General features: G+C 31.1%; 43 protein-coding genes (2 of these 43 cut by a window edge). 39 read left to right on the top strand and 4 right to left on the bottom strand.

The features are described from left to right. From ACX6CF_RS11865 to ACX6CF_RS11850, 4 genes are all read left to right on the top strand, one after another. Nucleotides 1-1,769 carry the 3' portion of a methyl-accepting chemotaxis protein gene (locus ACX6CF_RS11865; RefSeq protein WP_458785547.1) on the top strand. Its footprint begins 250 nt before the window's first position, so the window shows 1,769 of its 2,019 coding nt (coding positions 251-2,019); the start codon falls outside the window, past its left edge; its stop codon occupies nt 1,767-1,769. 228 nt (nt 1,770-1,997) lie between these two features. Then, the gene (locus ACX6CF_RS11860; RefSeq protein ID WP_458785546.1) at nt 1,998-3,155 is read left to right on the top strand and encodes an ROK family protein; all 1,158 of its coding nucleotides are present in this window, start codon (nt 1,998-2,000) and stop codon (nt 3,153-3,155) included. A gap of 154 nt (nt 3,156-3,309) precedes the next feature. Next, nucleotides 3,310-4,248, top strand: coding sequence for an ROK family protein (locus tag ACX6CF_RS11855; protein WP_458785545.1), 939 nt, complete (start codon nt 3,310-3,312; stop codon nt 4,246-4,248). 68 nt (nt 4,249-4,316) lie between these two features. Then, nucleotides 4,317-6,068, top strand: coding sequence for a class I mannose-6-phosphate isomerase (locus ACX6CF_RS11850; RefSeq protein ID WP_458785544.1), 1,752 nt, complete (start codon nt 4,317-4,319; stop codon nt 6,066-6,068). A 221-nt stretch (nt 6,069-6,289) separates the two neighbouring features. Here ACX6CF_RS11850 and ACX6CF_RS11845 read toward each other — a convergent pair whose 3' ends face one another. Together ACX6CF_RS11845 and ACX6CF_RS11840 are read right to left on the bottom strand one after the other, a co-directional pair. Beyond that, nucleotides 6,290-8,005, bottom strand: coding sequence for a sensor histidine kinase (locus ACX6CF_RS11845; RefSeq protein ID WP_458785543.1), 1,716 nt, complete (start codon nt 8,003-8,005; stop codon nt 6,290-6,292). Nucleotides 8,006-8,020: 15 nt separating this feature from the next. Continuing rightward, nucleotides 8,021-9,553: a response regulator transcription factor gene (locus ACX6CF_RS11840; protein WP_458785542.1), complete on the bottom strand. Its 1,533-nt coding sequence runs from the start codon at nt 9,551-9,553 to the stop codon at nt 8,021-8,023. Nucleotides 9,554-9,788: 235 nt separating this feature from the next. Here ACX6CF_RS11840 and ACX6CF_RS11835 point away from each other — a divergent pair, with 235 nt between their 5' ends. From ACX6CF_RS11835 to ACX6CF_RS11820, 4 genes are all read left to right on the top strand, one after another. Further along, nucleotides 9,789-11,501, top strand: a complete 1,713-nt coding sequence (locus tag ACX6CF_RS11835; protein ID WP_458785541.1) for a type 2 periplasmic-binding domain-containing protein — start codon at nt 9,789-9,791, stop codon at nt 11,499-11,501. Nucleotides 11,502-11,588: 87 nt separating this feature from the next. Continuing rightward, complete coding sequence (locus ACX6CF_RS11830) at nt 11,589-12,500, top strand: ABC transporter permease (protein ID WP_458785540.1); 912 nt, start codon at nt 11,589-11,591, stop codon at nt 12,498-12,500. A 12-nt stretch (nt 12,501-12,512) separates the two neighbouring features. Then, on the top strand, nt 12,513-13,406 hold the full coding sequence (locus ACX6CF_RS11825; RefSeq protein ID WP_458785539.1) for a carbohydrate ABC transporter permease: 894 nt from the start codon (nt 12,513-12,515) through the stop codon (nt 13,404-13,406). 66 nt (nt 13,407-13,472) lie between these two features. Continuing rightward, nucleotides 13,473-15,104, top strand: a complete 1,632-nt coding sequence (locus ACX6CF_RS11820; protein WP_458785538.1) for a glycoside hydrolase family 13 protein — start codon at nt 13,473-13,475, stop codon at nt 15,102-15,104. 164 nt (nt 15,105-15,268) lie between these two features. Here the strand turns inward: ACX6CF_RS11820 and ACX6CF_RS11815 are convergent, their stop codons facing one another. Beyond that, nucleotides 15,269-16,054 (bottom strand): GntR family transcriptional regulator, encoded by a 786-nt coding sequence (locus ACX6CF_RS11815; protein ID WP_458785537.1) that lies wholly within the window; start codon nt 16,052-16,054, stop codon nt 15,269-15,271. Between the two features lie 255 nt (nt 16,055-16,309). On the opposite strand from ACX6CF_RS11815, the gene ACX6CF_RS11810 reads away from it, so the two are divergent. The 23 genes from ACX6CF_RS11810 (at nt 16,310) to ACX6CF_RS11700 (ending at nt 44,385) form a co-directional block, all read left to right on the top strand. Continuing rightward, the gene (locus ACX6CF_RS11810; protein WP_458785536.1) at nt 16,310-17,191 is read left to right on the top strand and encodes a carbohydrate ABC transporter permease; all 882 of its coding nucleotides are present in this window, start codon (nt 16,310-16,312) and stop codon (nt 17,189-17,191) included. Next, nucleotides 17,191-18,015 (top strand): carbohydrate ABC transporter permease, encoded by an 825-nt coding sequence (locus ACX6CF_RS11805; protein WP_458785535.1) that lies wholly within the window; start codon nt 17,191-17,193, stop codon nt 18,013-18,015. Before ACX6CF_RS11810 ends, ACX6CF_RS11805 begins: the two co-directional genes overlap by 1 nt. 120 nt (nt 18,016-18,135) lie before the next feature. Further along, nucleotides 18,136-19,539 (top strand): ABC transporter substrate-binding protein, encoded by a 1,404-nt coding sequence (locus ACX6CF_RS11800; RefSeq protein WP_458785534.1) that lies wholly within the window; start codon nt 18,136-18,138, stop codon nt 19,537-19,539. Nucleotides 19,540-19,609: 70 nt separating this feature from the next. Next, nucleotides 19,610-20,404, top strand: a complete 795-nt coding sequence (locus ACX6CF_RS11795; RefSeq protein WP_458785533.1) for an HAD family hydrolase — start codon at nt 19,610-19,612, stop codon at nt 20,402-20,404. 25 nt (nt 20,405-20,429) lie between these two features. Continuing rightward, entirely contained in the window at nt 20,430-21,296 is an 867-nt protein-coding gene (locus ACX6CF_RS11790; protein WP_458785532.1) for a sugar phosphate isomerase/epimerase family protein, read from the top strand. 28 nt (nt 21,297-21,324) lie between these two features. Next, nucleotides 21,325-22,461: an SIS domain-containing protein gene (locus ACX6CF_RS11785; protein WP_458785531.1), complete on the top strand. Its 1,137-nt coding sequence runs from the start codon at nt 21,325-21,327 to the stop codon at nt 22,459-22,461. A gap of 17 nt (nt 22,462-22,478) precedes the next feature. Then, the gene (locus tag ACX6CF_RS11780) at nt 22,479-22,883 is read left to right on the top strand and encodes a secondary thiamine-phosphate synthase enzyme YjbQ (RefSeq protein WP_458785530.1); all 405 of its coding nucleotides are present in this window, start codon (nt 22,479-22,481) and stop codon (nt 22,881-22,883) included. Nucleotides 22,884-23,051: 168 nt separating this feature from the next. Next, on the top strand, nt 23,052-24,005 hold the full coding sequence (locus ACX6CF_RS11775) for a nucleoside hydrolase (protein WP_458785529.1): 954 nt from the start codon (nt 23,052-23,054) through the stop codon (nt 24,003-24,005). Nucleotides 24,006-24,020: 15 nt separating this feature from the next. Then, nucleotides 24,021-25,106 (top strand): nucleoside 2-deoxyribosyltransferase, encoded by a 1,086-nt coding sequence (locus ACX6CF_RS11770; protein ID WP_458785528.1) that lies wholly within the window; start codon nt 24,021-24,023, stop codon nt 25,104-25,106. A 504-nt stretch (nt 25,107-25,610) separates the two neighbouring features. After that, nucleotides 25,611-26,891, top strand: coding sequence for an L-cysteine desulfidase family protein (locus ACX6CF_RS11765; RefSeq protein WP_458785527.1), 1,281 nt, complete (start codon nt 25,611-25,613; stop codon nt 26,889-26,891). Nucleotides 26,892-27,023: 132 nt separating this feature from the next. Continuing rightward, entirely contained in the window at nt 27,024-28,133 is a 1,110-nt protein-coding gene (locus ACX6CF_RS11760; RefSeq protein ID WP_458785526.1) for an ABC transporter substrate-binding protein, read from the top strand. A gap of 62 nt (nt 28,134-28,195) precedes the next feature. Further along, the gene (locus tag ACX6CF_RS11755) at nt 28,196-29,071 is read left to right on the top strand and encodes a branched-chain amino acid ABC transporter permease (RefSeq protein WP_458785525.1); all 876 of its coding nucleotides are present in this window, start codon (nt 28,196-28,198) and stop codon (nt 29,069-29,071) included. A gap of 3 nt (nt 29,072-29,074) precedes the next feature. Continuing rightward, entirely contained in the window at nt 29,075-30,130 is a 1,056-nt protein-coding gene (locus tag ACX6CF_RS11750) for a branched-chain amino acid ABC transporter permease (RefSeq protein ID WP_458785524.1), read from the top strand. Nucleotide 30,131: 1 nt separating this feature from the next. After that, nucleotides 30,132-30,893 (top strand): ABC transporter ATP-binding protein, encoded by a 762-nt coding sequence (locus tag ACX6CF_RS11745; protein WP_458785523.1) that lies wholly within the window; start codon nt 30,132-30,134, stop codon nt 30,891-30,893. Between the two features lie 2 nt (nt 30,894-30,895). Further along, nucleotides 30,896-31,603, top strand: a complete 708-nt coding sequence (locus tag ACX6CF_RS11740) for an ABC transporter ATP-binding protein (RefSeq protein ID WP_458785522.1) — start codon at nt 30,896-30,898, stop codon at nt 31,601-31,603. 39 nt (nt 31,604-31,642) lie between these two features. Then, nucleotides 31,643-32,113 carry an L-2-amino-thiazoline-4-carboxylic acid hydrolase gene (locus tag ACX6CF_RS11735; protein WP_458785521.1) on the top strand — a complete coding sequence of 157 codons (471 nt, stop codon included), beginning with the start codon at nt 31,643-31,645 and terminating at the stop codon, nt 32,111-32,113. Between the two features lie 14 nt (nt 32,114-32,127). After that, on the top strand, nt 32,128-33,111 hold the full coding sequence (dhaK, locus tag ACX6CF_RS11730) for a dihydroxyacetone kinase subunit DhaK (RefSeq protein WP_458785520.1): 984 nt from the start codon (nt 32,128-32,130) through the stop codon (nt 33,109-33,111). 8 nt (nt 33,112-33,119) lie between these two features. After that, nucleotides 33,120-33,758 (top strand): dihydroxyacetone kinase subunit DhaL, encoded by a 639-nt coding sequence (gene dhaL / locus ACX6CF_RS11725; protein WP_458785519.1) that lies wholly within the window; start codon nt 33,120-33,122, stop codon nt 33,756-33,758. 193 nt (nt 33,759-33,951) lie between these two features. Beyond that, entirely contained in the window at nt 33,952-35,670 is a 1,719-nt protein-coding gene (locus ACX6CF_RS11720; protein ID WP_458785518.1) for a sigma 54-interacting transcriptional regulator, read from the top strand. A gap of 577 nt (nt 35,671-36,247) precedes the next feature. Then, on the top strand, nt 36,248-38,410 hold the full coding sequence (locus ACX6CF_RS11715) for a methyl-accepting chemotaxis protein (RefSeq protein ID WP_458785517.1): 2,163 nt from the start codon (nt 36,248-36,250) through the stop codon (nt 38,408-38,410). A 191-nt stretch (nt 38,411-38,601) separates the two neighbouring features. Then, nucleotides 38,602-42,063 (top strand): DNA polymerase III subunit alpha, encoded by a 3,462-nt coding sequence (locus ACX6CF_RS11710; RefSeq protein WP_458785644.1) that lies wholly within the window; start codon nt 38,602-38,604, stop codon nt 42,061-42,063. A 44-nt stretch (nt 42,064-42,107) separates the two neighbouring features. After that, nucleotides 42,108-43,085, top strand: coding sequence for a 6-phosphofructokinase (gene pfkA, locus ACX6CF_RS11705; protein ID WP_458785516.1), 978 nt, complete (start codon nt 42,108-42,110; stop codon nt 43,083-43,085). Between the two features lie 253 nt (nt 43,086-43,338). Next, nucleotides 43,339-44,385: a glycoside hydrolase family 15 protein gene (locus ACX6CF_RS11700; RefSeq protein ID WP_458785515.1), complete on the top strand. Its 1,047-nt coding sequence runs from the start codon at nt 43,339-43,341 to the stop codon at nt 44,383-44,385. Between the two features lie 75 nt (nt 44,386-44,460). Here ACX6CF_RS11700 and ACX6CF_RS11695 read toward each other — a convergent pair whose 3' ends face one another. Next, a complete protein-coding gene (locus ACX6CF_RS11695; RefSeq protein ID WP_458785514.1) occupies nt 44,461-45,348 on the bottom strand; it encodes an AraC family transcriptional regulator in 888 nt (295 codons plus the stop codon). 593 nt (nt 45,349-45,941) lie between these two features. On the opposite strand from ACX6CF_RS11695, the gene ACX6CF_RS11690 reads away from it, so the two are divergent. From ACX6CF_RS11690 to ACX6CF_RS11655, 8 genes are all read left to right on the top strand, one after another. Then, the gene (locus ACX6CF_RS11690) at nt 45,942-47,492 is read left to right on the top strand and encodes an ABC transporter substrate-binding protein (RefSeq protein ID WP_458785513.1); all 1,551 of its coding nucleotides are present in this window, start codon (nt 45,942-45,944) and stop codon (nt 47,490-47,492) included. Nucleotides 47,493-47,568: 76 nt separating this feature from the next. Further along, complete coding sequence (locus tag ACX6CF_RS11685) at nt 47,569-50,556, top strand: extracellular solute-binding protein (RefSeq protein ID WP_458785512.1); 2,988 nt, start codon at nt 47,569-47,571, stop codon at nt 50,554-50,556. Then, a complete protein-coding gene (locus tag ACX6CF_RS11680) occupies nt 50,546-51,469 on the top strand; it encodes a carbohydrate ABC transporter permease (RefSeq protein ID WP_458785511.1) in 924 nt (307 codons plus the stop codon). The genes ACX6CF_RS11685 and ACX6CF_RS11680 overlap by 11 nt, the downstream gene beginning before the upstream one ends. A 27-nt stretch (nt 51,470-51,496) precedes the next feature. Beyond that, nucleotides 51,497-52,372 (top strand): carbohydrate ABC transporter permease, encoded by an 876-nt coding sequence (locus ACX6CF_RS11675; protein WP_458785510.1) that lies wholly within the window; start codon nt 51,497-51,499, stop codon nt 52,370-52,372. Continuing rightward, nucleotides 52,369-54,384 carry a YIP1 family protein gene (locus ACX6CF_RS11670; protein WP_458785509.1) on the top strand — a complete coding sequence of 672 codons (2,016 nt, stop codon included), beginning with the start codon at nt 52,369-52,371 and terminating at the stop codon, nt 54,382-54,384. The genes ACX6CF_RS11675 and ACX6CF_RS11670 overlap by 4 nt, the downstream gene beginning before the upstream one ends. Continuing rightward, nucleotides 54,381-56,648, top strand: coding sequence for a DUF5696 domain-containing protein (locus ACX6CF_RS11665; RefSeq protein ID WP_458785508.1), 2,268 nt, complete (start codon nt 54,381-54,383; stop codon nt 56,646-56,648). The genes ACX6CF_RS11670 and ACX6CF_RS11665 overlap by 4 nt, the downstream gene beginning before the upstream one ends. Then, nucleotides 56,645-57,544: a carbohydrate ABC transporter permease gene (locus tag ACX6CF_RS11660; protein WP_458785507.1), complete on the top strand. Its 900-nt coding sequence runs from the start codon at nt 56,645-56,647 to the stop codon at nt 57,542-57,544. Before ACX6CF_RS11665 ends, ACX6CF_RS11660 begins: the two co-directional genes overlap by 4 nt. Further along, nucleotides 57,544-57,671, top strand: partial view of a carbohydrate ABC transporter permease gene (locus ACX6CF_RS11655; protein ID WP_458785506.1) — the 5' end (the start) only. 859 nt of this gene lie beyond the right edge of the window; only the first 128 of its 987 coding nucleotides appear in the window; its start codon is at nt 57,544-57,546; the stop codon falls past the right edge of the window. The genes ACX6CF_RS11660 and ACX6CF_RS11655 overlap by 1 nt, the downstream gene beginning before the upstream one ends.

Raw genomic sequence — 57,671 nt, 5'->3', positions numbered from 1 at the left:
CATATAAAGATGAAATTACAAACGAAGAATTACACGCTTTAGCAAATCATATGGATATTTTTGAGATTTCGTTATATAATCCATCTAAGGTTATAATTAAAGCATCTGATTTAGATTTTATTGGATGGGAAGTGCCAGATGGCCATTCAATTAAAACCTTTGTGAATGGAGAAAAGGATGAATTAATTGAAGACAGAAAAGATTCAGAAGATGGATTGTTAAAAAAATATTCTTATGTAAAAGATGAATCAGGTTTTTTTGTTCAGCTTTCTATGAAAATCGATGATATTAAAAAGATATCAGAGCGCTTCAGTTATCAGAAAATGGTTGAAAAATTAACTAATGATGATAGGATTGAATATACTTTGATCATAGATGAAAACTTTGAAGCAATAGCACATAGTGATACTAATAGAATAGGGATTCAATTAGAGGATGATTCAAATGTTAGAGAAGCCTTTGAAAGAAAAGAAGGTATTGCTCGTGAATATTTATATGAAAATGAAGTTGCTGTATTAGATATAATATATCCTATTATTGTTGATGATGAGATAATAGGAGCTCTGAATATGGGATATTTACTTGATGAAATAAAAACCATCATCACTAAAATTACTACAATAATAATATTTTTGGTTATAGTGATTATTCTTATTCTTAGTATCATACTATATAAGATAAGTTCAAACGTTGTTAAATGTATACAATTTTTGAAAACTAACGTGGATCAAATGGCGACAGGTAATTTTACAAATGCATTTGATTCCAAGTATATTAAAAGAAAAGATGAATTAGGTGTTATAGCCAGTTCTCTTAGCAATATGCAAAGCAACATAAAAAACGTTATACAAAATGTAGTTGACAAATCAGTAAATGTTGCTACTGCATCAACAAACCTAAAACATATATCAAATAATACATCAGAAGCAGCAGAACAAATATCAAGTACTATTGAAGATATAGCTATTAGTGCTACAGAGCAAGCTAAAGATACTGAAGATACAGCATCACAACTTGATACAATAAATAAACTTTTGGATACAGAACAGAAATATTTGGATGAATTGAATTCTGCTAAAGATAATATCGAAGGGGATAAGAATAATGGTTTGAAGGTCATACAAATATTGAATCAGAATACAGCTCAAAACAAGGAAACATCTGAAGCTGTTTATAAAGCAATCATTGAAAACAATGTAAGTGCCGAGCAGATTGATGAGGCTAGTAGCATGATAAAAAGTATAGCCGACCAAACCAATTTGCTTGCACTAAATGCTGCAATAGAAGCAGCAAGAGCAGGTGAAGCAGGTAGGGGATTTGCAGTTGTCGCAGAAGAAATAAGAGATTTAGCAGAACAATCAAGTAATTTTACTAATGAAATCCAGCAGATTATATCAACTTTAAAATTAAACTCAGAAAAAGCTTTAGATAAAATATCTGATGTAAATAAAGTTGTTGAAATTCAAACAGAAAGCGTTGTACAGACAGGTAATATTTTCTCTAAGATTAGTGAATCTATAAATATGATTAATGAACTGATACTAAAATTTAATGAAGCATCGATAATGATGAACAAAAATAAAGAGAAAATAATGGTTACTACTCAGAATTTATCAGCCAGTTCAGAGGAGAATGCAGCAAGTACAGAAGAAGTATCTGCAACTATGGAAGGTCAAACTGTAGCCTTCGAAGAAATATCTCAAGCAAGTAATCAATTAGCAAAGATTGCTGAAGAATTGAATGAAACTGTAAAAAAATTCATAATTTAAGAAATCTAGGGACTGCATTAAATATGACCTTCTTGGTAATAATTTCAATAAATCTATGAGGAGGTTATATTTACTGAAGTAATTAGATTATTTATAGATACTTAGTAAATAATATTTAATAAGTTGTTGACGTAAATAGGAATTAATATTATAATATTATTAATAAGAAAAAAATATTGTGTTCAGTTATTATAATGCACTAAATATATATTAATAAGGAGTCTATATATGGCAGGTTTAAATCATAAAGATATGAATAGTAACAATAAATATGTCCTCTTAAAAGATATAGTAACAAAAGGTCCAATATCAAGAATAGAGCTTAGTAAGATAACTGGATTAAGTAAAATGACAGTTACAGCTATTATCAATGAATATATAGAGAAAGACATAATATGGGAATGTAGCGAGGCAAAATCTACTGGAGGTAGGAAACGAACTAATCTAGATATTTCTAATGAGTCGTTATTGACACTGGGTATCTACATAGGTCGTGACTTTTTACAAGTGGGTGTTATTAATCTAAAAGGACAAATATTGCAGGCAGAAAATATTTCTCTGAAAGAAATCAAAAATAATGAAATGTTAATGGATAGCCTTTTTATGTTATGTGATAAGCTAATCAAAAGTAGATATAAAGATAACATATGGGGAATTGGTGTTTCCTGTGCAGGACCTTTATTAGTCAGTGATGGTATAATTCTTAATCCTCCTGATTTTAATAATGTTCATGAATTGAATATAGTTGAAATCCTAACAAATAGATACCATCTTCCTGTATGCCTACAAAATGATATGTGTGTTGCAGCACTTGCAGAAGTATATTTTGGTGAAAATCGCCAACTTGATAACTTTATCTATATTGGTATTTCTTCTGGTATTGGAGGAGGTGTAATAATAGACAAAAAGCTTTTTACTGGCTCATCAGGATTAGCTGGTATTATTGGGCATAGCATTGTAGAGATGAATGGAATTCGTTGTGAATGCGGACAAAGAGGTTGTTTGGAAAAATACAGTAGCACTAGGGCAGTCACTAAATGGGTTAAAGAACAAAGCGGTGAAGACATATCATGGTTTGAATTATTGAATAGAGCAACAAAAGGAGATCAGATTTGTCTAAAAGCCATAGATAGGATGACCGATTATCTAGGAGTCGCCATATGTAATATGCAAAGTGCATATGATACAGATTGTTTTATTATTGGTGGCGATTTTAATTCAACTCAAAATATGATTATAGACAGAATAAAGGATAAGATGCAAGAATCATCTTTTTTTAATGAGAGAAAGAAGAAAGTACAATTGAAGCCTTCATCCTTTATGGCAAGTGGATCTTTTATTGGTACAGTAGCTCTAGTTATGGAAAATAATTTAACCAATTATTGATATATCACATGAAAAGTATAATAGGGTAAAATTATAGAAAATATATTGAACAAAAATAGATGTATAGATTTCTAGTTCAAAATATAGAGTGCGTTTTATTTTTGAACAAGGTATTAATATATACGATTATAAGAACTGAAAGGCTGATATATACATGAAAATAGGGATAGACTTGGGTGGTACAACCATGTCAGCAGGGATTGTAGATGAGAAAAATAGAATTATTGATAAAAACCAGATAGATACAAATAGCTCAGATTCACCAGAAAAAGTTATACTGAGAATGGCAAATCTGGTTAATGGATTAATTTCCAAATCCGATGAAAAAAATATTACTCATATTGGAATAGGGTGTCCAGGAATGTTGGATAGGCAGAATGGAATAGTTCTGTATTCCAATAATATTGGATGGGATAATATACGTCTTGTTGAGTCTATGAAAAAATATTTTGATATACCAGTGTATCTGGAAAATGATGCAAATTGTGCTGCTATTGGCGAATATATAGCTGGAGCAGGAAAAGAATACTCATCTATGGTAATGGTTACCCTGGGTACTGGAATTGGTGGAGGAATAATTGTTAATGATAGATTATACCGTGGAAATAATGGCAATTCAAGCATTCTAGGACATATTCTAATGGTTAAAGATGGAGAATTGTGTACTTGCGGAAGAAAAGGATGTTGGGAAGCTTATGGTTCTGTCAGTGCATTAATTCGTATGGCAAATAAAAAAGCTGATGATTGCCCAGAGTCTGAACTTCAAGCACAACGAGAATCTTCAGGCAGATTAGATGGTAAAAAGATATTTGATGCCATACATAATGGTGATAAGGCAGCTAACCAAGTTTTTGAGAAGTATACAAGTTATATCGCACAAGGAATCACTGATATTGTTAACATATTGGATCCAGAAGGAATTGTCATAGGTGGAGGAATCAGTAAGCAGGGAGAATTTATATTAGAACCTGTTCGTAGAATTGTATTAGAGAATAGATACTGTAAATCCATGGAATCACCAATTATTACCACATCAGGATTAGGTAATAATGCAGGAATTATTGGAGCAGCTTGTTTAGATGAATTTGTATAGATAGAATTATCTCAATTAACAAGGTAACTAACTACTAATTGATTAAAAGGAATTAAATGGAGGTAAAAATGTTCAAATCAAACTACGATAAAAGTCCTGTGGTTGAAGTTATAGGATATGAAAACGAAATATATGTAGGATATGAAGAGATAGCCAGCGAAATAATAAAAAAGATCGATAAAAGTGAAAAAAATAAAACAATAGTTACTGTTGAGTGCTATCCTGGTGTTAATAAAGATGAGGTACTAACGGCTTTTAAAAAGATTCTTAATCCCAATCTATTGATTGATGCGGATGATTCTAGTTTTGATGGAGATACAATTACTAGAATGATACAGCGTGAACTTACAGATGATAGAGTTTTTGGAGTTCTTAGCTGTAGAACAATGGAGGAATTTTTTGATGAGAAATTAGTTGGAAAAGCAAGACGACAGATAGAAGAAAGTGATACGGGTATAGTATTGGTATATGGTACAGGGGCTTCTATTATAAACAATGGAGATATTTTAGTGTATGCTGATTTAGCAAGATGGGAAATTCAGTTACGTTATCGTAGAAAAGAGATTGCAAACTGGAAAATGGATAATTATGATGAAGACTTGCTCAAGAAATATAAAAGAGGATTTTTCATAGAATGGAGAATAGCAGATAGGTTAAAGAAGAAACTTTACCCCAAATTAGACTATATACTAGATACAAATAAATCCAACTCTCCCAAAATGTTGACTAAGAAGGCGTTTGTAGCTGGTCTAGAGAAAACTGTTAGTGGTCCATTTAGAGTTGTTCCATATTTTGATAAAGGGGTATGGGGTGGACAATGGATGAAAGATGTTTGCGACTTAGACAAAAGTTCCGAAAACTTTGCGTGGTGTTTTGACTGTGTACCAGAAGAAAATAGTTTGAACTTAAAATACGGTGATACAGTCGTAGAAATACCTTCTATAGATGTTGTGTTTTTCTACCCTCATCAATTATTAGGAGAAAAAGTTCATTCTAGATTTGGAACGGAGTTTCCTATAAGAGTTGATATGTTAGATACAATGGGAGGTCAGAATCTTAGCCTACAAGTTCATCCTCTTACAGAATACATCCAAGAGAAATTTGGTATGCACTATACTCAAGATGAGAGTTACTATCTTCTTGATGCTGAAGATGATGCTAATGTATATCTAGGTGTGAAGAAAAATGTAGATAAAGAAGCAGTAATAAATGACTTATTAGAGGCGGAAAAAGGAAATATTACATTCCCTGATGAAAAATATATAAACAAATTCCCTGCAAAAAAACATGATCATTTCTTAATTCCAGCAGGAACAATTCATTGTTCAGGTGATAAGTGTATGGTTCTAGAAATAAGTGCAACACCTTATATATTTACTTTCAAATTATGGGATTGGGAAAGATTGGGACTTGATGGAAAACCTCGACCAGTGCATGTTAAACATGGTGAACAAGTAATCCAGTGGGATAGAGATACTGATTGGGTTAAAGATAATCTTATTAATAGAGTAGAGGCTGTTTCTAATGGTGATGGTTGGAAAGAAGAACGTACAGGACTTCACGAAAGAGAATTCATTGAAACTAGAAGATATTGGTTCAGTAAAAAAGTATCGATTGAAACTAATGGTGGGGTAAATGTATTAAACTTAGTTGAAGGAAGAGAAGCCATTGTGGAAAGTCCAGAAAATAAATTCAAACCGTTTGTTGTCCACTATGCTGAAACATTTATAATTCCAGCAAGCGTTGGAGATTATACTATTAAACCATATGGAGAAAGTGAAGGCAAAGAAATAGGAATGATGAAAATATATGTAAGATAAGTTATTATTTATTTTAGAAAATATAATGTTGTCATGCTATGATTAGTCTTAGTGTAGTTGGAAATCTTAGAAAAGCAATAAATGTATTAAAAGATGATGTTAAATTAATATAAAAATAAGTAAAATGTCTTTAGCCTTTTATAATAAGTCAATTAACTAAATTTAAGAGAGGCATTTTACTTATGATAAACTTGCTTTTTTAAAGATGATCAATGATTATATTAACCCATTATATTATTAGGTATAGTAAGGCATACTATTGTTCCTTCTCCAAGTTTACTCTCATAAAATAAACCATATTCTTTACCGTAATAAAGTTGAACACGGTGATGAACATTTTGAATACCATAACCTTTTGTTTTTATAGTCGAGATTGATTCTAGAGTATGAGGAGCAATACCACAACCATTATCTGTAATAGTAAACACTAGATTATTGTTGGATTGATTAGCGATAATAGTTAATAAACCACGTCCTGCACTTTCTTTGTGGTCTAGCCCGTGTACAATAGCATTTTCTACAAGGGGCTGTAAAAGTAAATTTAACATTGTATAGTTTGAAATATTATCATCAATGTCATAAGATACATCAAATGAATAACTATGCATCATTAATTGAATTTGGATATAGCTTGTCACATTTTTCAATTCGTCTTCTACTAGAATTGTATTCTTCCCCTTATTTAATGTAGTACGATAAAAAGATGAAAGAAATTGAGCCATATGGCTTATATCATCGTGACCTGCCATTATTGCTTTACTATTTATAAGAGAGAGACTATTATAGAAAAAGTGAGGGCTAATCTGTGCCTGCAAGGCTTTCATTTCATATTCTTGCTGAAGAATTTTACTTTTGTATACTTCATCAATCATATATTTTATACGATTTACCATATATCCAAAACGTTGAATCAAAATACCGATTTCATCAGTTGAATCCTGAGTGACAGTCACGGATAAATTACCCGATTCAATTTGCTCCATGTTGTCTGTAAGATCTTCTAATGGACGTACTATTACTTTTGAGAGTGAATAACTGGCAAATAGCAAGAAAAGTATGCAGCCAATGATGATGAAGAATATAATAATAGTTATCTGACTTGCTGCAGCGGAAACGGTACTAATAGGTCGATATAGATAAACAGTCCAATTAGAAGTTGGTAAATGTTTGACCTCAAAGACGTAATCTTTATCTAAGCTGCCTTCATTTAATTTTGATAATAATTCACTGTGAGACATACTATAAACAGATTCTTTATTAGAAAAATTCTCATATTCATAAACAGGGTTACCATCATTATCTATAACTATAACACCATAGGAATTATCAAAAAGAGTGGACAATGGAGCAAAGGTGTGAGCATAGTTAACATTCATTTTAATAATGTTGGTATACTGACTAGTAGAGCCCAATAGCTGACATACTATATCCAATTGATGTTCATCAGAAGAAACAATAAGGTGAGGTACAGTTGTATCTACTATGATATCAAACCAATATAAATCGTCAATATCTGACAAAGGACGTAATACATTTCCATGAGGATTAATATTAATATTGCTATATACGGTAATAGCTTCTATTTCATTATGAAGAGAACGTACTGTTGAAAATAAGGGATCAATAACTTCCTTATAAGCTAAATACATCTCATAATTATTGTTATAGCTAGAATTTAATGTAACTGACAAATCATTATCCCATATAATATGACCCATTACGTTGAGAGAAGAGATTGTCATATGCTCTAATGAATTAGCTGCTTGATTTAAAGATTCTACCAATACTTCCTTTTCACGATTGATCAGTAGGTTACGTATCTGAAGATAAGAAAAACTACCAAGTATAATGATAGGTAATAAGCTAACTACTAAACAGGTTAGTGTAATTTTATTTCTGAATTTAAGATTTTTAAACCATATTATAGATTGAGTCATAATTTCGTCCATCCTTTATAGGTGTGTGTTCCTATATTTTTCGGGAGTTACTCCAAAATTTTCTTGAAAGCTTTTGCAGAAATAGGATACATTGGAATATCCTACAGTTTTGCATATGTCTATTATTTTTATATTAGTATCTAGAAGCAGTTCTTTAGCCTTATCCATTCTCAGATTTTTAATGTATTTATTAATCCCATAGCCTATCTCTTGAATAAATAAGGTGCTCAAATATCTGGGAGTCAGAAAAACCTTTTCTGCTAAAATATTGAGACTTAAATTCTCGCCATAATGTGTATGGATATATTGTTTTACAAGATTGATTGCATGTTTGGGAGATAGTTGTTCAGTTTCAAACTTTTCTATGACTTTAACTGAAATATCATATAGTAATTCTTGGATTTCGTCGAAGCTGTGACTGGAATAAATATTTGTTATATTTTTTGTGAATTCACTTTCGTTATATTCGGGAAGTTCTTTATAAAGTATCTGCAATAAATTAGTACAAAGAAAGCGTATATATATGTGGGATAAGGACTTTTTATTACGATATTTTTTTAAAAGCGTATTTATATCTTGTTTAAGACTATAAGTATCCTTTAACTTTATATCTTTTTGTATATTTTGTAGTAAATAATTATCTTGTTCGCTGTTATGTTCATTGTCGATAAAAGAAGTTTCTATAGAATAAATAAAAGTATCTGAAAAAAAGAAACGATTTTCTAAATAGCCTTCTGCTTCTTCATAAGCTTTACCAATACCATCTGGTTCAATGATTTGGTTACTGATTGAAATAAAACATTGTTTTCCATATATAGTAGAAATATGATTATGTAGTTTAAAAGCTAATTCTCTATAATATATTGATGACTTATCTTTGCTTTTAAATAAAAGGAGACTTTGAAAAGGGTTCAAATTAATAAAATCAAAGTGCATATCAATAATTTCATGGATTTTATCGTAATAAGAATGAAAATCTTTACCATGTAAATTGTCAAATAATGATACTTCGAACTGCATAAGAAATAACCTAGTGTAATCCATTAAATATGTAAGATCAATAGTTGGATATTCTTGTTTTAGAGTTTCTAGGTGTGTTTTATTAATTAAACGATATAAAATATGATTTTTTAGATGAAGAGCATGATTTTTCTTGTCATCCAGTTCTTTTTGTAACTGTTCCGTTCTTTGAAGAACTAATGACATTGTTTTTTGAAATTCCAAAGGGTTTATTGGTTTCAAAATATAATCAACAGCTCTTAAAGACAATGCTTTTTTAATGTATTCAAAATCGTCATAACCACTAAAAAAAATAATCTGAATATTAGTAGATAGCTCCCTTGCACTAGAAGCTAATTTTATACCATCCATAAAAGGCATTTTAACATCTGTAAATAGAATATCAAAAGGATATTCTTTTAATTTTGCCAGTGCCTCTTTTCCATTAGATGCTTCTATAATATTTAATTTGAAATTATATTTATCTAAAAGAAATCGGATGACTTGACGTTCATCACTTTCGTCATCAGCAATTAATATACGATACATAATGAACCTCCTTCATGAATTTGCTAAAAGTATAGCACTTTTAATATAGTTTTTCAATGTATGGGAAGTGTATAGCAGTATGTTCAAGAAAAAGTGTTATGAATAAGTATTTTCTTGCGTTTACTCAATGCAGTGAAGATGTTATATTAAAAATAACTTAAATTATCCGGCCGCTGATAAGTTTGAGAAAATTGAATCAAAGATAATATTAACTATTAATAATTGGGAGGTTATTATGAATAAATCTATTTTAAAACGTATAACAGCTTTGATATTGATAAGTATAATGAGTTTTTCATTAGTAGCATGTAATAATGATAAAACCACTACTTCAAAACAAAAAGAATCAAATCCTAAAGAAAACGAAGTAGTAGAAAATGATGAGGGTAAGTATACTGAAGAAATTACTTATACTTTAGGACGTCTGACAACACAAAACTCCAAATTACCTGAAGGGGATACATATGAGGATAATGCATATACCCGTTATGTGAAAGAAAAGCTGAATGCAGTATGTGTAGATGAATTTGAAGCTAATGGAGAAGATTACGATAGACAGGTATCTTTGGCAATTAGTTCAGGAGATTTACCTGATATGATGCGTATAGGGGATAAAAATGTATTGAACGAATTAGTTGAAAATGATTTGATAGCCGATTTAACAGAAGTTTATAATACTTATGCAAGTGATTATCTAAAATCCATATATGATTCTTATGATGGTAGAGCTTTAGATACTGTAACGTATGATGGTAAATTAATGGCTTTACCAGCAACCAACGTTGACAGTGCACCTTCAGAGGTATGGATTAGACAAGATTGGTTAGATGAATTAGGTATCGTTGTAGATGAAGATGGGAACGGATGTATTACTATTGAAGAACTTGAAATGATAGCTAATACATTTAAAGATAAAGATCCTGGTAATAGTGGTAATCCAGTGGGTATTCCATTAGCTTATTGGTTAAATTCAAATGATTATGGTGGTTCTAATCATTGTATGACAGGTATTGCCAATGCACTTGAAGCTTATCCCAAATTATGGTTACAAGATGAAAATGGAAATGTTTATTATGGTTCTACTACCAATGAAACAAAAGAAGCTTTAGGTATAATAAGAAAATGGTATCAAGAAGGTATTCTTGACCCACAATTCGGAACTAGAACTTGGGATGATATTACTGCTCTTCTTATAAACGGACAAAGTGGAATTGTTTTCGGTGCATGGCATATTCCTGACTGGTTACTTAATAATATAAGAGCTATGGAGAATAATGCTGTATTTTCTGCTTACGTAATTGAAGGTAAAAATGGTAAGGCTAATGTGTTCCATAATAATGCATCTAATGGATTTATGGTAGTAAGAAAAGGATATGAACATCCTGAATTAGCAATAAAGATTGCTAATATCTTCTATGATGAATTTGCTAACAGTACTACTTTGTTGACAGATGCACCTGAGGTGGCAAAATATCAAGAAGATGCAGTTGATGGTGCTACTAGACCATTCAATATTGAGATTAATAAGTACACATCATTACTTGATGATTTCTCTGACATTAGAAGAGGTGTTAATGGAGAAATCTCAGTAGATGAAGCACGTACTGTAGAATCCAAAGTTGTAATTGGCAACGTAAAAAGATATTTAGAAGATTACGAAAATTCCACTGTAACTGATTGGGCAAAATACCATTCTCGAATGAAAGGTATAGCACTAATTGAAAAATTAACAAATGAAGGAACTTTCAATTGGGTTAATCCAGTATTTTGGGGGACAACAGACACAATGAAAACTAATTGGGCGAACCTAGAAAAACTGGAAGAAGAAATGTTTATCAAGATTATAATTGGAGCTGCACCATTAGATGATTTTAACACCTTTGTAGATGATTGGAACAAACAAGGTGGTGCTAAAATTATTAAAGAAATTCAAGAAACGTTACAGTAATAAATGAGATTAAGGGACTGTTTAGGCAGTCCCTTATATATCATAAAATATAATATAATTAGTTAATCTGGACAAGAGGAGGTTTCTATGAAAACATTAATTAAAAATGGTAAAGCAGTAAAATCAGAAACCATGTATCATATAATGATGACTCCTGGTATAATTTTTCTGCTAATTTTTAGTTATATACCTATGTTGGGAATTATTATGGCATTTCAGGATTTTGTACCTGCAAAGGGGATTTTCTGTTCTGATTTTGTTGGGTTAAAACATTTTTTTTATATGATATCTTTACCTGATGTTGCTAAAATAGTTAAAAATACTTTGATTATTGCAGTTGGAAAAATACTTATAGGAACTTTTATGGCGATTGCTTTTTCGATTTTACTTAATGAAATTCGCAAAAAGTTTTTGAAGAAAACGGTTCAAACTATCGTTTATATGCCCCATTTCCTGTCTTGGGTTGTGTTGGCAGCTGTTGTTGTAAATATGTTTAATCTTGATGGGACTATTAATCAAATATTAGTTTCATTTGGACTTGATAAAATTAATTTTATGGGAAGTAATAGGTGGTTTAGACCATTAATAATTGGTACAGACGTATGGAAAGAGTTCGGTTATAACTCTGTTGTTTATCTAGCTGCAATTACAGCTATTGATCCAGGGCTCCACGAAGCAGCTGCTATAGATGGTGCAGGCTGGTGGAGAAGAGTTATTAATATTACTATACCTGGAATGTTACCTATAATTTTACTAATGGCTGCAATGAGCCTTACTAGTATTTTAAGCGCTGGTTTTGACCAAATATATAATCTGTATACACCAATGGTATACGAGACAGGAGATGTACTAGATACTTATGTATATCGTATTGGTCTTGTAGGACGTCAGTATAGCTTTGCTACGGCGGTTGGATTATTCAAATCTATTATTGGTATGATTCTAATGTTAACTGCTAATGGACTTGCTAAGAAGTATACTGATAGGAAGATATTTTAGGAGGTAAGATTGATGATACAAAATAGAAGTATCAAGGCTCGAATGAGAACTTTATTAATATATATTATTGTTATTAGTTTGGCGTTATTATGTTTGCTTCCTTTATGGAATATTGTTGCAATTTCTTTCAGCAGTAGCGCTGCTGTCTCAGCAAATAGGGTAGGTTTAATACCTGTACATTTTACAACCGCTGCATATCAAAAAATTATGGACGATGTTCAGTTTTGGAGATCTTTTGGTATATCGGTAATGAGGGTTATAATTGCACTAGGTTTGAACATATTATTAATAGTTTTAATGGCATACCCTCTTTCTAAAACAAAAAGGGAGTTTCGTGGAAGAAATATCTATATAGGTTTATTAATCTTTGCTATGCTTTTTAATGGTGGGATGATTCCTACCTATTTAGTGGTGAAGAAATTGGGACTTCTAAATTCCATATGGTCTTTGATCCTTCCTGGTGCAGTACCTATTTTTAGTGTAATTCTGGTTATGAATTTTTTTATGGGTATTCCGAAATCATTAGAGGAAGCAGCGATTATTGATGGAGCAAAACCACTTCAAGTATTATTTAGAGTATATATTCCTTGTGCAGTTCCATCCATTGCAACAGTTGCTCTGTTTAGTATTGTGGGATCATGGAATGATTTTTACAGTGGATTGATTTATATAACAAAAATAAAAAATTATCCACTTATGACCTATATTCAATCCTTAAGCGTCAGTATTGAAGAATTGTTAAGAGCTGGAAATAGTGCTACTGCATTGAGTAATGTTATGGAAGTATCCAACCAGAACTTGAATGCAGCCAAAATTGTAGTAGCTGTAATTCCATTATTGATGATTTATCCTATATTACAAAGATATCTAATTACGGGAATTGTTATGGGATCGGTAAAAGAGTAATATATTGACAATAGGTATTTAGAAATGTAAAATAAGTTATCATATATAATAGAAAGGATGGTAAAAATGCAAAACAATAACCAACAGCCATGGTGGAAAAACTCAGTAGTATATCAGATATATCCTCGTAGTTTTCAGGATAGTAATGGTGATGGAATGGGAGATTTGCAAGGAATAATAGATAGATTAGACTATCTAGAAGAACTTGGAATTGATGCTATTTGGTTATCTCCGGTTTGTAAATCACCTCAAGATGATAATGGCTATGATATTTCCGATTATATGGACGTAGACCCCATGTTCGGTAGTATAAAAGATATGGAGAATCTTATTGCTAGAGCTAAAGAGCATAATATTAAGATAATATTAGATTTGGTACTAAACCACTCTTCTGATGAGCATTCATGGTTTGTGGAAGCAAAGAAGAGTAAAGATAACAAATATCATGATTATTATGTGTGGAGAGATGGAGTAAAAGGAGAATTACCTAATGATATGAAAGCTTGTTTCGGAGGCTCTTGTTGGGAATGGGTCGAAGAATTAGGTCAATATTATTTCCATCAGTTCTCAGTAAAACAACCAGACCTTAATTGGGATAATCCTAAGGTTAGAGAAGAAATCTACGATATGATTAATTGGTGGATGGATAAAGGAGTAGGAGGATTCAGATTAGATGTTATTGACCAGATAGCTAAAAATCCAGATCTTAAAATTACTAATAACGGTCCACTTTTACATGACTACATTCAGGAAATGAGCAAGAAAACTTTTCAAAAAGGTGATCTTATCACAGTAGGAGAAGCATGGGGAGCGACACCTTCACTAGCAGAATTATATAGTAATCCAGATAATAGTGAATTCTCTATGGTATTCCAATTTGAACATATTGGTCTAGATCAAGAAGAAGGCAAAGAAAAATGGGATTTAGCTGCACTGGACTTCATAAAATTAAAAAAAGTTTTATCTAAATGGCAAGTAGCCCTACATGGTTGTGGATGGAATAGTTTATTCTGGAATAATCATGATTTACCAAGAATTGTATCTCGTTGGGGAAATGATAAAGAGTATAGGGTAGAATCTGCTAAGATGTTAGCTACTGTTCTTCATTGTATGCAAGGAACACCTTATATATATCAAGGCGAAGAATTAGGTATGACCAATGTTAAATTTAAGGTTGACGAATATCGTGATATAGAAACCTTGAATATATATGAAGAGCGTATTCAAAAGGGTTATGAAAAAGAAGAAGTGATGAGATCCATCTATGCTAAAGGAAGAGATAATGCAAGAACACCAATGCAATGGGATAGTACTGATAATGCAGGATTTACAAAAGGGGAACCTTGGTTGAAAGTTAATCCTAATTATACAGAGATTAATGCTGAGTTGGCAGTACAAGATAAAGATTCCATATTTAATTATTACAAAAAATTAGTTCAACTACGTAAACAATATCCTGTAATCATTGATGGTAAGTACGAAATACTTTTAGAAGAAGATCCAAATATTTTTGCATATACAAGAACGCTTGGAGATACTAAATTATTAGTTATCTGTAATTTTTACGGCGAAACTACGGAATGTACCATTTCGGAACAATATAAAAAAGAGAAAAAATTACTGCTTTGTAATTATAAACAATCAGTTGGCGAAGCGGTATTTCAACCATACGAAGCAAGGATTTATTTAATAAAATAAAAAAAGATTAAAAAAAGACTGTCTCATAATATTTCTGACTATAGCCTTAGATAGAGTGTGTTTAACTATCGGTATGTATAATATATGTACTGACTTAGACATAGTTAGTTTAACGTTAAACATATCTATCATTAAATCTATAAGAAAGGTATAGAGATAGTCTTTTAACCGACCGTAAAAATAATGTTGTTATTATCGTCTTTTTGGACATTAAAATGAAATTTCACTTTATCGCCTAACCATATTACTTTTGAATATTCCAGTGGTAAACCATCTTCAATATATGAAATGCTGTTAAATGTAATAGTAGGAGTATTGTAATCAGCATTCAATAATTTCATATCCACTAATGCTGGAGTGTTAGCTTCAATAAAATTTTCAATTTTGTAAGGAACATATCCATATCTATTTTTTAAAGTTATACTTAATCTATTCGATATAAGTCCTTTTTCAATAATATCGGGTACTTTATGTAAAGGTAACCAAGCCCTGCTTAGACTAATTGGAATACCATCTAAACTAAAAATACGTTTAATATAAACAACTTTATCTTTCTCATCTAATTTCAGTTTACTTTTTATATTTGGAATTTTATTTTTATCAATTTCTAGAACAAGTATTTCTGAAGTTATATTAGTTCCTTGTTGTCGCATTTTCGTACCAACGTCAGCTGGATACCCTAATTCGTGTATTAATGGAGATGCATTATTTTTAACATATACACCTTTTCCTCTAATTTTGTATATGATATTATCTTTTTCTAAATTAGCTAAAGATTGACGTATTGTTACTCTACTCACATTATATTCACTAGTAAATTCAAATTCAGAAGGTATACGTTCGCCTATATTCCATTCGCCATTTATAATTCGTGTTTTTATATTATTAGCTATTTGATAATAAATAGGAACAGGTGAATCTTTATCAATTTTTAAATTATTATTATTCAAAATATTATGCCTCCTCAAATATATAAATTTGGAAAAATATATATTTCATATGCTAACACATATTATGAATAGATGTCAATACAAGAAGACAAATTTAAAACAACTATGTACAACAGTTTTTATTAAATGTGCATAAAATATTGGATTTTTTTGTTGAAATTTGTTGACAATCACAAATAACTTGTGTTATTGTTAATACAAGCTAACAAACTACTGCAAGAGACGAACAATAATTTCTAAAAAGGAGGTTGTAAATTGTTAAGTACATATAACAAAAGAAAATTGGTTAAGAAAATTGAACCTTTTCTTTATTTATTACCAGCAATAGTATTTTTCGGATTATTTACTTATTATCCATTTTTGAAAACTGTTTTTAATAGCTTTTTTTTGATAGATTCAATGGGTAAGATCAAAGAATTTATTGGGTTAGAAAACTTTATAAATGTTTTAACCAATCAAGCATTTTTGAAATCAATAGGAAATACATTTGTGTTTGTATTTTTATCAGTACCAACTTCTATAGGGATAGCACTTTTACTAGCGCTTATCGCAAATAAAAAAACTAGAACATCATCAATATATGAATTATTATTTTCCCTAACAATGGCAATGTCAATGTCAGTATGTGCTATGATATTTCAGCTTATGTATAACCCTTCTATTGGTATTATCAATCATTTATTAAGTGCTGATATAAATTGGTTAAATGATAAATCATATGCATTGATTTCAATAGTTATAATTCAAGTATGGATGACAATAGGTTATAATTTCTTGTTTTTGTTATCGGCAATCAGAGGCGTTCCAACAGATTTATTGGAATCGGCGAGCATTGAAGGTGCTAATATATTTAAGAAAACTACAAAAATAATTATACCTATAATATCACCAACTGTATTTTTCTTAGTTTGTAACGCAGTAGCTAAAAACATGGTAATGTCTGGTCTTACTATTATACTTACTGAAGGTGGACCACAAGGCTCAACAGAAACAATGATATCATTTATGTATAAACAAGCAATGAATAATCAAAATTATAATGATGCGTATGCAGCAGCGATTGTAGCATTTATTATTACATTCATAATGATATTGATTAGTTTCACTTTCGAGAAGAAAGGAGTGCATTATTCCTAATGTTTAAGAGAAATTATAGTTCGGGTTTATTTCAGTTATTTGCAATTTGTTTAGGATTAGTTATAATTTTTCCTATTACATATGCTCTATGTATTTCGTTAATGGAAGCAAATCAGATATTAAGTGTTACACCTACAATAATTCCAAGAAAAATAACTTTTGATAGTTATAAGCAGGCAATGACGCTAACAACTATTGGAAGATATATGATAAATTCATTTATAATAGCAGGTGCTTCGAGTGTTATAAGAATAATAACTGCAAGTATGGCAGCATTTGCCTTTGCCTTTTTCACTTTTAAAGGACGAGATGCATTATTCATGATGTGTGTAGGAACAATTATGATACCAGCTGATGTAGTTTTAGTAACTAATTATAAAACAGTGGCACAGCTAGGATTAATAAACACATACTTGGGAGCTATGATAGTTTTCTTTGTATCAGCACTTAATATTTTTATGATGCGTCAATACTTTTTAACATTTTCAAAAAGTCTTAAAGAAGCTGCTTTTATCGATGGATGCTCAAATTTTAGATTTTTTATTCAAATATTACTTCCTACTGCAAAACCAGTAATAGCAACAGTATTTATCTCAGCATTTATTGGAACTTGGAATACTTATTTATGGCCAATGTTAGTAACTAATGATAATTCTATGAGAACAGTACAAGTAGGTATTACAATGCTTAATTTTCCAGATGGTACAGTCTATGGACCAATAATGGCTGCTTCAATATTAGTACTATTACCTTCCTTATTCATATTTATATTTTTCCAAAAACGGATTGTCAGTGGAATGATGGTTGGTTCAGTTAAAGGATAATTTCATAGAAAATATAGATTTATTTATATACCTATATAAAATTGGATGTTTAGAATTTGTAATTATAAATTCTTGAACACCTAATTATATAATAAAAAAATAAACATTAGGAGGAAAAAAATGAAAAAATTACTTAGTTTAATTTTAGCAACATTACTAACAGTTAGTATGTTTGCCGGATGTAGTAGTAATAATGATGCAAGTGATAAAGATGTAAGTAAAAATGATACAAGTAAAAATGATGAAAAAGATACTTCAACTAAAGGCACTATCGAAATTGAATTCTGGCATTCAGCAAGTGGTGTTAAAGGTGAGGCAACAGACCAAGTAGCAGCAGATTTTAATGCTACAGTAGGTAAAGAAAAAGGAATTTTTGTAAAGTCGGTTTACCAAGGAAATGATGTTGTTGCAAAATTAAAAACAGTTTCACAAGCAAATGATGTTAAGAATTTTCCAGATGTTGGACAGATATATGGATCAGGTATACCAGCAGTCATGAAAATGGATCCATTAGTAACAATTGATGAAATGTTTGCAAAAGGTGATGCTTCAATAAGTAAAGATGATTTACATCCTTCGTTTGTAAGAGCATTTGAATACAAAAGCGAAATGATAGGTATGCCATTCAACAATTCAACTATATTACTATATTATAATAAAGACCATTTTGAAGAAGTTGGACTTGATCCAGAGCAACCCCCAACAACAATTGCTGAATTAGCTAATGCAACTTCAAAATTGATGAAATCAAATGGGAATAAAGTTGAACGATACGGTTTGAATGTTGCAATCAGACGTTACCAATTATCAAACTTCATTGGAGGTCAAGGAGATTTTAATTTCTATGGAGATAATGAAGGTGGACGTACAGGGCAAATGACAAAAGTTACTTTTGGTGAAGACGGATCACTAGAAAAATATTTAACAGAATGGGAAAAACTTGTTAAGACAGGTGGATATAAACCTATAGAAGATAATATTAATGAAGAATTTGCAACTGGTATTAGTTCAATGGCTATTATGTCAACTTCACGTATTAGTACAATTCATGGACTAATGGGAGAAGATGCGAACTTTGGAGTAGCATACTTACCAAAAGTTGATGCTGCTGATAAAGGTGGCGTAAGTGTTGGTGGTGGATCTCTTTGTTTATTTGATAAGGGAGACTCTGATAAGCTAAATGCAGCTTGGGAATTCATTCAATATGCAGCATCTCCAGAAGCACAAGCAAAATATAGTATTGCAACAGGCTATGTTGCCGCTAATTTAAAAGCATATGAATTACCAGAGATGAAATCTCATTTAGAATCTCATCCAGAATATCAAGTTGCAATTAATCAACTTAATGAATCAAATCCAAATGTACAAGAACCATTTGATTTAATACCTTGGGAACTTGATGCAATAATAAAAGATACAATGGCTGAATTTGGGGCTGGAAATATGACAGTAGATGAAACTCGCGATTACATAGTTGAAGAATGTAATAAAAAACTAGCCGCATATAATAGAGCAAATAATTAAGAGTTATTAAGAAAGTGGAAGAGAGTTGAGATTCTCTTCCACTAAATTTAGTAAGAGGAAGTGAATATGTATGGCAGTTAAATTGATTATAAGCGATATGGATGGCACTCTAATTGGAAGAGATGAAATACTTAGTGACAAAGCTATAAATCTAGTAAAAAGATTAAATGAAAAAAATATACATTTTACGATAGCAACAGGACGTGTTGAATGTATGGCTAATAATTTTGTTGATAAATTAGGAATTAAAATACCATATATTGTTTGCAATGGAGCTACAATATTATCAAAAAAGGAATTGTATATAAGAAATCAAATACCTGCTAAAGGATTAAAAGACTTATTACTTAAAGCAGATGAAATGGGAATGTCTATAATTTATACTATCGAAGGAAAAGAATTTATATTTAGACCAACACCATGGATTATGGGTCAAAGAGAAAGTTTTAACCGCTACTATGATGAGCATTTCTTTACTGAGGATGAATGGGAAAATATTTTAATTGATAAGGTTACAGTGATGGATGATATAAGGGATGGAAGAATTACTGTAATAGAAGATATGTGTAAAAATCTTAATAGCGATTATTGTTTTACAAGATACACTGATAAAGCAGTTGAAATTGTAGATAAAAATTCTAATAAAGCTAGTGCGATGCAGTATTTATCGGAATTATTAAATATAGATATTGATGAAATACTAACAATAGGAGACCATCAAAATGATGTTGAAATGCTTACTGAATCAGGTGTGGGCGTTGCAGTAGGAAATGCAACAAAAGCAGCTAAAGAAGCAGCTGATTATGTATGTGAAAATAATTATATTGATGGAGTTATTGAAGCAGTTTCGAAATATTGCTTTTAATTACTTAATTTGAAGAGGTGAGCATATGAGATTATCAACATCTACTAATATTTTATTTAATAGACCTTTAGGTGAAAAAGAAACTATTGAAAAGTGTATAACTATGTGTTCAAAAGCAGGTTATAGAGTCATGGATATGAATTTTCATGATTGTACTACTTTTGAAACACCATTTAAAACTAAAGAATGGGAAAAGTGGATAAATAATTTAAAACAAGTTGCTGATGATTGTAATATTGAATTTAGCCAAGCACATTCGCCTTTTTATAATTTTTGTGAATACAATAGTGAGAGAGAATTATATGATAATGTAATAAAAAGGGCTGTTATATGCTCCGAGATATTAGGAGTAGAATGGTTAGTAATTCATGCAGGAACAGATTTTTCATCACCACAATTAGTCAAAGATTCGAAAAGAAAGAATATAGAATATTTTAAACCTCTAATAGAATTTGCAGGAAAACATAATGTTGGAATAGCAATAGAAAATTTGTGGGATTTAAATATTTCGCCATTAAGAAGATATACAACAACTTCAGAAGAATTAGTAGATTTAGTAGATAGTCTTAATTATAAAAATCTAGGAATATGTTGGGATGTTGAGCATGCAAATATTATGAAACAAGAGCAACTTCCAGCACTTCAACTTATAGGAAAACGTTTAAAGGCTACACATATTTCAGATAACATCGGTAAAGATGATGACCATATATTGCCATATTCAGGTCACACGAATTGGGAAGAAATAATGTCAGCATTAAAAGAAATAAACTATAAGGGAGATTTTACTTATGAAATACATAGATATACAGAAAGAGTGCCTGATGAACTAGTATTGTCCGCATTAATACACAGTGTTAATGTAGGGAATCATCTATTATCATTAGCATAATAATAAATATTCTATTTTGGAGGTAAATATGAGCAATTTTGATAACGCAATGAGAAGGCAAGTAATGAGTTTGCCTAATTTAATTAAGGAACAATATGAGGATTTAGAACCTAAAACAAGAAAAGTATTAACTACACCAGAAATTTTTTCTATTCAAAGAATAATTTTAACGGGTTGTGGTGATTCATATGCTGCAGCATTAGCAACAAAACACACTTTTGAAATGTTGACTAATATACCAACTGAGGTAGTTACGGCAATAGAATTATCAAGATTATATTCAAAACTACAATTAGGCTTTGCTCCTTTGAATCCCCTAGTTATAGCAGTAAGTAATTCGGGAGGGGTTGCACGTGTAGGAGAAGCTATTCAACGTGTTAATAAATGTGGAGGCTTTACATTAGGTATTACAGGTAATACAGAATCGTTATTAGGTAAAAATGCATCAAAAGTATTAGAACTTGATATCCCAGCCTTCGAATCAGCTCCTGGAACTCGCAGTTATATGGTTTCTGTAATGTCATTATTACTTATGGCTATTCGTATTGGAGAAGTTAGAGGTTCTTATACTATGGATCAAGCAATGAGCTACAGATATGATATTGCTAATCAAGCTGATGCACTTGAGAAAATGTTACCAAATATGGATGAACAAGTATTGCAGATTGCACATGAATGGAAGCGTATGGAAGCATACGATTTTATCGGTGCTGGTTTTGATTATGCAGCCGCATGGTTTGGACATGCAAAAATATATGAAGCAATTGGTAAATATGCAATGCATATAAATACAGAAGAATGGTTACATCTTAATTTCTTCATTAAAAACATAGATGATATTGGAACGATTTTAATTGCAAACACTACTAATCCTACCTTTAGTAGAGCTAAAGAATTAGCCAAGTACATGGAAATGCTAGGAAGACCATCTATAATAATTACGGATGGAACTAAAGAAGACTTTGATATTGATACTAATTACATACAAGTTCCAAAAACAGAGTATCCTATTACAATGCCATTAACACAATATGTACCTATATGTTTGCTAGCAGGATATATTGGAGAAATGCTTGGAGAAAAAGATGGTCGTGGATGTGAAGGAAGATGGAAATTCTGTGAAGGTGGAGCAAGCGTAAGAAATAGTGAAATAATTATTAAATAAATGGAGGATTAGAAACAATGCTAAAGAACTTTAAAATTAAAACTGAATTAAATGATGTAGTCTCCCTTACTGATGATATAAAAGAATTCGTAAGAGAAAGTGGAGTGAAAAGTGGGATTTGTGTTGTTTATACACCACATACAACTGCAGGATTAACAATAACATCTTTTTGGGACCCAAAGGGATTTGAAGATTTACAAGATGAAATTTGTAGATTAGTGCCAACTAGAATAGATTTTAAACATCAGCATGATACACCACAAGATGCTGCTGGTCATGTGAAATCATCATTATTAGGCGTTTCAATGACATTTATAATTAATGAAGGTGAATTACTTGCAGGGCATTCACAAGGTATTTACTTTGTAGAATTTGATGGACCTAGAAATCGTGAGTATTTTGTTAAAATCTATGCTGACTAAATAAATATAAGGTAGTTATCAGTCAAAGATCAGTTTAACTATAACGTAAGAATCTAAAGTTTGCTTAGCAAACTTTTATTCTTATATAGAAAAATTATTAATGTGCATAGGAATAGATAGCAATATTAAATATTATGGTAGATTAATGAAAGGAAGAAGGTTAAAATAATGGATAAGAAAAGAATTATATTAGATTGTGATCCAGGAATGGATGATTCAATGGCTATAGTAATGGCATGTAAGTCAGAAGCTTTAGATGTAAAAGCCATTACAACAGTAAATGGTAATTATCCTATAGAAGTAACTTCTGTAAATGCTAGAAAAGTATTAGAAATGATTGGACGTACAGACATTCCAGTCGGTAAAGGTATGGGAACTCCAATGGTAAGATCAGTTCCTAGTGATCCATTTACTCATGGAGAAGATGGGCAGGGAGAGAATTTTTTACCTGATCCTAAGATGGCATTAAGTAAAAAACATGCTATAAATTTGATTATTGATACTGTCAAAGAAAATGCAGGAAATATTTATATTATTGTGACAGGACCAATGACAAATATTGCAATGGCTATGAGACAAGCACCAGAAATTAAAGATATGATTTCGGGAATATATGCTATTTCAGGCGCATTTGGATTAAATAAATATTCTTTCGCTAATGCAACAGGAGATACACCTCAGAGTGAGTGGAATGTATATGTAGATCCAGAAGCAGCAGAGATTGTTTATAACTCAGGAGTTGAATTAGTTGCAGTAGGACTAGATGTTGCTACTCATTTTAATGTTAATTTAACAAAAAAGGACATGGAAGACTTAAAAAATAGTGATAACAAAGAAGCCAAATTCTTATTACAAGCAATTAATTTTGTTGATAATAGAGGGTTTGAAGCATACTGCACGGTAATTGACTGTATGGCTGTTGGATATGCTATTGATCCTACACTAGTGGAAACAATTAAAGGAAAAGTTGGTATTGAGACACAAGGTAGACTGACGTTAGGAAATACAGTATTAGATAGTAGACATCATCATGCATGGCAAAATTTACCCACAATTGAAATTGGAGCTAAAGCAGATTACGAAAGATTTTTAAAACTTTTAATGAAGCTTGTATTAGCGTAATAGGAGGGAAATTTAATGTTTGAAAAAAAAAGTATTTATATTGCGGGACCAGAATGCTTTTATACTTCAGGATTTGAAATTTTAGATGCTATGAGAAGAAGATCTGAATCACTAGGATTTTCTGTTACGTTACCTAATGATGATCCATTAAATTTAGATAATGAAGAATTACAAAAAAATGCTGATGAAATATTTAAAAACTGTGCTAAGAGTATGAATGAATCAACAGTTATTATTGCAGATTTAGAAGCTTTTAGAGGTTCTGAACCGGATAATGGAACAATATATGAATTGGGAATGGCATATGCTAAAGGAATAAGATGTTATGGATATACTAGAGACAAAAGAAATGTACTTTGGAAAAATCAAAGAGCAGTTCTAAGAGATAATGTAGTATATGATGAAACGGGTAGAGTTCACCCATATAGTGATCTACCATTTTCACCATCAATTATTGGATCTACAAAAATAGTTGAAGGTGATTTTGATGATTGCCTTAAAATGTTAATGACTGATATTGAAGAAGATTATAAAGAAAAAGCTAAAAGAAGTATTTATACTGATAACTCTAATAAAGTAACAATTGAAAAAGGAGATAAGCCAATAGTTTATCTATCAGATTCTATAAGATATGATTCGGATGGGATAGAAAAATATCAAGTTATGAAAGAAATCTGTAAAAAATATGATTTAGAAGTTATTACTCCATTAGATATTGCAAATGGAGTAAAAAAGATAGTAACTGAAAATCCTTATGTAAGAGCAGCTAATGAATTTGATAATTATCAACAACACGTTAGGAACTGTGATATTATTATAGCTGATTTAAATGATTTCAGAGGATATGAATCATGTAATGATGTTGGATTCGAATGTGGCATGGCATTTCAGTTGGGGAAAAAATTATATGGCTATATGGATGATACATCAAGCATGAAAAAACAAATACCAAATTACAGTAATTCTGGTAAGGATATGTGCGGAAGTAATGTTGAAAATTTTGATTATCCTATTAATTTGATGTTTGCTTCTTCTATGAAAATATTCCGTGGAAAATTTGAAGAGGTAATTAAAGATATAGTTAAAGATATTAAGAAATAATACTAATAAGCGTTGAAAAAGGAACATTAGTATCAACTAAGACCAATAGTAATATTGTAGAAAGTATTAAAATAAAGATTGCTGAATCAGAAGATAAGAAAACTCTAGAAAATGACTTTGAATCGATAGAGATGAGTATATAATTGAAAAGATTTTATAATAAGGCTATAAATATATAATTACTTATAAACATCATCAGACAAATATGTTTGGTGGTGTTTTTTGTTATATATACAGAATGATTTAATACGCAATATTTATCCGTATATTTAATTGTATCAAAATAACGTATCAAAATGATACAAGGTTATTGTTGAAACAACTCATAAGCATAATGTTATATTTTGGATATCACATAAAATATTAGTAAATTGCATAAAAATATCAAAAAAACAATAAAATTTATGTTGACAAATGTCAAATAAGAATGTATTATAAGTACATGAAACAAAAACGAGACTACAGTATCAAAATGATACACAATAGATTGGAGGGTCCACACAAGTGAGTTTAGATAAAGAAAAATATCAAGGCTATATTGATATTCTAAAACAGGAACTTGTTCCAGCGTTAGGATGTACAGAGCCAATTGCAATTGCTTATGCAGCAGCTAAATCACGAGAAGTACTTGGGAATTTCCCAGATAAAATAGTTATAAAATGTAGTGGAAATATAATTAAAAATGCTAAATCTGTTATAGTTCCTAATACTGGTAACCTAAAAGGTATTAAAGCAAGTGTATATGCAGGACTTATTGTAGGAGATTCAAGTAAAGAAATGCAGTTATTGAATGATTTAACAGATTCAGATATAGAAAAAATCAAAGAATTAATGAATACAGATATGTGTGAAATCGAAATGATAGAAAAAGATGCAAACTTACACATTATTGTAGAAGCCAAGTATAAGGATGAATACTCTTTCATAGAAATTGTACATACACACGTAAATATTACGAAGATAGAGAAAAATGGAGAAGTATTATTTGAAAAACCATATAACAAAGATAATTTTAATGAATCATTATCAGATAGAAATATATTAAATGTAAAAGATATTCATGAATTCGCTAATACAGTGAAACTAGAAGATGTTAAAGAATTTCTTGATAATCAAATTGAGTATAATCTAGCAATAGCAAATGAAGGACTAAAAAGTAATTATGGCATTAATATAGGTAATATGCTTATGGAGTGTTTTGGAGATACTATAATTACTAAAGTAAGAGCATATGCAGCTGCTGGATCAGAAGCCAGAATGGGCGGATGTAGTTTACCCGTTGTAACTAATTCTGGTAGTGGAAATCAAGGAATGGCTACTTCATTACCTGTCATCATATATTCACAAGAAAAAGGATATGACAAAGAAAAGATGTATAGGGCTTTGGTTTTAGCTAATTTAATTACTATACATCAAAAAACTAATCTAGGGAGATTATCAGCATATTGCGGAGCAGTAAATGCAGCTTGTGGTAGTGGAGCAGGATTAACATATCTTGAAAATGGCAGTTTAGAACAAATAGAAAAAACTATAACTAATACGCTAGCGAATGTTTCTGGTATCGTATGTGATGGAGCAAAAGCATCATGTGCAGCAAAAATTGCATCTAGTGTAGATGCAGCTATTATGGCTCATTTTCTTGCAATGAAAGGCAATGCTTATGAAGCTGAAACAGGAATTGTAAAAGAAACAGTGGAAAACACTATTTCTGCTATGGGTAGACTTGGGCGAGAAGGTATGAAAGAAACAGATGTTGAAATCTTGAAGATAATGCTTAATCAATAATATCTTTAGTGTTTACCCAGTCTGATTTTCAATAGTAATAAATGAAAGGAGGAAGTTTTTAATAGTATATGTTTGGGTTCAATATATATGGATAGTGATAACTTTATAAATAATAAAAGGAGGAAAAATTTAATGAAATTAAAAGTATCTGTTTTATTAGTTATAATTCTTATTATGGGTGTATTTACAGGGTGTAAAAGTTCAGACAAGATTAAGATTGCAGTTGTTGGTCCACTAACTGGTGATTTTGCAGAATATGGTACAGGTTTTAAAAATGCAGTTCAACTAAAAGTTGATGAATGGAATGAAAAAGGTGGAGTTCTTGGAAAAGAAATCGAATTAGTTGTTTATGATGATAAAAATAACGGTGAAGAAGCTGCTACTATAGCAGAAAAAATAGTTTCTGACAAATCTATAAAAGCAGTTGTTGGTCATTTTGCTAGTGGTGTTTGTATGGCTGCATCTCCTAAATATCAAGAAGCTGGTATGGTTGAAATATCACCATCTGCATCACATCCTGATTATACAAAAGAAGGAGACTTCATTTTTAGGAATAATACGGTTATTAACGTTGAAGCAAAACAAGCTGTTGATTTAGCAATTGAAACTATAGGTAAGAAGAAAGTCGGAATATTAGCTGTTAAGACAGACTGGGGTATCAAGACTGCAGAAATCACTAAGTCTCTTGTTGAAGAAGCGGGAGGAACAGTTGTTGGTTACCAAGAAGTTGTTGATGGTACAATTGACTATAGTCCTAATATTTCTAAACTTAATGATGCTGGTGCAGAAGTAATAATAGTTGCAGCAATGTATAATGCTCTTGCTCCATTTGCATCACAATACAAAGCTATCAATCCTGATATTGAATTTGTAGGTTTCTCTAATGCTTATAGTCAACAATTGATTGATCTTGCAAAAGAAAGTGCTGAAAATATTCATTTCCCAACTATTTTCTTCCATGGAAGTGCTGATCCAGCAGTATCTAATTTTGTAAATGCTTACAAAGAAAAATATGGTTCAATGCCTAGTAGTTTAACAGCACAAGCATATGACAGTGCAGGTATGATTTTAACATCAATTGAAAAAGCTGGAAAAGCAGACAGAAAAGATATTAAAACCGAATTAGCTAAGATTAATTACCCAGGTGTTACTGGAGAAACAAAATTTGATTCTATGGGTGATGCAATGAAAGTATTTACTAAGGTTAAAGTTAAAGATGGTGCATTTATAGAAGTTAAGTAGGTATTAAAAAATAATATGTTTTATAGAAATGATTAGTTCAAGAGAAACAAGGAGGTGTAAACTTGATATTACAAGAATTGGCCAATGGATTAACTTTAGGTATGGTCTATGCTCTAATTGCAGTAGGATATTCTTTGGTATTTGGTATTCTAAGACTTGTAAACTTTTCACATGGTTCGGTTTATGCATTTGGGGCACATATTACAATGGTTTTTGTAGGTTACCAATTTGGTATTATTCCTGCTTTAATGATAAGTATTGTTGCAACAGGATTGCTAGGTATAACTATTGATAAAGTAGCATTGGCTCCACTTCGAGCTAAAAAATCAAAGGGTATTGCGGCTTTAATTACTACAATAGGTATTTCTTATATTATACAGAATCTGCTGATGACAGCATTTGGTAGTCAAACAAAGTTTTTTCCAAAACTATTTGATTATGGAACTATAAATATAGTTGGAGTAAAAATTAGTACTACACAATTATTTATTTTCTTAGTATCTGTTATACTACTTGGACTTCTTACCTATATTATTAAAGGTACTAAGATAGGTCTAGGAATGAGAGCAGTAGAGCAAAATCAAAAAGCTGCTAGTTTGATGGGAATTAACGTAAACTTTATAGTTACTTTTACATTTTTCCTTGGCGGTGCTTCAGCTGCTATCGCTGGAACATTAATTAGTGGTTATTATCAAATGGTTTACCCTAGTATGGGGTATTTAGCAGGACTTAAAGCGTTTTCTGCTGCAGTTTTAGGTGGTATTGGAGTATTACATGGTTCGATTATTGGTGGTCTGATAATAGGAGTTTCAGAAAGTTTTGCTGCAACATATATAGGTGGTGGCTATAGAGATGCCACAGCTTTTATAATACTAATTATTGTACTGCTAATTAAACCAACAGGTTTATTCGGCAAGAAAGGTATTACAAAGGTGTAGATTATGGGAAAAATAAAATTTATTGAAAATATATCAAATTATATAGTTGATTTAAAAGAGTTTATCGAACGCAATAAAAAGATAGTTTATCCAATTATTGCTGTATTATTGGCAGTACTTCCTTTTATAATCAGTTCCCAGTACATACTGAGAATTGTAATAATGATAGGTGTGTATAGTATTTTATCATTATCACTGGGACTGGTAACAGGTTATACTGGACAAATATCATTAGGACATGCATCATTTTATGCTATTGGTGCTTATGCATCTGCTTTGCTTAGTGTCAACTACGGTCTTAATTTCTTTATAACTGCTCCTATAGCGGCGTTATTAGCTGCAGTTTGTGGACTTTTGTTAGGATTACCGACATTTAGGCTATCAGGAACATATTTGGCTATTACAACATTAGGATTCATGGAAGTTGTAAGAATGGTATTGTTGAACTGGCAGAGTGTAACAAATGGACCGTTAGGGGTGACAAGAATCCCTAAACCATCGTTTTTCGGAATAGAATTATCAACTTCAAATGGTGGTCTATATTACTTGATTCTTGTATTTGTTGTAATAACAACATTTTGTATAGTTGGTATTGTTCGTTCTAGAATGGGTCGAGCATTGATGGCTATAAGAGAAGATGAAATGGCAGCTACAATGATGGGAATAAAAACAACCTACTATAAAGCTATTGCTTTTGTACTATCATCTTTCTTCTCAGGACTTGCAGGAGCGTTTTATGCTCACATGATAAGATATATTGATCCTAACACATTTACATTTGATACTTCTATCATGATACTAAGTATTGTTATTCTAGGTGGTATGGGTACTATTGGCGGAATGTTCCTAGGTTCCATGTTATTGGTTACATTCCCAGAAGTACTTCGATTCTTACAAGAGTATAGATTTGTTATGTATGGTATCATTCTAGTACTTATGATGAGATTCCGTCCACAAGGTATTCTAGGAGGACAGAGAAAGACCAAGTATAAACTTCCCAAAGGGGTTGTAGTTGACATACCTAATAAAGTGATTTCTACAGGGAAGGGTGGTATGTGATATGGCACTCATGGAAGTGAAAAATATATCTAAACATTTTGGTGGTTTGATTGCTGTTAATAAAGTTGCTTTTGAAGTAAATGAAGGTGAGATAATTAGTATCATTGGACCTAATGGTGCAGGAAAGACTACACTCTTTAATTTGCTTACTGGAGTTAATCAGTTAACAGAAGGCGAAATCATATTTGAAGGCAAACCTATCCATAACCAAAAACCTCAAGAAATAGTCAAAGCTGGTTTGGCAAGAACATTTCAGAATATTAGATTATTCGGGGATATGAGGGTTATTGAAAATGTTTTGATAGGGATGCATATCAACACAAAATATAGTTTTTTGGATTTGCTTTTTAGAACTAAAAAATATAGAGAAGTAGAGAAAGAAAAACATCAAAAGGCAATAGAAATATTAGATTCAATCGGTTTGAAGGATAAGATACACAGTTATGCCAGCAACCTGCCTTATGGTGAACAAAGAAAACTTGAGATAGCAAGAGCTATATCTACTGACGCTAAAATACTGCTTCTAGATGAGCCGGCAGCAGGTATGAATCCTCAGGAATCAGAAGAATTGTTGAACTTTATCAAGAGTCTAAGAGATAAAGGTTACACAATATTACTGATCGAACATGATATGAATGTTGTTATGAACATCTCTGATAGGATTTATGTTATTGATTATGGTAAAAAGATTGCTGAAGGTCTGCCAGCTGAAATAGCTAATAATAAACGTGTTATAGAGGCATATCTAGGAAGGAGTGAATAACAATGCTGGAAGTAAAAGGTATAAATACACATTATGGTAATATTCACGCTTTGAAAGGTATTGACCTTGAAGTTAAACAAGGAGAGATTGTAACTCTTATAGGTAGTAATGGAGCTGGTAAGAGCACAACGATGGCTACGATAACTGGTTTGTTAAAAGCTACTGCTGGAGAAGTTTGGTTCAAAGGAGAGAACATTACTAATATAACTCCTTCTGAAATAGTTAAGAAAGGAATTAGTCTTTCTCCTGAAGGACGTGAGGTTTTTCCTGCATTATCAGTAGAAGAAAACCTGAAACTTGGAGCATTTACTCGTACTAATAAAAAAGAGATAAATGATTCATATGCCAGAGTGTACGACTTGTTTCCAAGGCTACTAGAGAGAAAGAAGCAGATAGCTGGAACATTATCTGGTGGTGAACAACAGATGTTGGCGATTGGTAGAGCGCTTATGTCCATGCCACAACTTCTTATATTGGATGAACCTTCTCTAGGGCTTGCTCCTAATTTGGTATTAATGATATTTGATTTAATAGCATCTATCAATAAACAAGGCATCACTGTTTTACTGGTTGAACAGAATGCGAATATGGCATTATCTATCGCTCATAGAGGCTATGTCCTAGAAACTGGAAAAGTGACTATGACAGACGATGCTCAGGTTTTATGTAACAATGAAGCAGTAAGAAAAGCATATCTTGGTAGCGTTTAATATTAATATAAATTAAAAGAAAAAATGGAGGAATTGAAAATGAGTGAAAAAAAATATACACAACAAGAATTAACAGATGCATTTAGAAGTGCTATTGAGGACAGAGCAAAATGGTTTTATCTTTTATCAAAATATACAGATGAAGGATTTGATCAAATAGCTGAAAAGGCAATTACTGAATTTGGAATTTCTAAAGGCGAAGCTATAGGTGTATGTAATACTCCTGCTGATTTTGCTAAAGCAATTTTGACAGGACATCCAAGAGAAGCTTTTGCAATGGAACCAGTTAAGATTGATGAAGAAGAAAGTATTATCAAATTCCATCATTGTGCACTTGTTGAAGCTTGGAAAAAGCTTGGTTGTTCAGAAGAAGAAGTTGAACATCTTTGTGATTTAGCATGTTATGGTGATTTTGGTATGGTAGGAGTTCACCCAAAATTAAAATTAGAATTCAAACAACTCATTTCAAAATGTGAAGATTGCTGTGAAATGGTAATTACTAAGAAATAGGAGGACAGGTGCTGATGAAAAAGATTATAAACAATCCTGACGAAGTTGTAAGTGAAATGCTTCAAGGTTTGGTTAAGGCAAATCCTCAGCTTCAATATTCCAAGGATCTAGAGGTTGTTTCAAAAGTCAATAAAGAAAACAAAGTAGGTCTTGTATCAGGTGGAGGCAGTGGACATGAACCAGCTCATGCAGGTTATGTAGGAAAAGGTATGCTTGACGCTGCTGTAGCAGGAAATGTTTTTGCATCTCCATCACCAGATAGAATATTACAAGGTATACAAGAAGCAAATACAGGTGAAGGTGTTTTACTTATAATCAAGAATTACTCAGGAGATATCATGAATTTCTCTATGGCAAAAGATTTAGCCGAAATGGAAGATATAAAAGTTGAGATGGTTACAGTAAAAGATGATGTGGCAGTAAAGGACAGTACTTATTCAACTGGACGTAGAGGTATCGCTGGTACGGTATTTGTTCATAAACTGGCTGGAGCCAAAGCAGCAGCAGGTGGAAACCTTGATGAAGTGAAATGTGTAGCTGAAAAAACTATTGCTAATATTCGTAGTATGGGTATGGCTATGACTTCATGTATCCTTCCTGGAGTAGGGGAACCTGGTTTCACATTAGGCGAAAATGAAATAGAAATCGGTATGGGAATACATGGTGAACCTGGAATCGAAAGAACAACTGTTAAAACTGCTGCGGAACTTGCTAAGATTTTATGTGATAGAATTCTTGCGGATTATGATTATAGTAACAGTGAAGTTGCTTTAATGGTTAATGGTCTTGGAGCTACACCTTTAATGGAACTGTATATATTGAATAATGAGGTTGAAAAAGTCCTATCGAAGAAGAATATTAAGATTCATAAAACTTTAGTAGGTAATTATATGACAGCGCTTGAAATGTCAGGGTGTTCAATAACATTATTAAAACTCGACGATGAGCTAATCAAATTGCTGGATGCTCCTTGTGATACACCAGCATTGAAAGTCTAGGTGATTATATGAAAGTTAAAATAACTTCTAAAGAATATGTTGAATATATTGATATAGTAACTAAGAAAATAGAAGAGAATAAAGACTATATAACTAAGCTTGATTCTGTAACTGGTGATGGAGACCATTGGGTAAATATTAATATGGGTTTTCAGAAATTAGTTGAGAATAAAGAATTGTTATTATCATTGAAGCTTAGTGATATGTTTAAAAAAATCGGTATGTTAATTATGAGTACTGTTGGTGGTTCATCAGGAGTCTTATATGGTAGTGCATATATAAGTGCTGCAAAAACTATTGGTGAATCAGAAGAACTGGATATCAAGCTCTTATGTGAAGTTCTAGAAGCTGAACTTAATGCTATTATGCAGAGAGGTAATGCAAAACCAAACTTCAAGACTATGATTGATAGTATGTATCCAGCAGTAAATGCATTAAAAGATGCAATTGAAAAGGATATGGATGACTATGATGCACTACAAGCAATGAAACAAGGTGCTATAGATGGTATGAATAGTACAAAAGATATGGAAGCAGTTAGAGGACGTGCTTGTTACCAGGCCAATAAAGGGGTTGGACATCTCGATCCAGGAGCTGTTACCATGTGTTATCAGCTTGAAGTATTAGTTGACTATTTGTGTAAATAAGTAGTATAATGTTACTAAAATATAGCAAATTATGGTTTATTATAGGGTAGTTTCTACCCTATTTTTTTCCTTATAAGAAATTCTATTTTTAGAAACATTAAAATTAATTTTTTATATGTGTAAAGAAAACTTAACTAATGAACAAATTGCTTTGCTGAATGAGGCGTAGCCTCTTTTCTTAGGAGGTATTTTTATGTATCTTGTTGAATTAAAAGAAATAGCTTCCAAGTTTGCTGAAACTATATCTAAGATTCTTAATATTGATGTAATTATCATTGATGATAAATATAATATGATTGGTAATACGTTCTATTATACCGATGAGCCAACACCTATAAGTAGATATTCTATGTTAGGTGAGGTTATGCACACTGGTAAAGTAGTTGCAGTTAGCGATAAATCTACTTATAAACATTGTAAAAACTGTCCGGATTTGAAGAAATGTGCTATATCTGGTCTTGTCAGTGTACCTATTTTCTTTGAAAATAAAGTAGTCGGTGCCATTGCACTGTTAGTACCTGTCAATAAGACTAGTCCTGTTTTTGAGAATCTACAAAACTCTATAGAATTTCTTGAAAGAATGTCGGACCTGCTTAGTTCAAAACTTAATAGTACAGATAATTATAATAAACTTAATATTATAAAAAAAGAGCGGGAAATCATCATTAATATGATAGAAGATGCCTTGGTTCTTATTAATAATAAAAAAGAGATTGTTCATTATAACCAACAGTTTGAAAAATATTTTAAGATAGAAAAAGACATCACAGGTGATAACATTGAACAAATAATTGACCATCAACTAATTCATGAGATGATGATGTTCAGAGAAGATTTCTCATACAAAGTATTCTCTTATGATAAGGGAAACAACAGTTTTTATGGATTTATATCCAGTAGGAATATAATAATAAATGGTATTGATCATGGAATGCTTTTAACCTTCAAAAGTATTGGAAAAGTATATAACGCTCTCAATGAAATAATGGATAATAAAGTTAATATATCATTTGATACCCTACTAGGCAATGATCCTGTTTTTGTAGATCAAATTAATAAGGCAAAACAGTTATCTGTAACATCTGAAAATATATTGATATGTGGTAAGGTAGGTCTAGGAAAGTCTGTTTTATCAAGGGCTATCCATAATTTCTCTGATAGGTCCAACCAATATTTTTTATATGTGGATTGTGAAAACATCCCTTATGAACTTTTGGAACATGAGATTTTTGGAAGTGAAAACGAAACCACAGTCCTTAACCCTAGCATTGGTAAACTTAGGATGGCACATAAAGGTACTATATTCTTTAAAAATATCTCTGAAATGCCTTTATATCTACAAAAAAGATTAGTTGAAGTAATAAAGACCAGGCAAATAAAATTAGAAACATATAAAGGATTTAACCTAGATATCAGAATGATCTTTGATACAAGTCAAGATTTGACTTCTCTTGTAAAACAAGGCAGTTTTGATGAGGAACTTTATTATAGGATATCAAAAAATACTATAACCATACCATCACTCGAAGAACGTAAAGGCGATATAAAAATCATAGTGGATAATACATTGCATAAACTTAAAATCAAGTATATGAAGAAAAATCTACTGATACAAGAAGAAGTATTGGATATGATGTATAATTATAGTTGGCCTAATAATGTACGTGAAATAGAAAAGATAATGGAACGAATCATATGTAATAGCGATTCTGATGTAATAACATTAGAAGATGTGAAAGACTTGAATTTTGCAAGTGGAAGTAATAGAGAAATAATGAATGTAGAAGATATGGAAAAAGAACTCATAATAAAGATGATGAAAAAATATAAATCCAAAAACCAAGTAGCTGAAGCTATGGGTATAGGTAGAGCGACACTATATAGAAAATTAAAAAAATACGAACTTAATTGATTAAGTTCATGACTATAATACCAAAAGAGCTGTCTCATAAAAAGAGATGGTTCTTTTTTTGGACAAAAAAATACGATAGTACTAAGGGGAACTATCGCAAAATACTGTTTTTAAACTACTAAAGGATGATATTATTATACAATAAAATTAACTATTTGTCAAATTTTGTTGTAGAGAATATAATTATGACAATTTATGCAATAAAAAGTATATTAATAAATAATTGTAATAATCAAAAGGTCATATGGATGTATAGTTATTATAATTTATGTTAGTAGGACTAAAGACTTAAATCATATTTGTGTTATGAATAAAGTTCTGAGAAATTCGACTAATTAGTCAAAAAAATAAATTATTTATAGTAAATATTACTACAATTACTTAAAAATTATTCAATTCGTATAGCATTTGTTGATTAATATTGGAATATAAATTATACAATATGTTACAAAAATAGATGAAATATACTTAAAAATAACAATATAATTGCATTATATAGTATAAGATAGTATAATATTCGTATATGAAAAATATGGAAATTTAACAAAAGACAAACTAGATGGGATGGGTGATTTTAGTGAAACTGAAGAGAAAGAATAATAAAATAAAATTCTCTAAAAAAGCTAAACAATCAAAGGTAGAAAATAATAAATCTATTAATGAGAAAATAAAAAACAAAAAAATTAAGAAAAAAGAAAAAGTAAAGAGTATTAAAAATTATGACAAAGCAATTAAAGAAAGATTTCCATTAAAGTTGAAATTGACAATTTCACATACTCTTGCGGCAATACTACCAATATTAATAATATCAATAGTTTTATTAAGCTTAGTTAAAGAAACAATGACAGACCAAGTAAAGAGTAATAATGTAAAATTAATTAATAGTATAAATGAAAATATAAATATGAAATTAAAAGAAATAGAAAATACTTCTATGGTAATTATGAGTGATGATTCTCTTGTCAAAACATTATCTAAGAACAAAGATGATTATGAAAATCTATTCGATATGTTAAAAGAGAGAGATTCATTAATTAATGAAAAATTATTTTCTATACAATATTCTAATACTAGTATTCAAAACATTGTAATCGTGAAAAGAGATGAAACCATAGAATGTAGAGCAACTCATGGTAAAATATCAGAAGGTTTCTTTGATAGCGACATCTATAAAAGAGTAAGTGATGCTAGAGGCAGAGCGATATGGTTAAGTAATTCATACGATAATCCAGATAGTATATATCTAATGAGAAAATTAACTAGAATATCAACTGCACATGAAATCGGAGTATTGATAATTGAAGTTAAGAAATCCTATTTAACAGAAGTGTTTGAAAATGCTGATGATAAAACAGATGAATTCATTATTGATGAGAATGGAGCTATTGTATATAATGCTGATTCAACAATATTAGGAGAAACATTTGAAGAATATGAGGATATCAAAGAAAATATAGATGAAGAAGCTGAAATAGTATCTGATAATCTTAATCTCAATGGTAAAATGACTTCATACATAAGATGTAGCAATAATTGGTTTTTTGTTGAACAAATATCAAATAAAGAATTTTTAGGAATAATAGATAGTACTAGAAATGTAATAATATGGGTTGGTCTTGGTATAAGTGTACTTGCTTTCATATTATCTAGTGTAATTTCATTTAATATCAGCTATCCTATCAAATACATCAGAAACAAGATGAAATTAGTAGAAGATGGAGATCTGACAGCAGTATCTAACATAAAAGGTAAATATGATATGGGTCAGTTATCCCATAGCTATAATATGATGTTAAAAAGCACTAAAAACCTGATAAATAATAATAGAGATTTAACAAATGTAGTATCCGATAATTCTAGTCAGGTTGCAGAAATAGCAAGACATTCTGCGGCTGGCTCAAGAGAAGTGACTATAGCTGTTGAATCCGTTTCTCAAGGTGCAATGGAACAAGCAAGAGATGCAGAAAATGCAGCAACCATTGTTAAAAAGTTCATTGATAAATTCAATGAAACAGAAGATTACTTCAACAACGTAGTTGAAGCAACAGAAGCTACAAAAGAAATAAGTGTACAAGCTACAAATATCATTAAAGAATTGAATGATAGTACAGTAGATGCAACAAACTTATCTAATAACTTCAAGAAAGATATCATGAGTCTAGTTGATAAATTCAAAGAAATATTAAAGATAATTGGACTTATTGATGGAATTAGTGAACAATCCAATCTTCTTGCACTGAATGCAGCTATTGAAGCGGCAAGAGCAGGAGAAGCAGGAAAAGGGTTTGCAGTTGTTGCCGATGAAGTTAGAAAGCTTGCTGTACAATCAAAAGATGCAGCTAAAGATATTTCATCAATAGTTAGTAAAGTACATAATGCTACTAGTGAAACAGCGAAAATGATAGAAGAGGGCGGAAATATTTTCGTAAGGCAGCAAGAGGCAGTTAATAAAACGGATGACGCATTTAATATTATAGTAAAAAATATGGATCAAATAAAAATTAAAGTAGATCAGGTATTTGAAATGTTATCAGGTTTTGATGAAATACAAAATGAAGCAATAACTTCAATAACTAGTATAGCAGCTATAGCCCAAGAATCAGCAGCAGCTATTGAAGAAGTATTAGCAACTGGAGAGGAACAGACATCCTCAGCAGAACAGCTAGTTAATATGTCGGGTGAATTGGCTAAGGTTGTTGACGAAATGAATAGCAGCCTTGATGAATTTAAGATCGATTAATAAGATTGGAGCCTATGGCTCCTTTTTTGTATCATAATATTGTTCCTTTCCGCATTATATGATAAAATTAGTAAACAAGATATATTAATATTAATCTACAAAAAAATTTATGATGTTAATTAATCATAAGAATAGATTTTTAATGTATTTAGAGTAGTGAGGGCGTGATTTTAATGGCTGTACAAGATAAAATGAATTTTACACATCTCCATGTGCATACAGAATATAGCTTACTTGATGGCTCTAGCAAGATACAAGAACTTATTGCTAGGACTAAAAAATTAGGGATGGATAGTATAGCAATAACTGACCATGGTGTAATGTATGGTGTTATAGATTTTTATAAAGCTGCTAAGAATGAAGGTATCAAGCCAATAATTGGTTGCGAAGTATATGTGGCTGCTAGAAAAAGAACAGATAAAGATTCACATCTTGATTCTACTTTCTATCATCTTGTTCTATTAGCTGAAAATCAAGTAGGATATAAAAATTTGATGAAGCTGGTATCAAAAGCCTTTGTAGAAGGTTTTTATTATAAACCAAGAATTGATTTGGAAATACTTGAAAAGTACAGTGAAGGAATAATAGGTACAAGTGCCTGCCTAGGTGGACAAGTACAGTCAGCTATATTGAATGTGTCTTATGATAAGGCTAAGGAGATAGCTCTAAGATATAATGAAATACTAGGACAAGGAAATTTTTATCTAGAATTACAAGATCATGGATACAAAGATCAGAAGCAGGTTAACCAAGAACTGATTAGACTTAGCAAAGAAACAGGCATACCTCTTATTGCCAGTAATGATGTCCATTATACTTTCAAAGAAGATAGTAAAGCTCATGATATATTATTATGTATCCAAACGAACAAAAAGGTAAATGACGAAGATAGAATGAAATACAAAGGTGGACAATTCTATTTGAAGTCTCCAGAAGAAATGTACGAGCTTTTCCCTTATGCTAAGGAAGCTCTTCAAAATACATATGAGATAGCAAAAAGATGTAATGTAGAATTTGAGTTCGGTAACACTAAATTACCAAAATTTGATGTACCAAAAGAATATGATGCAAAATCATATCTAAGAAAACTTTGCCAAGATGGTCTGATAACAAGATATAAAGAGCCATCAGAGGAATTGCAAAAAAGACTTGATTATGAGCTTTCAGTAATTGAACAAATGGGATATGTAGATTATTTCTTAATAGTATGGGATTTCATAAAATATGCTAAAGATAATGATATAATGGTAGGTCCTGGTCGTGGTTCAGCAGCTGGAAGTATTGTAGCATATACTTTGAAAATAACCGATATTGACCCTATCAAATATAATCTGATTTTTGAAAGATTCCTTAATCCAGAACGTGTCAGCATGCCTGATATAGATATTGACTTTTGTTATGAAAGAAGACAAGAGGTAATTGATTATGTTGTAGAAAAATATGGAGAAGAGAAAGTAGCTCAGATTATTACGTTTGGAACAATGGCGGCTAGAGCGGTTATTAGAGATGTGGGTAGAGCACTTGACCTTCCATACGCACAAGTTGATAAAGTAGCTAAAATGATTCCTTCAGAATTAGGAATCAATATTAAGAGAGCGCTAAAAATCAATAGTGAACTAAGTAGTCTTTATGAAGAAGATGAAGAAACCAAATACTTGATTGATATGTCGATGAGATTAGAAGGATTGCCAAGACATAGCTCAACACATGCCGCAGGTGTGGTTATATGTCAAGAGCCTGTTATGGAATACGTACCACTTAATGCTAATGATGGTGCTATTACAACACAATTTACTATGACCACTTTAGAAGAGTTAGGACTCCTCAAGATGGATTTCCTAGGACTCAGGACATTAACAGTAATTCAAAATGCCTTCAAGCAGATAGCTTATAGAGAAAACAATATAACTGAAGAGAATATTGATTATAATGACAAAGACGTCTATGACCTTATAGGTTCAGGAAAAACAGAAGGTATTTTCCAATTAGAAAGTGCCGGAATGAAAAGTTTCATGAAGGAGTTAAGACCTGAGAGTTTGGAAGATGTAATTGCTGGAATTTCTCTATATAGACCAGGTCCAATGGATTTTATACCAAAATATGTAAAAGGTAAAAATAACCCTGGAAAAATTGAATATACTTGTGTTGAACTTGAACCCATATTACAGCCTACATATGGATGTATAGTGTATCAAGAACAAGTTATGCAGATTGTTAGGGATCTTGCAGGATATACATTAGGCAGAAGTGATTTGGTTCGTAGAGCCATGTCTAAGAAAAAAGCCAAAGTCATGGAAAAAGAACGACAAAATTTTATATATGGTAATGAAAAAGAAAATGTAAAAGGCTGTATCAATAACGGTATTTCTGAAAAAGTTGCTAATACAATTTATGATGAGATGATTGATTTTGCAAAATATGCCTTTAATAAATCTCATGCAGCAGCTTATGCTGTTGTAGCATATCAAACAGCATGGTTAAAAAAATATTATCCTGTTGAATTCATGGCTGCATTACTAACCTCTGTTATGTATAATTCAGCAAAGGTATCTGAATATATTGGGACCTGTAGAAATATGGGAATTAAATTACTTCCTCCAGATATCAATGAAGGATATGCAGATTTTTCAGTATCTGAGGGTAAAATCAGATATGGACTAGCTGCCATTAAGAATGTAGGTAAATCTGCTATAAAATCGTTAGTGGCAGAAAGAAAAGAAAATGGTGATTACATTAGTATAACTAATTTTTGTGAAAGATTAGTAGGTAATGACCTTAATAAGAGAATGATTGAGAGTTTAATAAAAGCTGGAGCTTTTGATTCATTAAAAGGAACAAGAAAGCAATATATGCAATCATACAAGATAATCATGGATGGTATAATTCAAACCAAGAAAAGAAGTATTGAAGGTCAAATCAATTTGTTTGATTTTGCTACTGATGAAGATACTGGTAAGAAACAATTTGAAGAACAATTACCAGCGGTTGGAGAGTTTCCAGAAGAAGCATTACTTGCCAATGAAAAAGAAGTATTAGGTATATATCTAAGTGGACATCCATTAGAAAATTATAAAGAAGAAATTAATAGTCTGACTAATGTACGTAGCAGTGATTTTATCTATTCAGAAGATGAAGAGGTCATAAGTAAATTATATGATGGACAAGAAGTAGTTATAGGTGGCATGATTACATCTAAGACAGTGAAATCAACGAGAAATAATAAGATGATGGCATTCATAACTCTTGAAGATCTATATGGAATGGTTGAAGTTATTATATTTCCTAATGATTATGAGAGGAATAAAAACATAATTAACGAAGATGCTAAGATATTTGTCAAAGGAAGGGTTAGTATAGTTGATGAACAAGATTCAAAAATCATACTTCAAAGGATAATCCCTTTTGATAATGTAAAGAATAATTTATATATCAAAACAAAAGATTTCAAGACTTACAAAGGGTTATATGACCAGATTATCAAGCTGGTATCTGAATATAAAGGTGAAGATAAAGTAATTATTTATCTAGAGAAAGAGAAAACAATTAAAAAATTACAAAATAACTATAATGTCAATATAAATAGCGAATTATTGACAAAATTAAAATTGATTTTAGGACAAGAATGTGTTAAGGTAAAGAGAATATTAAATTGAAAATTATATAAAACTTTAAATACATGTGACATGGAGGTAAATATATGGCTAAACAAATTAACACAATTGGAGTACTTACTAGTGGTGGAGATGCACCAGGAATGAATGCGACAATAAGAGCCGTTGTAAGGACTGCACTATCAAAAGGTAAAAAAGTTGTAGGTATAAAAAGAGGCTATAATGGACTAATTTCTGGAGATATATATGAAATGGGTTCAAAAGATGTATCAGATATTATTCAAAGAGGTGGAACAATACTTCATACAGCACGTTGCTTAGAATTCATTAAACCTGAAGGACAAAAACGTGGAGCAGAAATGTGTAAAGTATTTGGCATCGATGGATTAGTAGTCATTGGTGGAGATGGTTCTTTCAAAGGAGCTGAAAAACTAGCTGGACTTGGAATTAATACTATTGGTGTACCAGGTACAATTGATTTGGATATTGCATGTACAGATTATACTATTGGATTTGATACAGCTGTGAATACAGCCATGGAAGCAATAGATAAAGTAAGAGATACTTCTACTTCTCACGAAAGATGTTCAATTGTTGAAGTTATGGGTAGAGATGCTGGATATATCGCATTATGGTGTGGAATTACTAATGGTGCAGAAGCAGTACTTTTACCAGAAAAGAAAAACATGTCTGTGGAAGAATTGATTAGAATGATAATAGAAAATAGAAACAAAGGTAAGAGACATAACTTAATCATTAACGCTGAAGGATCTTCCGAAGACTCATTAAAATTAGCTAAGAAGATTGAGGAAGTAACAGGAATATCTACAAGAGCTACTATATTAGGTCACCTTCAAAGAGGAGGAAGTCCTAGTGCTGTAGATAGAATGCATGCATCTATGATGGGTTCCATTGCAGTTGACTTATTATGTGAAGGTAAAAGTAATAGAGTAGTGGCTTACAAAGAAGGACAATATATTGATTACGATATCAACGAAGCGTTACAAATGCAAAAATCAATCAGTGAAAAAAGATACGATCTAAGTAAGATTCTATCAATATAATATATAATAAGTATCTAGGCGGAGAATTTATTCTCCGCTTTTTTGATACAAAATTACGAAACTTAAAATAACGCAATAGTACAAATAATATCACTCACATCCATTTTATATAGATAAGTATATATGTATAATAATAAATATATTATTTGGGTAGGAATGTAATAATAACAAAACATCCTATTTAATCTGATTTTATGATAAAATATTATACATAAGAAAAATAAACATTGCCCTGATTGTGAGGAAAAACATTATGAATCTGATACAAAAAAGTGTTGAAATAATAAAAAATAATCAACTTAAGTCTGGAATAATTATTGGTAGTCATTTAGCAGGTGCATATAACTGCTGTTTCTTAAAAGATAATAGTTTCAGTGTATATGCTCTTGAGCTAATGGGAGACCATAACGAAGCAGAAAAATATTATGATTGGTCCAGCAAAAAAATAATAGAATTACAGTATAAAATTATTAATGCAGTAAAAAGACATAAAAACAATGAAAAACTATTAAACAGTGATTACTTACACTCTATATATAACGCTGATGGAGTAGAGGACGAGCAAAGGTCCAACTTTCAGCTAGACGGTTATGGCGTATGGCTATGGGGGATATGTCAACATATAAAAAATACTAATCAAAAAAAAGATATTTATGAAAAGAGTATCAAACTTATTGCAGAATACTTGCAATGTTTTTGGCAATCGCCATGTTATGGCTGTTGGGAAGAAAAGGATGATAGAATTCATACATCTACACTTGCTTGTATATATGGTGGATTAAATGAGGCAAATAGGATTATACCTAATCAAGGATATGAAGTTCTTGCAGGAAATATAAAAAACTATATATTAGAAAATTGTGTTGTAGATGGTAGACTTTCAAAATATGCATTCCATGATGATATAGATTCAAGTCTATTATTTTCCGCTTTACCATTCCAGGTCTTAGAACTTACAGATGATATAATGATAAAGACTGTGAGTGAAATAGAGAAGGAACTACTAGAAGATAGTGGACTTCACCGTTATGCAACTGATTCATACTATGGTGGAGGAAGATGGATTAATATGACATGTTGGTTAGCTTGGTATCATAAAAAAATAGGTAATATTGATAAAGCAGACATATTACTAAGCTGGGTAGAAAAATGCTGCAATGCTAATGGAGAGTTTCCAGAACAAGTAATTGACAAAGTACTTAATAGGGAATATATAGAAAGATGGAAAGAACTATTTGGAGATATAGTTTGTCCATCCCTTTGGTCACATGCAATGTATATAATTGCAAAAGTTGCATAATATTTTTAACCCCATGTATATAAGTTGAACTTATTGAAATGGGTGTATAGATTTAAGTTCAATATATATAGTTTATTAGATTCTATATTTTGAAGGTGGAACACCAACATATTTTTTGAATAATCTACTAAAATAATAAGGATCTTCAACACCAACCAAATACCCGATTTCAGATACTTTTAGAGATGTTGAAGCAATTAATTCCTTTGCTTTATTTACTCTAACAATATTTAGATAGTTAAGTATAGAATATCCAGTAATCTTTTGAAATGCTCTATTAAGATAATCATAATTCAATTCAAACATTTCTTCAATGTAAGAACTAGTTAACTTTTTCTGATATTCATTGTTAATATAATCAATAATATTTTGTACAGTATGATAAACCCTAGGCAAGGGTTTTTCTTGTTCATTGATAATTGTAGTGAGATATTCTCTGCATACTTTTATCAATATCTCATGTAATTTACAAGAAGTATATATCTTATAATCTTCCAATTTCATATAATAATCAGTAATACCGTCTTTGAAAATGTGAAATAAATTCATTAGAAGCAATTTATTGGATATATTGAATTGCTTACAAAAAAAAGAAGTTGAGTCTGTGGGGATATCTTCTGAAAAAGAATTGCTTTCTATGGTAAGGCGACGTTTGAGAATCATATCATCAATATGTTTTTTATTGGTTGCTGTTAGATCACAATGCTTAAAATGGACATAGTAATAACTGCAAGAAGCTTTTTTATACCCTTCATGTAACTTATTTGGTTCTAACAGAAAAAAGTCTCCTTTATTAAGTATGTATTTATTAGAGTCTTCCTTAATATACATGGTGCCACTTTCCATTATGTATAAGATATATTCATTTAGTTGTCTAGGAAAATGACTCCAAGGATCTACGAAGTTCACATAACCAATATATCTAACTCTAGGAATTAAATCTAAATTAATTTGAAACTGCAAATTATCACATCCTAATATTTAAGTCTAGCTGTATTTAATCGGTTAACAAGATACACAATTCTAATAATTAAAAGCTAAATATTATATTGATATACTATAGTTATTATAATAAGAAGTATCAGTAGTATTATATACTAGATTAATATAACTTTCAATAAAATGATTATTATACTAATTCCTTACTATAAATACATTGAACTTAAACATCTATACACCTATTTCAATAAGTTCAATATATTTTCCTTGATTTTATCAATTGAATAGAACTAAAAACTTGCTGACTCTATAGTAATTATTTAATTTAACTAATATAAGAGGTAAAAAAAATTCATATTATCGGTTTTACACAAAAAAAGTCGGGATTATACATTCATAATTATTGAAAATAGAGATATAATTTTATTGTAGTGCAAACGGTTTCGCATAAAATGTACAATTGCATAAAAATAATAAACCTCTCACTATATAATTTTTATAAAGTGTTGCAGAAATGTACTAACTAATGAAAAATATATTGAACTAATATTTATCCATATAATATTTAATTCAATATGTAGTAATTATTATTATTAAATAATAGGAGGGAATTATTAATGAAGAAATTTACAAGTATTCTATTAGTATTAACATTGATAGTATCTATCACTGGTTGTAAGGGTAAAGAAAAGGCGGTAGACAGTACATTAGAAGATTCATCATCAGATTATGAAGGAATCGTAAATATTGATGAAGATAATAATGGAGTTCTAGATTGGCAAGAAAAAGAAATTGAACTTGTATATGCAATGAAATTTTATGGTACAGAAGATGATCAAAACACTATGTTTCTTAATATAAAAAAATTCATGGAAAAATATCCAAACATAAAAGTTACTAGAGATGCACAATTCAAGGAACAAGTGGATGATTTTGAAGAATTGGAAATGCTTACAGCAAGATCAGTTGAAGGAACACTGCCTGATATATTCTATTCACCAATGTCAGCAGAAGTATATGATAGAGAATTGGTTCTAGATTTAACACCTTACATTGATTCTGATGAAGAAGCAGATATGATTTCAGATAATGCAAAAGAATTTATGAAGTCTTATGATGGTAAGATTATATACGGTCTACCTTATCAATCAGTTGGTAGAATTCCAGCACTTAACCTAAAATTACTAAGAGAAAATAATATTACAATTCCAAGTTATGATTGGACATATGAAGATTATGAAAACCTACGTGTAGAGGTTGCTAAGTTAACTCCTAATAATGCAATTTTCCCAGGAATCATTGATTTCTCTGAAATTGGTCCTCATTACTTTGACAGTATTCCAAACGGATGGAAAGGTTACAATGCTGAAACAGGAAAATTCGATTTTGCTGATAGTGAAAAATTTGGAGAATGGTTTGAATTAGTAGCCAAAGAAGGAAAAGAAGGACTTCACTTCTATGATTTAACAGAAGAGGAGAGAACAGCTAAATGTGGTAATTTTGGATGGCCATGGGGAGATGGTTTTGAAGCGGTCGGGAATGTATGGTTATATGCTCTTCATTCAGATGTGAATACTTTAATAAAAGAAAGAGAACTAGAAATTGATATCTACCCAATGCCACAAGCACCAGAAGGTGGAACAACATCAATACAAGCATATTATGACACATTAAGTTTATCTAGAAATCTAGAAGATGAGCCAGTCAAAGCAGAAGCAGCATTTCAATTATTAAAATGGCTAAGTTATGGAGAAGAAGGATTGAAATCAAAATGGGCATTAATAGATGAATATACTGGATTGCCAGAAGATGCATTACTTAGAGCAGAAGACAAATTAATGGATTTTATACAAGGATGGCCAGTAACTACTAATCCAGAAGTACTTAAGTATCATCCCCTTGTTAAAGGATTTCCTGAAGATAGTGAATTAGCTATATATAATTTTGAAGCTTTCAAAAATGAAGATTTTCAACAGATATTATCTAATCCAGTACCTTATCCAAGACATATCCCTGCTGTAGCAAGTGCTTATGCACAACTTAATATATGGGATATTAAAAATCAAATAAAGGATCAAGGTGTAAGATATAGTGATATCGCTGAAGAGTGGGATGAATTAATGAATACATACCTCGATGATTACCTTAGAGAATATAAGAATAGATGATTTAAAATAATTACTGAAATGGGACTATATGTAAAATGTTAGTCCCATTTTAGTAAACTGTTAGGTGAGAAAAACTATGAAAAAATGGATATTATTAGTTTGTAGTATTTTAGTGGTAACAGGTATCATTATTGTTAATATGCAAAAAGATGGACCGGCTAGCGACGTGTTAGCATCTATGGATTACAAAAAAAGTATTAAAACTATTGAGGAATATATTAATACTTATACAGGTGAGACTAATTATTACAATATAATCAGCAAATGGACAGAGAACAAAATAGCTGTATCAGATAAGAGATTTATTATCAAGAGTGAAAATACAGATGGTGGTATTTTATATGATGATAATAATAATGGTTATAAATCTAATGTGAAATACCTACAGCCTGGAGATGAACTTACTTTTGAAATAGAATCTTCCAATGAAAGTCTTTATGAAATCTGGTTGGATTATTATATCATGGATAAAACATATCTACGACCAGAGGTTCAAGTAACTATTAATGATGAAGAACAATTTAATGAAGCTAATAAGATAGAGCTACCTATGAATTGGCAAATAATTAAATTAACTGGTAACGATAAATATGATCGCTATGGCGATGAATTGATGCCAAAATCCATGAAAAAGATGATATGGGAAAATAAACCGTTACAAGACCCTAATCATTTTTTTATTGAACCCCTAAAATTCAAATTTGATAAGGGTATTAATAAGATAAAATTAACCGTAAACGAGGGATATCTATTAGTGGGCGAAATAACCATAAAAAATACTCTCGAGACTATACCTACATATGAGCAATATCTAGAAAAAGTAAATAAGGAAAAACATTCTATAAAAAGTATGGTTGTTATTGAAGCAGAAGATATATTTATGAAAAGCAGACAGAGCATTAGAACCAAATATGTAAGAAATCCTAGTATTACACCCTATGCTTACAAAAATAGAGTACTTAACGTACTTGATGGATATTCATTTGGAGATAGTGGAGATAAGGTAGTGTATAAATTCAATATTACAGAATCAGGTTATTACAACTTAGCTGTAAAGTATTCTCAAGATACCAATAATGGATTAGCAACTCATAGAAGAATTACCATAGATGATGAAGTTCCATTTAGTGAGCTGGCTTATTACAATTTCAGCTATTCAAGCGGTTGGAAAAATGAAACATTATCTAATCAAGAAGGAAAACCATTTGATATTTTTCTTGAAAAAGGCGAGCATACATTAGCTTTATCTATTGATAATACTCAGGTAAGAGATATCTATCATGAGTTATTAAATACACTTGAAAGTATAGAAGCTGTAGCAAAAGATATCAAAAAATTAACAGGTGGATTAGTAGATAAAGAAAGAAAATGGAAGATAAATAAATATATGCCTAATATACGAACTTATCTACATGGTATATATAACAAGATAAAAATTCAAAAATCAGCTTTAATCGAATATACAGGTAATAGTGATCTGCCTATCATATCTGAATTAGATATTGCAATGAATCTGATTAAGGATTTTATTGAAGATCCAGAAGATTTACCCCATTATATGAGCAAATTCAATGATGGCGAATCATCTGCATATGGGCGAATCAATGCTGTATTACCTACATTAGTATACAATCCCATGCATCTTGATAAAATTTATTTTTACAATGATAAAAAACTACCAAGTGCAAAAACAGGATTTGTTACTAATACAAAAGAAAATACAAAATCATTCTTTTACTCATTTTTTGATCCAAAATATAACCAATCAGACAAAGTCGATGATGAAACTATTGAAATATGGGTGAACAAATCTAGATTGTATGTAGAGATCATGCAAAGGATGATTGATGAAAAGTTCACACCAGAAACAGGTATTAGAGTGAATCTATCTTTACTTCCTGATGAAAATAAAATTATATTATCCAATGCAGCAGAAAATACACCTGATGCTGCCATAGGAATTTCACATGCCAAGCCTTTTGAATTTGCTTTGAGAGGTATAGTAGAGGACTTAAGAGAGTATCAAGGATTCTATGATCTTGCAAAAGAATTTGATAAGAGTGCTTTCATTCCTTTCATATATGATAAAGGTGTCTATGCCATACCTGAAACTCAAGATGTCAAGTTGTTATTCTACCGCAAGGATGTATTGGACTTTTTGGGTGTGAATCCACCTAGGACATGGGAAGATGTTACAGGTCTAGTGCCCATACTCAAGAAATATGATATGAATTTTTACACACCACTTGGTTCGGATTCTTCATATAAGGGATTAGATACAACGACACCATTCATATACGAATTTGGTGGAAGACTCTATGATGACACAGGCAGTAAAACAATAATTAATGATAAAAACTCATATGAAGCTTTTGAATTCATGACTGATCTATTTACGGTATATAACGTACCAATAACAACATCCAATTTCTTTCAGAAGTTTCGAAATGGTAAAACACCTGTTGGAATAGGTGATGCCAATACATACATCCAGTTGAAATATGCTGCTCCAGAACTATCAGGTCAGTGGGAAATATTACCGATACCAGGTGTTGAAAATTCAGAAGGGGTAGTTGAAAGATGGGACCCTACTTATGGAACGTCAAGTATCTTGTTCAAAAACAGTACTAAGAAAAAAGAAAGTTGGGAGTTTATCAAGTGGTGGTCAAGTGCTGATATACAGCGTGATTTCTCTTACGCAATTCAATCTACATTAGGAGATAAATTCTTATACATGACTGCAAATATTGAAGCGTTCAAAAAAAGTGCATGGCCATCTGATTCCAAGAAAGTGATTCTAGAACAATGGAAATGGATTCAAACAACAGGGAAAGTACCTGGCGATTATATGCTTGAAAGAGAAATAAGCAATGCATGGAACAAAGTAGTATTTGATGGAGAGAACCCTAGAATTGCACTAGATGAAGCAGTAGCTACTATTAATCGTGAATTAGAAAGAAAACTGAAAGAATTTGGATATATTGTTGATGGTAAACTTGTCAAAGAATATATAGTACCAGATATACACAATGTGGAAAAGTGGGTGAGACAGAATGAAGAATAATAATGGAGGGGTGTCTTTCAAAAGAAGATTAGGAAATATGAAAGAGTCACCTTATATATTCATTTTACCTTATGCAGTGTTATTTATTATGTTGATTGTATTACCCGTGTTGGTAGCAATCGGATTATCATTTACTTATTTTAATACAATAGAGATACCTAAATTCATAGGGTTCAAGAATTATGTTGACCTACTGACTGGGGATTCCGTATTCCTGCAACATGGTGTATCCAATACAATAATGTATTCATTGATTGTTGGTCCTGTAGGTTATATGTTAGCATTCTTCTTGGCATGGATGCTTTCGCAAGTACCCCATAAGATAAGAACAATCTATACGGTCATTATCTATTCACCATCCATAACAGGTCCTATAATGATGTCTGTTGTATGGAAAGTCATCTTTAGTGGTGACCAAACAGGTTATCTTAACTATTGGTTAATGAGATTGCAGTTAATAAACGAGCCAGTACAATGGTTACAATCTCCTGAGTATCTTATGCCTATAATGATTTTTATAGGTCTGTGGGGAAGTATGGGAGTGGGATTCCTTGCAATGCTGGCTGGACTTCTGAATATTGATAAGACTTTATATGAAGCAGCTTATATTGATGGTATTCGCAATAGGTGGCAGGAAGTATTCTATATCACCATTCCTTCCATGAAGCCCCAAATGTTATTCGGTGCCGTTATGGCAATCATCGGTACTTTTAACGCATCTGGACTGGCGGCAACATTAAGTGGGGGTACTCCTCCACCTCAATATGCAGGATGGTTGATAGTTGACCATGCTAATGATTTTGGATTCATCCGTTATGAGATGGGTTATGCATCAGCTATAACAGTGGTGTTACTGGTAATCGTTATTATCTTCAATAAAATTAGTTATAAATTATTTGGTGAAGATAAATAGGAATTAAATAAACTGTGAGGTGAAAAAATGGCGAATATTGGAATGAAATTTAACCCCCAAAAGTTCCACCGTAATCAATTGAGATTTCATATATTTTTAATTATATTATCAATCTTTATGGCATTACCTATTGTTTTTATCATTAACAATGCGTTTAAACCTTTTACAGAACTGTTTGCATATCCACCTAAGTTCTTTGTAAAAAAACCGACTTTAGAGAATTTTAGATTGTTATTTAATTTTTCTGCAGAGTCAGGTATACCTGCATCAAGATATTTATTCAATAGTATCATTGTGACAGTCAGCGTAATCATACTGACACTTTTAATTAGTTCATGTGCAGCTTTTGCTTTATCAAAATTAGAGTTCAAGGGAAAGGCGACATTCAATAAAATTAATACTTTGGCTTTGATGTTTGTGCCAGTAGCAGTAGCTATACCAAGATTCTTGATTGTTGTTAACATAGGAATCTTCAACACATATTTGGCACATATCATACCATTATTAGCTATGCCTATAGGTATTTTCTTGTTAAAACAATTCATTGACCAGCTGCCAGATGAATTATTAGAAGCAGCTAAGATTGATGGAGCTGGTAAATGGAAGATATATTATAGAATTGTTCTGCCTTTAATTAAGCCACCCCTTGTAACAGTGGCTATACTAACCTTTCAAGCCAGTTGGGCTAATGTAGAGGGTTCTAATATTTTTGTTGATCGTGAAGCATTAAGAACATTACCGTTTTATATGAACACTTTAGTATCTGGGTCAGGAAATATTGTTGCAGGAGCAGGAATGTCAGCTGTGGCTGCACTCATAATGTTCGTGCCTAACCTAGTATTATTTATAATTTTACAGAATAAGGTCATGGATTCCATGGCTCATACGGGGATAAAAAATTGAGAAAACTTAAAAATATATTCTTAATGTTAATAATGGTAATGTTCTTTAATGTTCTAACAGTAAATGCTGAAGCTCCATATAATACGTATACCAGTGACAAGGATGGCTACATAAACAGAACACAAACAGCGTATACACCTTTAAATAAAATCACTACAATCAATGATGAAAGACTAAAAATGCCTGAACATGTATTTGTTGATAAAGAGGATTATATTTATATCACAGATAGCGGACACAACAAGATCTTCATTCTAAATAAGGATTACAAATACTATAAAGAATTGGCAAATGATAAATTTGGAACTGTAAAAAGTACATTTGTTACAGAGGATAAGATATATGTGGTAGATAGTTACAATAGTAAAATATTTGTATTTGATAAAAAGAGTTTGCAATTAGTACAGGAGATAGGAGAACCTGATTCGCCTATATTCAAAGAAGGATATAAATTCAGACCTACCAATATCGTTGTGGATATCAGAGGTAATATATATGTTAGAAGTACAGGTTCTATTCATGGACTTATGATGTTAAACCGTGAAGGAGAATTTTTAACATTTTTTGGTGCCAATCCACTTAAAGTACCTATAGTGGATAAGATTAGAGCTTATTTTCTGACAGAAAAGCAAGAAGAAAAATTAGAGAAAGTTTTTCCAGATGTACCAACCAATCTTGCTATTGATGAGAAAGGATTCATTTATACGGTCACTTCATCAATAAAATCTAATCCTGTAAAGAAATTCAATATATCAGGTACTAATTATTTTCCTAATGATATGGTGGGTATTTATTCTACGGAGAGTGTTTGGGTTGGACAGTATAATAGTGTTTTCACTGTAAATTCAGAAGGTTGGGTTTCGGAGTATGATTCAACAGGTAACCTGCTATTTCTATATGGTGGAAAAGATTTTAGTTCCAGTCGTCTGGGGTTACTTAATAGACCAATAAGTATTGCCACTAATTCAGAAGATGATGTAATAATTATTGATCAAGGTACAAAACTTATTCAAACATATAGAGCAACAGAATTTACTGATGCAGTTCATAAAGCCATGTTTGAATACCAAGAGGGCAATTATGATAAGAGTGAAGATTTATGGTCATATACTCTTCAATATAATTCAATATTTGATAATGCACATGTTGGACTTGGTGAAGCATATCTTCGTAATGATAGATATGAACAGGCTTATGATGAATTTTATGACGCAAGATATGATAGTGGTATTTCAAAAGCATTCTGGGAGATTCGTCAAGAATGGCTTGAAAATAATCTTAATACTGTATTAATAGTATTGGTGTTATTGTTAGTAATAAGATTCATATTAAGATTGTTGAACAAGAAAACAGAATTTTATACTAAGATAAGTAAAAAAATTAGTCTTGTAAGAAAGATTAAGATTATTGATGATATTGTTTTCATTTTTGAGTTTCTCAGACATCCTTTAGATGGATTTTATGAAATAAAGATGGAGAATAGAGTTTCAAAAATATCTTCAACAATAATATATCTATTAGCCATAGCAATCTATATCGCCCATAAAAAATGTACTAATGTATTATTTGTATCTGACGGCAGGTATTTTATTGGATATAAATTATTAGTTATCGTTTTTGTAACAGTTCTATGGATTGTATCTAATTATTTGATTTGCAGTATTAATGATGGTGAAGGAAGTTTTGGTAATGTATATAATGCTACTGCTTACGCTTTGACACCTATCATTGTAATAATGCCTTTTGTTATAGCAATCAGTAATGTATTAACCCTTGAACAGGCAGTATTTTATAGACTTCCTATTAATCTAATAATAATATGGGTACTGTTTTTGATGTTTTTTATGATAAAGGATATACATAATTTTGAAGTTGGAGAGACCTGTTTAGTTATTCTAAGAAGTATATTCACCATGTTGATTATTGCACTATTCTTATTTGTGCTTTATTCACTAGGAAATCAAATTCATAGTTTCTTGCATGAATTCATAAGAGAGGTGATTACTCGATGAAAAATAAGAAGATTAAATATATCATTACCTTTTTGGTAATAGCAGTACTTCTACTCATAGCTTTAAAAAAATGTTTTGAGGAAGTACCTAACAGAATTACTATGGGAAAATATGATTATTCCACCATCATAGTGAATGATGAAGAGACAATGAATCAATCAGATGATTATGATTTCACTATACCCGATACCTTTGAGAGAGTTGCTGAAAATGACCAGCTAGAGCTATTTCTAGATGAAGAAAGTATAGCCATAGCAGTTAGAAACAAAGTCGATGGTTATACTTGGTATTCTTATGATGTTGATATGAATATGGAAGAAAAAAAAATAAGCAAGGAAATGAATAATTATATAAAATCAGGTATTTCAGTTATTACTTATGATAAATTCACACCTGGAAGGAGAACCGTTCTTGATAAGGATGTAAAAAAAACTTATCAAAAAAGCGATAAGGGATTCATAGTTACTATTGATTTTTTGAAACCAAAGATTAAATTGGATCTAAGGGTTGAGATACAGGGGGGAGATTTGATAACGTCTATCCCTAGAGAGAGTATAGAAGAATATAATGAAGATTTATGGACACCTGGTAATGATGATGTATCTATTAACGAAATTGTAGTATATCCATTTCTCGGTTCAACTACAGGAAAAGATAATGGTTATCTAGTTATTCCAGATGGTTCAGGGGCAATTATTAAGCTTGATGAAACGCCTAAGTATGCGACAGGATATGTAGCTCCTGTGTATGGAAAAGATTTGGGCTATGCTAATACACTTAGTTTCGGTTCCACATCCTTTTCTGTGAAACCTTTAGAAAGTATTGTACTGCCAATATACGGAATAATACATGAAGAAAATGATAATGGTGTGTTGGTTATTGCAGAAAGTGGAGCAAGTTATGCAACATATAATTATGTATCCAAAAATGTTTCTACTGAGTATTATCAATCTTATTTTACCTATAACTACAGAACAACTTACTCACAATTCCAAAGTAGAATTGATGAAGAACAGCATGTACTAGGATTCCAGAAAGAGCCTAACAATTTTGATTTAGTACAGCGTTACGTTTTTCTTAACAAAGATAAGGCTGATTATGTGGGGGTTGCAAAAGGTTATCGTGATTTCCTTACGAAGCAATCAAGATTCAGTAAGAAAGCAGATAGTAAAAAAACGGAAATACCTCTCAAAATTGATTTTATTAATAATGAAATAGAGATGGGTACCTTTAATCTAGAAAATGTAAAGGTGACTTCTTATGATCAAGCCAAAAATATCGTTAAGACATTTATTGATAAAGGAAATAGTAATCTGAATGTTACCTTCAAGACATATATACTGGATAAATCGGCTTACAGATTTGAAGTATTCAAAGAATTAGGGGGCAGAAAAGATTTTAAATCCGTATTGAATTATTTCAAATATAATAATGTGAAATTCAACTATTATATGGACTATGCCAGAACTAATCATAAAAAAACGAAATATACTGCAAGTAAAATGAGCAGACAAGATCTTAGTGTTAGAAATGATAAGTCTCAGGTATACAACTATCTAAACGATCCAAAGTATTTTATGGATTTTGCTAAATGGGATATTAAGAAATTAGATGAATATGGTATTGATTCTATAGCATTTGATGGTTTTACAGGAAGTCTATTTACACATTACGATAAAGGAACTATCGGCTATAGTAATGAAGGTATGGAATATATTAAAAACTTGATGACGTATTTTAATAAAAATAATATTGAAACCAATATATATATAGGGGATGCTTATCTATATCCATATATGACTGATTATTATGAAACACCTATATGTTCATCGAATCTCATGTTCATAGATAAAACAATACCTTTGGTATCCCTTGTGGTAAGCGGTAATATGGATATGTACTCGCCCTATATGAATTTTTCGTCTAATGATGATGATGCGATTCTAAGGTTGATTGAGTTTGGTATCTATCCAGCTTTTGTATTAACAGGTGAGCCTACATACAGTATCAAATACTCTGATTCATCCAATGTATATGTATCACAGAATAAATATCTCGAAAAAAGAATAGACAGTTATTATGAGAAAGTGAATGATGCATTAAGTCATGTCATAGGCAGTGAACTGATTAATCATATGTCTATTGATGATAATGTTGTCATGACAGAATATGCAAACGGTAAGAAAATAGTAATCAACTATAATGAATCAGATTATATCTATAATGATATAACCATCAAGGGAAAAGGATTTGTGGTCATATGAAAAAAAGAGATAAAAAGAATATTGGAAAAAGAAAATTGAATATGCGTCAAAAGCGGGGTTTGACAGGACTTTGCTTCATAAGTCCATGGATTGTGGGCTTTCTGGCCTTTGTCGCATATCCCTTATATAAAACTATTTTCATGAGTTTTAATAATGTTTATTATGGTAATAAGACAGGTTGGGAATATGAGTGGATAGGCTTAGAAAATTTCAAGCGTATACTCTTTGATGATATTGATTTTGTAATTGAAGCCCAAAACTTTTTCTTGACTACCTTGCTGTATGTTCCAGTCATTATAGCTTTATCAATTATAATTGCCATGCTTCTGAATCAAAAAGTAAAAGGAACAGCTTTTTTTAGATTATTATTTTTCTTACCGATTATCATCTTGAATGGTGAGTTAATGAAAAACATGAGTGAATACGGTGGAATGTCAATAAATCTTAACGAAATGATATTAGACGGGATTTCCATGATTGTTCCTAATAAAAGCGTAACAATGGGTATTATCTTGATTTTCAATATGATAATACAGTTGCTTTGGTATAGTGCTGTACCTATTTTAATTTTTCTGGCTGCCTTGCAAAAAATTGATAGGAGTGTTTACGAAGCAGCTGCTATTGATGGGGCATCTTCATGGAGCACATTTTGGAAGATTACATTACCTAATATTTATCCACTTGTAAGTGTAGTTGTCATTTTTATTGTTGTATTTCTTGCCAATTTTGAAACTAATCCTATTAATAATATAATAATGGAATCAAAATATGACGGTTCAAGAAGAGAAGGGTATGCATCAGCATTATCCATATTGTATTCCTTCCTTCAAGTAATTTTAATAGGTATTTTATATTTTATTACCAAAAGTAGAAAAAACAGTGAGGGGGTATCTTAATGTATAGCAGATTAAAAGAATACTATGATAAGACAAAAAAATATATTACCAAACAGAAACCCGTAGCAAAAAAATTCTTGTTCGGTATGAAAAACAATGACGGCTTCATCTATAAATTATGCGTATA

It is taken from the genome of Vallitalea sediminicola (genome assembly GCF_054408565.1).
This window is presented reverse-complemented; position numbering and strand designations above follow the sequence as displayed.

Bases quoted from the DNA above. Each gene is read 5' to 3' on its own strand.
- ACX6CF_RS11860 (WP_458785546.1), top strand. From the start codon at position 1,998: ATGGCAGGTTTAAATCATAAAGATATGAATAGTAACAATAAATATGTC.
- ACX6CF_RS11855 (WP_458785545.1), top strand. From the start codon at position 3,310: ATGAAAATAGGGATAGACTTGGGTGGTACAACCATGTCAGCAGGGATT.
- ACX6CF_RS11850 (WP_458785544.1), top strand. From the start codon at position 4,317: ATGTTCAAATCAAACTACGATAAAAGTCCTGTGGTTGAAGTTATAGGA.
- ACX6CF_RS11845 (WP_458785543.1), bottom strand. From the start codon at position 8,005: ATGACTCAATCTATAATATGGTTTAAAAATCTTAAATTCAGAAATAAA.
- ACX6CF_RS11840 (WP_458785542.1), bottom strand. From the start codon at position 9,553: ATGTATCGTATATTAATTGCTGATGACGAAAGTGATGAACGTCAAGTC.
- ACX6CF_RS11835 (WP_458785541.1), top strand. From the start codon at position 9,789: ATGAATAAATCTATTTTAAAACGTATAACAGCTTTGATATTGATAAGT.
- ACX6CF_RS11830 (WP_458785540.1), top strand. From the start codon at position 11,589: ATGAAAACATTAATTAAAAATGGTAAAGCAGTAAAATCAGAAACCATG.
- ACX6CF_RS11825 (WP_458785539.1), top strand. From the start codon at position 12,513: ATGATACAAAATAGAAGTATCAAGGCTCGAATGAGAACTTTATTAATA.
- ACX6CF_RS11820 (WP_458785538.1), top strand. From the start codon at position 13,473: ATGCAAAACAATAACCAACAGCCATGGTGGAAAAACTCAGTAGTATAT.
- ACX6CF_RS11805 (WP_458785535.1), top strand. From the start codon at position 17,191: ATGTTTAAGAGAAATTATAGTTCGGGTTTATTTCAGTTATTTGCAATT.
- ACX6CF_RS11800 (WP_458785534.1), top strand. From the start codon at position 18,136: ATGAAAAAATTACTTAGTTTAATTTTAGCAACATTACTAACAGTTAGT.
- ACX6CF_RS11795 (WP_458785533.1), top strand. From the start codon at position 19,610: ATGGCAGTTAAATTGATTATAAGCGATATGGATGGCACTCTAATTGGA.
- ACX6CF_RS11790 (WP_458785532.1), top strand. From the start codon at position 20,430: ATGAGATTATCAACATCTACTAATATTTTATTTAATAGACCTTTAGGT.
- ACX6CF_RS11785 (WP_458785531.1), top strand. From the start codon at position 21,325: ATGAGCAATTTTGATAACGCAATGAGAAGGCAAGTAATGAGTTTGCCT.
- ACX6CF_RS11780 (WP_458785530.1), top strand. From the start codon at position 22,479: ATGCTAAAGAACTTTAAAATTAAAACTGAATTAAATGATGTAGTCTCC.
- ACX6CF_RS11775 (WP_458785529.1), top strand. From the start codon at position 23,052: ATGGATAAGAAAAGAATTATATTAGATTGTGATCCAGGAATGGATGAT.
- ACX6CF_RS11770 (WP_458785528.1), top strand. From the start codon at position 24,021: ATGTTTGAAAAAAAAAGTATTTATATTGCGGGACCAGAATGCTTTTAT.
- ACX6CF_RS11760 (WP_458785526.1), top strand. From the start codon at position 27,024: ATGAAATTAAAAGTATCTGTTTTATTAGTTATAATTCTTATTATGGGT.
- ACX6CF_RS11750 (WP_458785524.1), top strand. From the start codon at position 29,075: ATGGGAAAAATAAAATTTATTGAAAATATATCAAATTATATAGTTGAT.
- ACX6CF_RS11745 (WP_458785523.1), top strand. From the start codon at position 30,132: ATGGCACTCATGGAAGTGAAAAATATATCTAAACATTTTGGTGGTTTG.
- ACX6CF_RS11740 (WP_458785522.1), top strand. From the start codon at position 30,896: ATGCTGGAAGTAAAAGGTATAAATACACATTATGGTAATATTCACGCT.
- ACX6CF_RS11735 (WP_458785521.1), top strand. From the start codon at position 31,643: ATGAGTGAAAAAAAATATACACAACAAGAATTAACAGATGCATTTAGA.
- dhaK (WP_458785520.1), top strand. From the start codon at position 32,128: ATGAAAAAGATTATAAACAATCCTGACGAAGTTGTAAGTGAAATGCTT.
- dhaL (WP_458785519.1), top strand. From the start codon at position 33,120: ATGAAAGTTAAAATAACTTCTAAAGAATATGTTGAATATATTGATATA.
- ACX6CF_RS11720 (WP_458785518.1), top strand. From the start codon at position 33,952: ATGTATCTTGTTGAATTAAAAGAAATAGCTTCCAAGTTTGCTGAAACT.
- ACX6CF_RS11710 (WP_458785644.1), top strand. From the start codon at position 38,602: ATGAATTTTACACATCTCCATGTGCATACAGAATATAGCTTACTTGAT.
- pfkA (WP_458785516.1), top strand. From the start codon at position 42,108: ATGGCTAAACAAATTAACACAATTGGAGTACTTACTAGTGGTGGAGAT.
- ACX6CF_RS11700 (WP_458785515.1), top strand. From the start codon at position 43,339: ATGAATCTGATACAAAAAAGTGTTGAAATAATAAAAAATAATCAACTT.
- ACX6CF_RS11690 (WP_458785513.1), top strand. From the start codon at position 45,942: ATGAAGAAATTTACAAGTATTCTATTAGTATTAACATTGATAGTATCT.
- ACX6CF_RS11685 (WP_458785512.1), top strand. From the start codon at position 47,569: ATGAAAAAATGGATATTATTAGTTTGTAGTATTTTAGTGGTAACAGGT.
- ACX6CF_RS11680 (WP_458785511.1), top strand. From the start codon at position 50,546: ATGAAGAATAATAATGGAGGGGTGTCTTTCAAAAGAAGATTAGGAAAT.
- ACX6CF_RS11675 (WP_458785510.1), top strand. From the start codon at position 51,497: ATGGCGAATATTGGAATGAAATTTAACCCCCAAAAGTTCCACCGTAAT.
- ACX6CF_RS11665 (WP_458785508.1), top strand. From the start codon at position 54,381: ATGAAAAATAAGAAGATTAAATATATCATTACCTTTTTGGTAATAGCA.
- ACX6CF_RS11660 (WP_458785507.1), top strand. From the start codon at position 56,645: ATGAAAAAAAGAGATAAAAAGAATATTGGAAAAAGAAAATTGAATATG.